49 protein-coding genes, 3 tRNA genes and 2 pseudogenes (2 of these 54 only partly in view) are annotated in these 56,106 nt (G+C 73.4%); 29 read left to right on the forward strand and 25 right to left on the reverse strand.

Features of this window, described 5'->3' with window-relative positions; all coding sequences use genetic code 11:
* The 4 genes from QOM21_RS25065 to QOM21_RS25080 form a co-directional block, all read right to left on the reverse strand.
* On the reverse strand, window positions 1-713 hold the 5' portion of the coding sequence (locus QOM21_RS25065) for an NAD(P)/FAD-dependent oxidoreductase (protein ID WP_407553277.1). It extends 688 nt beyond the left edge of the window; the window shows 713 of its 1,401 coding nt (coding positions 1-713); its start codon is at window positions 711-713; its stop codon lies beyond the left edge, outside the window.
* 221 nt (window positions 714-934) lie between these two features.
* Window positions 935-3,094 (reverse strand): glycoside hydrolase, encoded by a 2,160-nt coding sequence (locus QOM21_RS25070; protein WP_407553278.1) that lies wholly within the window; start codon window positions 3,092-3,094, stop codon window positions 935-937.
* A gap of 140 nt (window positions 3,095-3,234) precedes the next feature.
* Window positions 3,235-4,440, reverse strand: coding sequence for a M20 family metallopeptidase (locus tag QOM21_RS25075; RefSeq protein WP_407553279.1), 1,206 nt, complete (start codon window positions 4,438-4,440; stop codon window positions 3,235-3,237).
* 109 nt (window positions 4,441-4,549) lie between these two features.
* Window positions 4,550-5,929 carry an MFS transporter gene (locus QOM21_RS25080; protein WP_407553280.1) on the reverse strand — a complete coding sequence of 460 codons (1,380 nt, stop codon included), beginning with the start codon at window positions 5,927-5,929 and terminating at the stop codon, window positions 4,550-4,552.
* 142 nt (window positions 5,930-6,071) lie between these two features.
* On the opposite strand from QOM21_RS25080, the gene QOM21_RS25085 reads away from it, so the two are divergent.
* The 4 genes and pseudogenes from QOM21_RS25085 to QOM21_RS25100 all read left to right on the forward strand — a co-directional run.
* Complete coding sequence (locus tag QOM21_RS25085) at window positions 6,072-7,088, forward strand: Lrp/AsnC family transcriptional regulator (protein WP_407553281.1); 1,017 nt, start codon at window positions 6,072-6,074, stop codon at window positions 7,086-7,088.
* A 436-nt stretch (window positions 7,089-7,524) separates the two neighbouring features.
* On the forward strand, window positions 7,525-8,796 hold the full coding sequence (locus QOM21_RS25090; protein ID WP_407555800.1) for a ferric reductase-like transmembrane domain-containing protein: 1,272 nt from the start codon (window positions 7,525-7,527) through the stop codon (window positions 8,794-8,796).
* A 93-nt stretch (window positions 8,797-8,889) separates the two neighbouring features.
* Complete coding sequence (locus QOM21_RS25095) at window positions 8,890-9,084, forward strand: hypothetical protein (protein WP_407553282.1); 195 nt, start codon at window positions 8,890-8,892, stop codon at window positions 9,082-9,084.
* Window positions 9,085-9,109: 25 nt separating this feature from the next.
* Window positions 9,110-9,280: pseudogene (locus QOM21_RS25100) on the forward strand (DUF4287 domain-containing protein); the annotation flags it as partial.
* A gap of 85 nt (window positions 9,281-9,365) precedes the next feature.
* Here QOM21_RS25100 and QOM21_RS25105 read toward each other — a convergent pair.
* Window positions 9,366-10,217, reverse strand: coding sequence for an aldo/keto reductase (locus QOM21_RS25105; protein ID WP_407553283.1), 852 nt, complete (start codon window positions 10,215-10,217; stop codon window positions 9,366-9,368).
* A gap of 43 nt (window positions 10,218-10,260) precedes the next feature.
* On the opposite strand from QOM21_RS25105, the gene QOM21_RS25110 reads away from it, so the two are divergent.
* A complete protein-coding gene (locus QOM21_RS25110; protein ID WP_407553284.1) occupies window positions 10,261-11,046 on the forward strand; it encodes a sulfite exporter TauE/SafE family protein in 786 nt (261 codons plus the stop codon).
* A gap of 48 nt (window positions 11,047-11,094) precedes the next feature.
* Here QOM21_RS25110 and QOM21_RS25115 read toward each other — a convergent pair whose 3' ends face one another.
* Together QOM21_RS25115 and QOM21_RS25120 are read right to left on the reverse strand one after the other, a co-directional pair.
* Complete coding sequence (locus QOM21_RS25115) at window positions 11,095-11,790, reverse strand: hypothetical protein (protein WP_407553285.1); 696 nt, start codon at window positions 11,788-11,790, stop codon at window positions 11,095-11,097.
* Window positions 11,791-11,990: 200 nt separating this feature from the next.
* Window positions 11,991-12,353: a cupin gene (locus QOM21_RS25120; protein ID WP_407553286.1), complete on the reverse strand. Its 363-nt coding sequence runs from the start codon at window positions 12,351-12,353 to the stop codon at window positions 11,991-11,993.
* Window positions 12,354-12,645: 292 nt separating this feature from the next.
* Here QOM21_RS25120 and cutA point away from each other — a divergent pair, with 292 nt between their 5' ends.
* Window positions 12,646-13,047, forward strand: a complete 402-nt coding sequence (gene cutA, locus QOM21_RS25125) for a divalent-cation tolerance protein CutA (protein ID WP_407553287.1) — start codon at window positions 12,646-12,648, stop codon at window positions 13,045-13,047.
* 1 nt (window position 13,048) lies between these two features.
* Window positions 13,049-14,254, forward strand: coding sequence for a hypothetical protein (locus QOM21_RS25130; RefSeq protein WP_407553288.1), 1,206 nt, complete (start codon window positions 13,049-13,051; stop codon window positions 14,252-14,254).
* Between the two features lie 17 nt (window positions 14,255-14,271).
* Here QOM21_RS25130 and QOM21_RS25135 read toward each other — a convergent pair whose 3' ends face one another.
* Window positions 14,272-14,952, reverse strand: a complete 681-nt coding sequence (locus tag QOM21_RS25135) for a vancomycin high temperature exclusion protein (protein ID WP_407553289.1) — start codon at window positions 14,950-14,952, stop codon at window positions 14,272-14,274.
* Window positions 14,953-15,129: 177 nt separating this feature from the next.
* Here QOM21_RS25135 and QOM21_RS25140 point away from each other — a divergent pair, with 177 nt between their 5' ends.
* Together QOM21_RS25140 and QOM21_RS25145 are read left to right on the forward strand one after the other, a co-directional pair.
* The gene (locus tag QOM21_RS25140) at window positions 15,130-15,576 is read left to right on the forward strand and encodes a gamma-glutamylcyclotransferase family protein (RefSeq protein WP_407553290.1); all 447 of its coding nucleotides are present in this window, start codon (window positions 15,130-15,132) and stop codon (window positions 15,574-15,576) included.
* A 135-nt stretch (window positions 15,577-15,711) separates the two neighbouring features.
* Complete coding sequence (locus tag QOM21_RS25145) at window positions 15,712-16,740, forward strand: adenosine deaminase (RefSeq protein WP_407553291.1); 1,029 nt, start codon at window positions 15,712-15,714, stop codon at window positions 16,738-16,740.
* Between the two features lie 37 nt (window positions 16,741-16,777).
* Here QOM21_RS25145 and QOM21_RS25150 read toward each other — a convergent pair whose 3' ends face one another.
* A complete protein-coding gene (locus QOM21_RS25150; protein WP_407553292.1) occupies window positions 16,778-17,089 on the reverse strand; it encodes a hypothetical protein in 312 nt (103 codons plus the stop codon).
* A 33-nt stretch (window positions 17,090-17,122) separates the two neighbouring features.
* Window positions 17,123-19,330: a molybdopterin oxidoreductase family protein gene (locus QOM21_RS25155; RefSeq protein WP_407553293.1), complete on the reverse strand. Its 2,208-nt coding sequence runs from the start codon at window positions 19,328-19,330 to the stop codon at window positions 17,123-17,125.
* A 161-nt stretch (window positions 19,331-19,491) separates the two neighbouring features.
* Between QOM21_RS25155 and QOM21_RS25160 the strand changes: the two genes are divergently transcribed.
* From QOM21_RS25160 to QOM21_RS25185, 6 genes are all read left to right on the forward strand, one after another.
* A complete protein-coding gene (locus tag QOM21_RS25160) occupies window positions 19,492-20,721 on the forward strand; it encodes a sirohydrochlorin chelatase (protein WP_407553294.1) in 1,230 nt (409 codons plus the stop codon).
* Window positions 20,718-22,151 carry a deoxyguanosinetriphosphate triphosphohydrolase gene (locus QOM21_RS25165; RefSeq protein ID WP_407553295.1) on the forward strand — a complete coding sequence of 478 codons (1,434 nt, stop codon included), beginning with the start codon at window positions 20,718-20,720 and terminating at the stop codon, window positions 22,149-22,151. Before QOM21_RS25160 ends, QOM21_RS25165 begins: the two co-directional genes overlap by 4 nt.
* A 174-nt stretch (window positions 22,152-22,325) precedes the next feature.
* Window positions 22,326-23,588: an NAD(P)/FAD-dependent oxidoreductase gene (locus QOM21_RS25170; RefSeq protein ID WP_407553296.1), complete on the forward strand. Its 1,263-nt coding sequence runs from the start codon at window positions 22,326-22,328 to the stop codon at window positions 23,586-23,588.
* 9 nt (window positions 23,589-23,597) lie between these two features.
* On the forward strand, window positions 23,598-24,656 hold the full coding sequence (locus QOM21_RS25175) for a threo-3-hydroxy-L-aspartate ammonia-lyase (protein WP_407553297.1): 1,059 nt from the start codon (window positions 23,598-23,600) through the stop codon (window positions 24,654-24,656).
* A 64-nt stretch (window positions 24,657-24,720) separates the two neighbouring features.
* Entirely contained in the window at window positions 24,721-26,634 is a 1,914-nt protein-coding gene (gene dnaG, locus QOM21_RS25180; protein WP_407553298.1) for a DNA primase, read from the forward strand.
* 308 nt (window positions 26,635-26,942) lie between these two features.
* Window positions 26,943-28,226 carry an RNA polymerase sigma factor gene (locus QOM21_RS25185; RefSeq protein WP_407553299.1) on the forward strand — a complete coding sequence of 428 codons (1,284 nt, stop codon included), beginning with the start codon at window positions 26,943-26,945 and terminating at the stop codon, window positions 28,224-28,226.
* Window positions 28,227-28,255: 29 nt separating this feature from the next.
* Here the strand turns inward: QOM21_RS25185 and QOM21_RS25190 are convergent, their stop codons facing one another.
* On the reverse strand, window positions 28,256-29,737 hold the full coding sequence (locus QOM21_RS25190; RefSeq protein WP_407553300.1) for an FGGY family carbohydrate kinase: 1,482 nt from the start codon (window positions 29,735-29,737) through the stop codon (window positions 28,256-28,258).
* Window positions 29,738-29,825: 88 nt separating this feature from the next.
* Window positions 29,826-30,113, reverse strand: coding sequence for a YtxH domain-containing protein (locus QOM21_RS25195; RefSeq protein ID WP_407553301.1), 288 nt, complete (start codon window positions 30,111-30,113; stop codon window positions 29,826-29,828).
* A gap of 265 nt (window positions 30,114-30,378) precedes the next feature.
* Here QOM21_RS25195 and QOM21_RS25200 point away from each other — a divergent pair.
* The 5 genes from QOM21_RS25200 to QOM21_RS25220 all read left to right on the forward strand — a co-directional run bounded on the left by QOM21_RS25200 (window position 30,379) and on the right by QOM21_RS25220 (window position 32,129).
* Window positions 30,379-30,451: transfer RNA gene (locus QOM21_RS25200), tRNA-Asn, on the forward strand.
* 5 nt (window positions 30,452-30,456) lie between these two features.
* Window positions 30,457-30,529 (forward strand) — tRNA-Asn (locus QOM21_RS25205).
* 180 nt (window positions 30,530-30,709) lie between these two features.
* Window positions 30,710-30,783 (forward strand) — tRNA-Ile (locus QOM21_RS25210).
* 385 nt (window positions 30,784-31,168) lie between these two features.
* A complete protein-coding gene (locus QOM21_RS25215; protein WP_407553302.1) occupies window positions 31,169-31,312 on the forward strand; it encodes a hypothetical protein in 144 nt (47 codons plus the stop codon).
* A gap of 31 nt (window positions 31,313-31,343) precedes the next feature.
* On the forward strand, window positions 31,344-32,129 hold the full coding sequence (locus tag QOM21_RS25220) for a GIDE domain-containing protein (RefSeq protein WP_407553303.1): 786 nt from the start codon (window positions 31,344-31,346) through the stop codon (window positions 32,127-32,129).
* 49 nt (window positions 32,130-32,178) lie between these two features.
* On the opposite strand, the gene QOM21_RS25225 is transcribed toward QOM21_RS25220, so the two are convergent.
* Window positions 32,179-32,967 (reverse strand): MBL fold metallo-hydrolase, encoded by a 789-nt coding sequence (locus QOM21_RS25225; RefSeq protein ID WP_407553304.1) that lies wholly within the window; start codon window positions 32,965-32,967, stop codon window positions 32,179-32,181.
* A 328-nt stretch (window positions 32,968-33,295) separates the two neighbouring features.
* On the opposite strand from QOM21_RS25225, the gene QOM21_RS25230 reads away from it, so the two are divergent.
* The 3 genes from QOM21_RS25230 to QOM21_RS25240 all read left to right on the forward strand — a co-directional run bounded on the left by QOM21_RS25230 (window position 33,296) and on the right by QOM21_RS25240 (window position 35,205).
* Window positions 33,296-33,658: a cupin domain-containing protein gene (locus QOM21_RS25230; protein ID WP_407553305.1), complete on the forward strand. Its 363-nt coding sequence runs from the start codon at window positions 33,296-33,298 to the stop codon at window positions 33,656-33,658.
* A 561-nt stretch (window positions 33,659-34,219) separates the two neighbouring features.
* Window positions 34,220-34,612, forward strand: a complete 393-nt coding sequence (trxA, locus tag QOM21_RS25235; protein WP_407553306.1) for a thioredoxin — start codon at window positions 34,220-34,222, stop codon at window positions 34,610-34,612.
* Window positions 34,609-35,205, forward strand: a complete 597-nt coding sequence (locus QOM21_RS25240) for a histidine phosphatase family protein (RefSeq protein ID WP_407553307.1) — start codon at window positions 34,609-34,611, stop codon at window positions 35,203-35,205. The genes trxA and QOM21_RS25240 overlap by 4 nt, the downstream gene beginning before the upstream one ends.
* Window positions 35,206-35,449: 244 nt before the next feature.
* Here the strand turns inward: QOM21_RS25240 and QOM21_RS25245 are convergent, their stop codons facing one another.
* Window positions 35,450-36,484 (reverse strand): rod shape-determining protein, encoded by a 1,035-nt coding sequence (locus QOM21_RS25245; protein WP_407553308.1) that lies wholly within the window; start codon window positions 36,482-36,484, stop codon window positions 35,450-35,452.
* A gap of 204 nt (window positions 36,485-36,688) precedes the next feature.
* On the opposite strand from QOM21_RS25245, the gene QOM21_RS25250 reads away from it, so the two are divergent.
* On the forward strand, window positions 36,689-37,450 hold the full coding sequence (locus QOM21_RS25250) for a class I SAM-dependent methyltransferase (RefSeq protein ID WP_407553309.1): 762 nt from the start codon (window positions 36,689-36,691) through the stop codon (window positions 37,448-37,450).
* Window positions 37,451-37,562: 112 nt separating this feature from the next.
* On the opposite strand, the gene QOM21_RS25255 is transcribed toward QOM21_RS25250, so the two are convergent.
* From QOM21_RS25255 to QOM21_RS25300, 10 genes and pseudogenes are all read right to left on the reverse strand, one after another.
* On the reverse strand, window positions 37,563-38,204 hold the full coding sequence (locus QOM21_RS25255) for a hypothetical protein (protein WP_407553310.1): 642 nt from the start codon (window positions 38,202-38,204) through the stop codon (window positions 37,563-37,565).
* The gene (locus tag QOM21_RS25260; protein WP_407553311.1) at window positions 38,188-38,997 is read right to left on the reverse strand and encodes an FkbM family methyltransferase; all 810 of its coding nucleotides are present in this window, start codon (window positions 38,995-38,997) and stop codon (window positions 38,188-38,190) included. The genes QOM21_RS25255 and QOM21_RS25260 overlap by 17 nt, the downstream gene beginning before the upstream one ends.
* Window positions 38,998-39,260: 263 nt before the next feature.
* Window positions 39,261-39,464, reverse strand: a pseudogene (locus QOM21_RS25265) (Trm112 family protein); the annotation flags it as partial.
* Complete coding sequence (locus tag QOM21_RS25270; RefSeq protein WP_407553312.1) at window positions 39,451-40,560, reverse strand: DMT family transporter; 1,110 nt, start codon at window positions 40,558-40,560, stop codon at window positions 39,451-39,453. The pseudogene QOM21_RS25265 and the gene QOM21_RS25270, both read right to left, overlap by 14 nt.
* Before the next feature lie 4 nt (window positions 40,561-40,564).
* Entirely contained in the window at window positions 40,565-41,377 is an 813-nt protein-coding gene (locus QOM21_RS25275; RefSeq protein ID WP_407553313.1) for a class I SAM-dependent methyltransferase, read from the reverse strand.
* Window positions 41,374-42,945 (reverse strand): condensation protein, encoded by a 1,572-nt coding sequence (locus tag QOM21_RS25280; protein WP_407553314.1) that lies wholly within the window; start codon window positions 42,943-42,945, stop codon window positions 41,374-41,376. The genes QOM21_RS25275 and QOM21_RS25280 overlap by 4 nt, the downstream gene beginning before the upstream one ends.
* A complete protein-coding gene (locus QOM21_RS25285) occupies window positions 42,942-47,615 on the reverse strand; it encodes an alpha-(1->3)-arabinofuranosyltransferase family protein (protein ID WP_407553315.1) in 4,674 nt (1,557 codons plus the stop codon). Before QOM21_RS25285 ends, QOM21_RS25280 begins: the two co-directional genes overlap by 4 nt.
* A gap of 49 nt (window positions 47,616-47,664) precedes the next feature.
* On the reverse strand, window positions 47,665-48,390 hold the full coding sequence (locus tag QOM21_RS25290; RefSeq protein WP_407553316.1) for a class I SAM-dependent methyltransferase: 726 nt from the start codon (window positions 48,388-48,390) through the stop codon (window positions 47,665-47,667).
* Between the two features lie 7 nt (window positions 48,391-48,397).
* Window positions 48,398-49,615, reverse strand: coding sequence for a glycosyltransferase family 4 protein (locus QOM21_RS25295; protein ID WP_407553317.1), 1,218 nt, complete (start codon window positions 49,613-49,615; stop codon window positions 48,398-48,400).
* Between the two features lie 439 nt (window positions 49,616-50,054).
* Window positions 50,055-51,029: a DUF3068 domain-containing protein gene (locus QOM21_RS25300; protein ID WP_407553318.1), complete on the reverse strand. Its 975-nt coding sequence runs from the start codon at window positions 51,027-51,029 to the stop codon at window positions 50,055-50,057.
* Between the two features lie 290 nt (window positions 51,030-51,319).
* Here QOM21_RS25300 and QOM21_RS25305 point away from each other — a divergent pair, with 290 nt between their 5' ends.
* Both QOM21_RS25305 and QOM21_RS25310 read left to right on the forward strand, forming a co-directional pair.
* Window positions 51,320-51,466 carry a hypothetical protein gene (locus tag QOM21_RS25305; protein WP_407553319.1) on the forward strand — a complete coding sequence of 49 codons (147 nt, stop codon included), beginning with the start codon at window positions 51,320-51,322 and terminating at the stop codon, window positions 51,464-51,466.
* 28 nt (window positions 51,467-51,494) lie between these two features.
* Window positions 51,495-52,781: a helix-turn-helix domain-containing protein gene (locus QOM21_RS25310; RefSeq protein ID WP_407553320.1), complete on the forward strand. Its 1,287-nt coding sequence runs from the start codon at window positions 51,495-51,497 to the stop codon at window positions 52,779-52,781.
* A gap of 49 nt (window positions 52,782-52,830) precedes the next feature.
* Here QOM21_RS25310 and QOM21_RS25315 read toward each other — a convergent pair whose 3' ends face one another.
* Entirely contained in the window at window positions 52,831-53,259 is a 429-nt protein-coding gene (locus QOM21_RS25315) for a MarR family winged helix-turn-helix transcriptional regulator (protein ID WP_407553321.1), read from the reverse strand.
* Window positions 53,260-53,347: 88 nt separating this feature from the next.
* Here QOM21_RS25315 and QOM21_RS25320 point away from each other — a divergent pair, with 88 nt between their 5' ends.
* From QOM21_RS25320 to QOM21_RS25330, 3 genes are all read left to right on the forward strand, one after another.
* Window positions 53,348-54,367 carry an NADP-dependent oxidoreductase gene (locus tag QOM21_RS25320; RefSeq protein ID WP_407553322.1) on the forward strand — a complete coding sequence of 340 codons (1,020 nt, stop codon included), beginning with the start codon at window positions 53,348-53,350 and terminating at the stop codon, window positions 54,365-54,367.
* A gap of 83 nt (window positions 54,368-54,450) precedes the next feature.
* Window positions 54,451-54,879: an organic hydroperoxide resistance protein gene (locus QOM21_RS25325; RefSeq protein WP_393891985.1), complete on the forward strand. Its 429-nt coding sequence runs from the start codon at window positions 54,451-54,453 to the stop codon at window positions 54,877-54,879.
* Between the two features lie 435 nt (window positions 54,880-55,314).
* A protein-coding gene (locus QOM21_RS25330) for a LacI family DNA-binding transcriptional regulator (protein ID WP_407555802.1) crosses the window boundary here: on the forward strand, window positions 55,315-56,106 show its 5' portion. Its footprint extends 210 nt past the window's final position; only the first 792 of its 1,002 coding nucleotides appear in the window; its start codon is at window positions 55,315-55,317; the stop codon falls past the right edge of the window.

The following is a 56,106-nucleotide window of genomic DNA, read 5'->3' on the forward strand; positions in this document are numbered from 1 at the left end:
CGGGTCTCGACGCCGCGGACCCGGCACTCGGTGTGCACCTCGATGCCGAGCGCTTCCAGATGTTCGGCGAGCAGCGCAGCGGCGTCCGTGTCGAGGTGGCGCTCCATGAGGTGTTCGCCCTGGTGGGCGAGGACCACCTGGGCGCCGCGCCCGGCCAGCGCGCGGGCCGCCGAGACGCCCAGCAGGCCGCCGCCGATCACGACGGCGGGAGTGCCCGGCCGCACCGCGGCGGCCAGGGCCTGGCAGTCTTCCATGGTGCGGAAGGGGTGCACACCGTCCGGGAGGTCTCCCCGGCCGTCCGTGAAGAGGCCGCGCAGCGGCGGCAGCACCGGGTTGGCGCCGGTGGCCAGCACCAGCGCGTCGTAGGGGACGTCCTGGCCGTCGTCGCACAGCACCCGCCGCGCGCTCCGGTCGATCCGCACGACCCGTACGCCGCTCAGCCGGCGCACCGCGTCACCGGGCTCCGGCAGCGCGATGACCTCGGGGGAGTACCGGCCGGCGAGCACCTCGGCGAGCAGCACCCGGTTGTAGGGCGGGTGCTGCTCCTCGCCGATGAGGGTGACGGTGAGAGCGGGGGCGGAGGCGGCTTCGACCCCGGCGGGCGCACCGGCGAGGGCGGCGGCCGGGGTGCCGGCCGCCGCGGTCAGCTGGCGGGCGAGCCGGGCGCCGGCCATCCCGCCGCCGATCACCACCACACGCTTTGTCGAGGTCATGTGGTCAGCGTGCGGCCCGGCTGTTACCCGCTCGCATCCTCACTGTTTCCCGTGCGGAACGCTGCCCTCAGCGGGGTACCGGGCCCCGTGTGAGGGAGCGGGGGCCGCCGGACCACGCTTACGGCGGCCCGGAGCGACGGACGCGGCCGTGGGGTCATGCCCGGTACCCGGCCGCTCCGTCGGCGCGGGCCTGCTCCGACCTGCTGCGGTTCAGCGGTGGATCACCCGGCGGCGGACGCCGGGCACAGGCGGCGCGGTTTCGAGTCCTCGCGGAGCCGGGCGTCGACGCAGCCGCCCGGCAGACCCTTGTACGCCGTGCTGCCGAAGTTGGCGGTCACCGTCAGGGTGCCGTCGCCGAAGACCGTGCGTTGCACGCCGCGGTCGTCGGTCAGCCACCGGAAGGATGTCATCCGCTCGGTGCCCGCGGCGCGGTGCAGAGGGGAGAAGTACTTCTGCAGGGCGGCGAGCTCGGCTCCGTTCCGCTTCAGCGTCGGCCCGTCGAGTACGTAGTTGAGCGGGGTGTTGTAGAGCATCGCCAGGAGCGCGCGCGTGGTCTTCTGCTCCGGCAGCTTGTCGTAGGACAGCTCCCAGCGTTCGGCGTTGACCAGGGAGCTGTGCAGCGCGGTCTCGTAGAGGGGGACGCGGTACTTCGGGTCGTACATCGCGGTGGCCACATCGGCGGGCAGCCGCACCGGCTTGAAGAAGTTCTTGGGGGCGTCCTGCGGGTAGTAGCCGCCCCAGTTCTCCTTGTCGCGCTCCAGCTTCCACAGGCCGTCCGCCACCGGGGTGCCCGCGCCGTGGTCGTAGGCCAGCACCTTGTTGGCCCAGGGCTGGGCGGTCTCCGAGCCGAGGACGAGGTTCCGCGCCAGCCGCCGCATCCGGGCCAGCCGGCTCTCGCGGTCGCCCGCCTTGGTCATCTCGTGGCCCGGCGCGTGGTCGCGGAACACCTCGCCGGTCGCGTCGACGTCGAGGAAGTAGCTGTCCGCTCCGTTGGCGACCATGGAGCGGGTGCGGTCGGCGAGGTAGTGCGTGCGGGGTTCGGCCTTCTCGAAGGCGCGCGAGCTGAGATAGCAGCCCCGGCCGTGGAACCCGCTCTGCGCGCTGCCGTCCGCCTTTCGTATACAGAAGTCCGGGTAGACCCGGCCCGGCCAGGCCGACGTCGGGCTGTCGGCGGTCTCGGGGTCCTGCCCGTTGGCGAACGAGTCGTACGGGCCGACGAGATAGCCGGCCTTCTTGGCGGCGCGCACGGCCTCGGCGTTCATCGGGCCGGGGCCCGCGTCGTAGCCGAGCCACATGCGGTCCAGGCCCAGTTGCTGCATGCGGCGCACGCCCGCGGCGGTGCGGGCCTCGCCCCACACATAGGCGTGGAAGGCGCCGAGCAGCTTGCCGTTGGCCGGATTCTTCTCGATCTTCTCGCGCAGGCTGCCGAGTTGGCCGTGCTCGGCGAGGTAGGAGCGGTAGTCGCCGGCCGGGGCGACCGGATTGCCGTCCGTGAGGGCGAAGGTGACGTCGTAGTCCCGGGTGCCCTCGCCCGCGTCGAAGGCATGGGCGGCGGTGGCCCGCAGCCGGCCGCCGGTGGAGGTGAAGCGGAGCGAGGTGCCGAGGTCGGTGGGGGTGAGATAGCTGACGCCGTACCGGCTGCCGGACCCGCCGCCGGCGCCCGGACGGGGCGATCCGCCGGAGTCCTTACGCCCCTCCGCCCTGCCGGGGCCTTTCCGCCCGCGCATGCTGTAGCCCCAGAGCGGCAGGGACAGCTCGGCGCCCACGTCGACGGTGCTGCCCGCAAGGCCGCCCTTCTCCGAGTTCCAGAAGGCGTCCCGTACGGGGATGTCCAGGCCCTCGCCGCGCGGGAGCTGGACGGCGGAGGCGGCCGGGTCGGTGCCGGTGACGGGCCAGTTCACGGAGCCGTCGCGGTCCGACCGCATTCCGATCCGCAGCCTGCCGTGTTCCGAACGGGCCGTCACCGTCAGCCCCTTGGCGGGGTAGCGCCAGCGCGCTCCGTCGGCGGTGCGGGTCACCGGGCCCGGTGCGCCGAGTGATCCGGTGGCGGGGTCGGAGAGAACCAGCTTCCGGCCGTCGCCGGTCCGCGCGGTCACTCCCAGGGAGACGGTGTCGACGACGGCCGTGCCGCCGGTGACCGGGAGTTCGAGGCGGCTGCCGTGGAGGGTGCCGGCCGAGGCGCTGTCGCAGCCCGTGACGCAGGCGGCGGTGGCGGTCAGGGCGAGGGAGGCGGCGAGCACGCGTGTGCCGCGGCGGCGGAGGCCCTTCCGCGGGGGCTGTACGAGGGCGGGGGACACGAGGGACGAGGGAGCGCTGTCCGGGGCGGCGCCGGGCGCGGTGCCCGGGGCGGCCTCGGGAACGGACGGGGACTGGGATTCCATGGTGATGTGGATAGTCAGCGGGCTTAAGAACCTTCTAAGAACCGCCCCGGAGGAGGGAGTTGACGGGCCCCTGCTCGGGTCCGCAACCGCCCTCCTCCGGCTCCGCCTCCTACGCGGCGCTCTGCTTCTCCGCGGTGTCCCTACGCGGCACCCGCCGGGGTCTGTGCCAGCCGCCGGGCGGCCAGTTCCGCGTACACCGCCGCGCCGTCGGCCAGCACCGCGTCGTCGAACTCGGCCAGCGGGGAATGGTTGTTGGGGCTGCGCTCCGGGTCCGCGCCGGCCGGCGGGGCACCCAGCGTCAGCATCGCGCCCGGCACCTCGGCCAGCACCCGGGAGAAGTCCTCCGAGCCGTGCAGCGGCTGCGGCAGCGTGGCGAAACGCTCCTCGCCGAGCGCCTCGCGTACCACGTCCGTCACGAAGCCCGCCTCGGCGTGGTCGTTGACCGTCACCGGGTACAGCTCGGCGAAGTCCGCGTCCACGCTCACCCCGAACGCCGCCGCGACGCCCCGGCAGACCTCCACCGTGCCGTCCTTGACCCGTGCCTGCGCGGCGGCGGAGAAGCTGCGCACCGTCGCCTCGAAGACCGCGGTCTCGGGAATGACGTTCTGCTGGGTGCCCGCGTGGAAGGTGCCCACCGAAAGGATCACCGGGTCGAAGACGTCGAAGGTGCGGGTGATCCACGTCTGCAGGGCGCCGACCATCTCGCAGGCGGCCTGGATCGGGTCCTTGGCGCGGTGCGGCATCGAGCCGTGCCCGCCCTCGCCGCGGACGGTCACCCGCAGCACGTTGGACGCGGCCAGCGCCGGGCCCCCGCGGGTGCCGAACACGCCGCTCGGCAGGCCCGCGGACATCACGTGGATCGCGTACGCCGCGTCCGGCCGCTGCCCGGACGCGTCGAGCAGGCCCTCCGCCAGCATGTGCCGCGCTCCGTCGAAGCCCTCCTCGCCGGGCTGGAACATGAACAGCACATCGCCGGCCAGCCGGTCGCGGTGTGCGGAGAGCAGTTTGGCGGCGCCGGCCAGCATCGTGGTGTGCAGGTCGTGTCCGCAGGCGTGCATCCGACCGGTGTCGGCCGCGTAGTCCAGCCCGGTGCGTTCGGCGACCGGCAGGGCGTCCATGTCGCCGCGCAGCAGCACCGTCGGGCCCGGCTGCCCGCCGCGCAGCAACGCCGTCACCGAACTCAGCCCGTCGCCGGTCCGCACCTCCAGGGGCAGACCGTCCAGCTCGGCCAGGACCGCCTCCTGCGTACGGGGCAGGTCGAGTCCGACCTCGGGAATGCGGTGCAGCGAGCGGCGCATCCGTACGAGGTCGTCGGACAGGGCTCGGGCGTCGTCGCGCAGGTTCATGCGAGCTCCTTCTGTGAGAGGGGAGGGAGGCGGGAGGAAAGGGGCAGAGCGACCGGGTGGTTTACCTGCCGGGGCCCGGTCGTCGGGTCCTCGGCTGCGAACGGACCGGTCAGGCCGGGCGGTTGTCGCGGTCCGGCAGGCGGATCACGAACGTGCCGAGGAAGGCGAGGACCGCGGCCCCGGCGGCCCACCAGGGCACCAGCGTCAGGTGCCCGGCCTTGCCGAGCGTCTGGGCCAGCAGCGGGAACGTGCCGCCGAAGAGCCCGGTGGCGACGGTGAACGGCACGCCCATCGCCACCACCCGCACGGCGACCGGGAACAGCTGGGCGAAGAGCACGTTCGCCAGCCCGATGGGCGCCGCGATCAGCAGCAGGTACACGAGGGTGACCGCCCACATCGGCAGCGCCCGGTGCGCCAGTGCCGTCATCAGCGGCACCGTCGCCAGCGCCAGCAGTCCCACCCCGGCCCGCAGGGTGCGCAGCGCGCCCAGCCGGTCCGCGAGCCGCCCGACCCCGACCATCGCGGCGATCAGCGCGAGCAGCGGCAGCAGCATGGTCGCCGACGACTCGGTGTCCGACGCGACGCCCAACTGCGCGGCGTACTGCGGGAGATAGGTGGTGCCGAAGTAGTAGCCGATGGTTCCGCCGACCGAGATCATGAACACCGCGGCGATGTTGCGGGCACCGGCGCGGTACAGCGCGCGGCGTCCGGCGGACGTGGTGGCCGGCCCGCTCGCGGCCTGCTCGGTGAATTCCTCGCTCTCCTCGGCGCTGCGCCGGATCCACAGGGCGAGCAGCCCGAAAGCCGCCGCCAGCAGGAAGCCGATCCGCCAGCCGCCGTCGGTCACGCCGTCCCTGCCGAGGGTGGCCAGCAGCAGGGTCAGCACCCCGAAGGACAGGATGTTGCCGATGACGACACCGGAGTAGGAGATGGCGCTGTAGAGGAAGCGCAGGCCCCGCGGGGCGGTCTCGGTGACGTACGCGGCGGCGCTGGGGTTCTCGCCGCCCATCGACAGGCCCTGCACCAGTCGCAGCACCACCAGCAGGACCGGCGCGGCCGTGCCGATCGCCGCCGCGGTCGGCAGCACCGCGATCAGGACGCTCGCCGCCGAGATGATCGCCATGCTCAGCGTCAGCCCGAAGCGCCGGCCGCGCGAGTCGCTGATCCGCCCCATGACGTACGAGCCGAAGGGCCGTACGACGAAGCCCACCGCGAAGCCGAGGTACGCGCCGATCAGCGCGGTCACCGGGTCGTCGCCGGGGAACAGCTGGGCGGCGAAGAACGGCGCGAGCACCGCGTAGATCGTCCAGTCGAAGGACTCGACGACGCCGCCGACCGTGGCCGCCAGCAGCGCCTTCCGGCCGGCCTTGCCGTTGCGCCCCGCCGCGTCCCGGACCGGGCCCGGGGAGGGAGCGTCCTTGGCCGTTCCGGTGCCTGTGCTCGCGCCGCGGGCGTCGTCCGCCGCGCTGTCGGAGACCGCTGAAGTCATCGCCAACCTCTTCCCGATGGGCCCGGGGGATTCCCCGGTTTTTTCCGGCGGTGCCTGGATGGGAGGCCATGCTGCTCAGCACCGCTACCGACGAGAACGGAATAGGCTTGGAGTGCAGGAAACACTCAGCAGGACGGACGTCATGCAGGAAAGCGGTGTCATCGGCGGCCTCGACGCGCAGCTGGTGCACGCCCTGCAGATCGCGCCGCGCGCGTCCTGGCAGACCGTCGCGCCGGTCCTCGGCATCGACCCGGTCACCGCCGCCCGCCGCTGGAACCGGCTGGAGAGCTCCGGGCTCGCCTGGGTCACCGGCTATCCGGGGCGCCGGCTCATCGAGCGGATCTGCACCGCCTTCGTCGAGATCGACTGCCGTGCCGGCAGCGTCGAGGACGTCGCCGAGACCCTCGTCGGGCTGCCGCAGGTCGCCACCGTCGAGCACATGGCGGGCGGCCGGGACCTGCTGACCACCGTCTTCGTGCCCGGCCTCGGCGCGCTGTCCGACCTGCTGCTCCGCCGGATCGCGGCGCTGCCCGGGGTCACCGCGACCCGCGCCTCCATCGGCACCCGCCTCTACGGCGAGGGCAGCCGCTGGCGTCTGCGCGCGCTGAGCACGGTGCAGAGCGAGCGGCTGCGCCTCAGCTCACCGCCGCCGCGCAGCGGCTCCACGGGGCTCGACGGGCCCGATCGTGCGCTGCTGCCCGAGCTGTCCCGCGACGGACGGGGGAGCGCGGTCGAGCTGGGCCGGGCGGTGGGGCTCAGCGCCCCCACGGTCCGCCGCCGCGTCGGCAGGCTGATCGCCGACCACGATCTGGCGCTGCGCTGCGAAGTGGCGCGTGAGCTGACCGAATGGCCGGTGTCGGCCACGCTGTGGGCGGTCGTTCCGGCGGACCGGCTGGCGGAGGCGGTACGTGTTCTGCTGACCCTTCCCGAGGTGCGGCTGTGCGCGTCGGTGACCGGCCCGCACAACCTGCTGTTCACGGTGTGGCTGCACACCATCCAGGACGTGCAGCGGCTGGAGACCAAACTCGGCGAGCGGCTGCCGCATCTCCAGCTCAGGGACCGGGCGATCGTGCTGCGGCAGACCAAGCTGATGGGGCGGCTGCTGGACGCGCGGGGCCGGGCGGCGGATGTCGTCCCGGTGGACCCCTGGGCGGGGTGACGACGCGGCGGGAGAGTGCGCGGCCCGCCAGGTCACCGCCCTCGGCCGCCGACCCCGACGGCCGCTTTCCCCGGCAGGCCCTCAGGCCGTGTGCCGCCCTCCCGAGAGCCCGGTTCCACGGGCCTGCCTTAACCCGCGATCAGCCGTTCCTCAAGGGCGCCTTAAGGAACGGGAATTCCCTGCTGACCTGCTGTTTCGATGCCCTGCGCGGCCGTAGTTTCGACCCGTGACCCTCCAGGCCGACACCTCCCACGCCCCCGCCACGGACGCCCTCGCCGCCGACCCGCTCACCCCGCCCACGGCCCCCGCCGACCCGCTCCCCACCCACCCGCTGTACTCGCGGATCACCCCGCAGGCGGTGCCGCCCCGGCCGACGCGCACCCCGCCGGTGCCCGCGCCCCCGCTGCGGACCTCGCCTGCTGCCCTGCGGGCCGGACTGCTCGGCGGGGCGGTGCCGGTCGTCGGCCTCTGGCTGGTGCAGGCCGAGCCCTCGGTGCGCCTCGACGCGCTCTTCGCGACCCTCGCGCACCTCAGCGGCCTGCTCGCCGGCTACGGAATCCTGGTCATGCTGCTGCTGATGGCCAGGGTGCCGGCCGTCGAGCACGGTGTCGGCGCGGACCGGCTGGCACGCTGGCACGCCCTGGGCGGCCGCTACGTCCTGACCTGCTGCTTCGCCCACGCTGTCCTCGCGCTGTGCGGCCACGCGGCGCACACCGGCACCGACCTCCTCAGCGCCGCCGTCGGCCTGCTGGGCTACCCGGGTCTGGCCGCGGCCGCCGCCGGCACCGCACTGCTGGCCTGCGTCGGCCTCTCCTCGGCCCGCGCGGTCCGCCGGCGGGTGCGGCACGAGACCTGGCGCGCGGTCCACCTGCTGACCTACGCGGGCGCCGCGCTGGCCTTCGCCCACCAGCTCGCCGGTCCGGACCTGGCCGGCGGCCCGCTCGCGGCGTGGCTGTGGACGATGCTGCACACCACCGTCGGAGTGCTGCTCGTCTGGTACCGCCTGGTGGTGCCGGTACGCCAGGCGCTGCGGCACAGCCTGCGGATCATCGCGGTTCGCACCGAGGCACCGGACGTGGTCTCGGTCGTGATGCAGGGCATCGGGCTGGACGCGCTGCGCGCCGAGCCGGGGCAGTTCTTCCGCTGGCGCTTCCTCGGCCGGCGGCTGTGGCGCACGTCGTTGCCCTTCTCGCTCTCCGCACCGGTACGCGACGACACCCTGCGGATCACCGTCAAGGCGTGCGGTGACCACACCCGCCGGATACGCCGGCTCCGGCCCGGCGTACGGGTCCTGGCCACCGGTCCGTTCGGCGCGCTGACCGCGCACCGGCGCACCCGACCCAAGGTGCTGCTGCTCGCGGGTGGCGTCGGTATCACGCCGCTGCGCGCCCTCTTCGAGACCCTGCCCGGCGAGCCCGGGGACCTCACGCTCCTCTACCGGGCGGGCAACGCCGCCCAGTTGGTGCTGCGGGACGAGCTGGAAGCCATCGCGGACTCCCGCGGCGCGGCGCTGCACTACCTCCTCGGGCCGTCCGACGGGCCGTTCGACCCGCTGTCCCCGCGCGCGCTGCGCAACCTCGTGCCCGACCTGGACGAGCACGACGTCTACCTCTGCGGCCCGCCCGGCATGCACACGGCCGCGGTGATCGCCCTGGAGCGCGCAGGCGTCCCCGCCCACCGCATCCACTCCGAGCAATTCGCCTTCTGAGACCGCCCGTCAGACCCGACCGACCCCGCTCGTCGAACCGCTCCCGCCCGGCCCGCTCCCACCGCGACCCCACTCCTGCGAGGACCACCGCCCATGGCCAGACACCGCAAACCGCACGTCATCCCGGCCGCCACCCTGAAGGCACGCCGCGGGCTCACGGCGTGCCTGGTGGGAGCGAGCGCGCTCACCGCCACCCTGCTGACGCTGACCGTCACCCCGGGCTCGCCACCCGCCCCCGACCGTTTCCCCGCGGCCCCCACAGCCGCCGAACCGCAGGCCGCCCCCTAGGTCGTGACTCCTTGCCCGTTCCCTCAGCTGCTTTCCGTCGATCGAGAAGAAGTACGGCCGGTCGACAGCCGAGTGGAAGAACCTCATCCACACCTCACCCCTGTCCCAGCACATGGAGCTGGTGAGCCGGCTCAAGACCGAACACGGCCTGGGACACGGCCACGCCCATGCCCTTGTCGCCCACACCAGCGCGGAGACCGGGAGATGGAACACCTGCGGGCCCGGCTCCGGGCTCAACGGCGCCGGATCAGCACGACAAGTCCTCGGGGCGCCCCGTGGCCTCACGCGACCTTGTCAAGCCGCGCCAAGTCCTCCTCCGTGAGCGCGATATGGGCCGCGTCCAGGTTCTCGTCCAGGTGGGCGGGCGTTCCCGTACCCGGCGTCGGAAGCAGGACCGGGGAGCGGTGCAGCAGCCAGGACAGGGCGATCTGGCCGGTGGTGGCGCCGTGCCGGGCGGCGACCGCCGCGAGTGCTTCGCCCGCGTCACCGGTCAGTGCGCCGTTGCCCAGGGGGAACCAGGGCAGGAACGCCGTGCCGCGCTCCTCGCACGCCTCCAGCAGCTCCTCCGCACCCCGGTCCAGGAGGTTGTAGCGGTTCTGCACGGACGCGATGGGCGCGATCTCCCGCGCCCGCCTCAGCTCCTCGACGCCGATGCTGTCCAGACCGATGTGCCGGATCTTTCCGGCCCGTTGCAGGTCCGTCAGCGCGCCCAGCTGCTCGGCCATCGGCACCTCGGGGTCCAGCCGGTGCAGCTGGTAGAGGCCGATCGTCTCCACGCGCAGCCGTCGCAGACTCGCCTCGCACATGGCGCGCAGCTGCTCGGGCCGTCCGGCGATGTGCCACACGTCCGGGCCGGTACGGACCACGCCGCCCTTCGTCGCGATCACCAGCCCCGCCGGATACGGGTGCAGGGCGCGCGCCACCAGCTCCTCGGCCACGTCGGGGCCGTAGTTGTCGGCGGTGTCGATCAGCGTGACGCCCCGCTCGACGGCCCGGCGCAGCAGCGCGACCGGCCGGCCTTGGTCCTCGTGCCGCGGCCCCCAGTACCCGGGGCCGACCAGTCCGCCCGTTCCCAGGCCGAGCCGGCGGACCGGCAGATCGCCGCCCAGCCGAAAAGTGGTTTCACCATCCATAAATGCGGAGCTTAGGACGCGGGCCGCTTCGTAAGATCGGCCGGTGCCTGACATAGACCTGTTCACGCTGACCCTGCTCTGCCTGGCCGCCCTCGCGGCCGGCTGGATCGATGCCGTGGTGGGCGGCGGCGGCCTGCTGCTGCTCCCCGCCCTCCTGGTCGGCCTCCCGCACACGCCCGCCGCCTATGTTCTGGGCACCAACAAGTCCACCGCGATCGTCGGCACCACCGCGGCGGCCGTCACCTACGTCCGCAAGGCCCCGATCGATGTGCGAACCGCGGTGCGCATCGGACTCGCGGCGGCCGCCGGGTCCCTCGCCGGCGCGTTCTTCGCCGCGGGCCTGAACAGCGAGGTCCTGCGCCCGCTGATCATGGCCGTGCTGCTCGCGGTGCTGGCCTTCGTCCTCTGCCGCCCCGCCTTCGGGACCGCCCCGGCGCCGTCCGGCCCGGTCGGCAGGCGGCGGATCGTGGCGGCGATCCTCGTCGCGGGCCTGGGAATCGGCTTCTACGACGGCCTCATCGGGCCGGGCACCGGCGCCTTCCTCGTCGTCGCGCTCGCCGCCATCCTGCACATGGACCTCGTCGCCTCCTCGGCCACCGCCAAGGTCGTCAACGTCTGCACCAACGTCGGCGCGCTGACGATGTTCGCCGTCCAGGGCACCGTCCTGTGGCAACTCGGCGCCCTTCTGGCGCTGTTCAACCTCGTCGGCGGCCTGGTCGGGGCCAGGATGGCGCTCAAGCGCGGCGCCGGATTCGTCCGGGGGGTGCTGGTGGTCGTGGTCGTAGCCCTGCTGTGCAAGCTGGCCTACGACCAGTGGCTGGCGGTATGACGCCGACCCCTGCCCCGAGCGGGCCGGTCGAGCCGCCCCGACTTTCCCCTAACGCCCCACCGTCCACCCGAGCTTGACGACCGCCGCCTTCGCCGTCTTCTTGAACGCGCTCACCGGTGCCTGCGTGAGATCTCCCATCTGGGCCCAGTGGACCACTGTCACCCGCGCCCCGCTGCGGCCCACCGCGAAGAGGTGCACGCCCGGCTCGGAGTCCGGCACCGAGGTGTGCACCCCGTAGACATGCGCGCCGTCCCCCACGGCGACCGTGCCGTAGTCGTCCCAGGCCGCGGTGCCGCCGGGGGTGTTCCGCAGCCAGTCGGCGGCGCAGCCGGCGACGGTGGTCTCCCAGGAGGCGGCGAGCCGTCGGGCCTGCTCCGCGCTCCCGGTCACCACGGCGACCTGCGCGGCGTGGGTGTCGTAGTCGGTGTGGAAGAAACGGTGGTAGGTGCCTTCGCCTGCCGGCAGTACGCCGCCGTCCAGGCAGAACGGCTCCGGATCCGGCAGCCCCGCGGTGACCGGGCCCGCGAACCACGCGGAGGAGGCGTGCGGCGGCAGCTCGGCCGGCTTGAGGAACGGCGGCGGCTGGACCCGCAGGGTGCGGACGGCCGCGTCACCGCTGCCCGCCGCCCCGTGGGTCGCGGCCCCGGCGGCCGGGGCGCCGAGGGCCAGTGCCAGTCCCGCGACGGCGGTCGCCGCGGCCACCGCGCCGACGACGGTACGGCCGGAAGACGCGCGCTTGGCCATGATCATTTCCTCCCCCTGGGATGTGCACCCGAGGGAGGTGCACAAGGACGCTCCTGAGCGCGCTCCCGCCAAGGTGCGAGAAGCGTCGTCTCGGCAGGTCTGACCGCCGAGCCGGGAAAAGGGTTGCGCAGGACACGGCTGCACGGGCCGGAGCCGGCAGACGGCAGGAGGACGCGAGGGGCCGGGGAGTTCGGGCGCGCTCAGCCGCGGGCCGCGGCCTCCGTCCTTGTGCGCTCCTCTTCCGGCACCTCGGTGACGGCCGTCAGCAGCACCGCCGAGTCCTCGATGGCCTTCAGGCCGTGCCGTTCGCGTGGGAGGGCCATGACCTGACCGGCGGTCAGCTCCTGCTCCTCGGGCGTCTCGGTCAGCCGGACCCGGCCGAACAGCACCTGGAGACTCGCCGACGGCGGCGTGTTGTGCTCGTCCAGCGCCGTGCCCGCGGTCAGCGCGATGACCGTCTGCCGCAGCGGGCCGTCGTGCACAAAGAGGTAGGCGCTGCGTCCGTGCGGGTCGCTCCTGGCGCCGTCGAGCTGCCGGCGGGCGAGGGCGTTGAGGTCGTCCATGGTGCGGGCCTTTCGGGTGCGGACCGGCGGCGGGAATCCCTCTTCCATCCTTGCCGGTGCGGGGGCGGGCGCAACCGGGGCGCGAGGCCCGGGCCGCCGCGGGCCGCCCGGCGGCCATCGGCGCGGGCGGCGGGCCCTCGGCGTCACACGGCGCGGGCGTCCGGGTGCTCGCCCGCGGGGCACGGTCCCGCCACCACGAAGATGATCACCATCGACCGTACGATGCGATGATCCGACCGCCGTCCCCGTCCCGCCCCCATGCCGTCCCGCTCCCGTCCCGAAGGTGCGCCCCGTGGCCGATCCGACCCTCCAGAACGAACCGTCCGACCCGTCCGGGCTCGCCGAGTCGGCCCGGCCTTCGGACGTGCCCGGGCAGCCGACGCGGTTCCTGACCGTCATGACGACCATCGACAGCGAGCCCAAGGCCGAGCGGCTGGCGCGCGGCGCGATCGAGGGCGGGCTCGCGGCCTGCGCACAGATCAGCGCACCGGTGACCTCGGTCTTCCGCTGGGAGAACGCCGTGGAGACCACCCAGGAGTGGCAGGTGCTGTTCAAGACGGCGGCCCCGGCTTACGAGGCGCTGGAGGCGTACCTCCTCACGGCGCACGACTACGACACCCCGGAGATCATCGCTACCCCGGTCACCCGGGGAAGCGCGGAGTATCTGGCCTGGGTCGCGAAGGAGACGAGCTGACGTGCGGCAGAGACCCGAGAGGCAGAAGCGCGCCGAGTGGCCGGACCGCGCCGAGGTGCGGACGCGCCCCTGGCCGAGCCGCCACCGGAGGCGGGCGACGGCTGCCGTGTGCGGCGCGGCGCTGTGTCTTGTCACGGCCTCCGCGAGCCACGCGGCCGAGGGCGCCTCCGGTGCCAAGGACCCCACAGGCATCACCAACCCCGCCGGTTTCGCCGCGTACGCCGACCGCGCGACCGCCCCGCAGCACTCCGCCGCCACCGGTCCCGGGGCTCCCGGAGCGACCTCCGCCCCCGGGGCGCCCGCCACCGTCGCGGCCCCCACCACTCCCGCCACCTGGACCAGCCATGACGCCGCGGCCTACTGGACCGCGGAACGGATGGCCGCCGCCCATCCGCCCCCGGGCGAGACCGCACCCGCAGAAGAGGCCGCACCTGCCAAAGAGGCCGCGCCTGCCAGAGACGCCGCACCTGCCAAAGAGGCCGCGGCCTCCGCCTCCGAGCCGGCCGGGCCCGCGGACGCCGCCGCCGTCTCCGGCACGCACTTCGACGGTGTCCCGTCCGTCGGCGTGCTGTTCTCCGTCGGCCAGGACGCGCGGACCCACCACTGCACCGCGTTCGTGGTGCGCTCCCCGCGCCGCAACCTGATCCTCACCGCCGGTCATTGCGAAGCGGGCACGCGCGCCGCCTTCGTCCCCCGCTACCGCTCGGGCGCGGCCACCCAGCCGTACGGGGTCTGGGCGATCGGCAAGACCTACGTCCTCCCCGGGCACGGCACCACCGGTGCCGCGGCCGATCTCGACTTCGCCTTCGCCACCGTCGCCCCCGACGCCCGCGGCCGTTCCCTCGAAGAGGTCACCGGCGCCAACGTCCTCGCCCCCACGCCCGGTTACACCACCAAGGTCACCGTCATCGGGTACCCGAGCGTCCGCCATGACCCGCAGGACCGTGCCGTGCGCTGCGACACCGTCACCAGCCGGCTCGCCGGCACCCGCCAACTGCGGATGGAGTGCGGCGGCTTCTACGGCGGCACGTCGGGCGGTCCCTGGCTGACCCACTTCGACGAGCAGAGCGGCACGGGCACGGCCGTCGGCCTCATCGGCGGCCTCAACGGTGGTGGCCCCAGCGGCCCGGAGAACGACCGGGTCTCCTACAGCCCCTATTTCGGGCCCGAGGTGTTCGACCTCTACTCGCGCGCCTTGCGGGACTGAAGGGCCTGACCGAAGCGCTAGCGCAGTGCCTCCGCCAGCCCCTTCTCCTGCGGCCCGAGGAAGTGCGGATCGGGCCGCAGGAGCGCGTCCGCCGCCGCCTTCCCCGCCGCGAAGAGTTCCCGCACCCCGCCGTACGCCCAGGTGACGTCATGCCGGGCGGCGACCCCGACCCCGTACGACTCGACCCCGGCCGCCTCGCACAGGGCCAGCGCGCGCCGGATATGAAAGCCCTGGCTGACCAGCACCGCACGGTCCACCCCGAAGATCCGGTGCGCGCGGCTGCAGGAGTCCCAGGTGTCGAAGCCCGCGTAATCGCTGACGATCTTCGCGGCCGGGACGCCGCGGCGCAGCAGGTAGCCGCGCATCGCGTCCGGCTCGTCGTAGTCGTGCCGGCTGTTGTCGCCGGTGACGAGGATCGTGCGGACCGTCCCCCGGTCGTACAGCTCGGCGGCCGCGTCCAGCCGGTGGGCGAGGTACGGCGACGGCTCGCCGTTCCACAGGCCGGCGCCGAAGACGACGGCGACCGGCGCGGACGGCGCGTCGGCGACCGTGCGGACGCGGGGCCCCGCCGTCGCGTTCATCCACGTCGCGGGGGCCAGGGCGAACACCGTCAGCGCCACGGCCACCTGGTACGTGCGGCGCCACCCCGCCCGTGTCCGCGGCAGCCGTAGGCGTCTCACCGGCCGCAGCCCTCGCATCCGTGCTCCTCTTCCCGCCCGCCCCACGCCACCGGCCACGGCCGGGCCGTGCGGCGGCACTCGCGATCGTGTTCGATCCCGCAAGCTGCGACGCCCTGCGGCCTGGCATGGTTGCAGTGGGCCCGAAACCGGCGCCCGCGCGCGGCCCCGCACCGTTTCGGAGAGGATTCCGCACCCGTGACCACCCAGCCCGAGCGTCTGCCGTTCTTCGTCTACGGGACGCTGCGTCCCGGCGGGATCCACCACGCCTGGGCGCTGCGCGGCAGGACCGAGGCCGAGGAGCCGGCCCGGATCGCCGGCGCGCTGCTCTACGAAGGCCCCGGATACCCGTACGCCGTCGCGGGCCCGGCCGACGCGGTGGTGCACGGCGCGCTCATCACCCCTCGGCACGCCGACTACGACGACGTGCTCACGACGCTGGACCGGCTGGAGGGCCACACCCCCGGCGCCTCCGGGAACCTCTACGAACGCGTGGCGGCGGAGGCCGTAGGCCCGGCCGGCGGGGCGACGCGGGCCTGGGTGTATCTGGCGGCCGAGCCGCTGGCCGCCCGGCTGCGGGCCACCGGCACACCCATCGGGAGCGGCGACTGGCGGGGCACGACGGCGGCCGAGCGGACCGGTTGAGCGCGACGCCCGGGCGCCGCCGTCACCGCCGCCCGTCCGCCGGTTAACCTGGACGACTCCTCCCGCGCCGAGCGGCCTTTCCGTTGGCGAGGACCGCTCCCGCGCCGAGGGCCCTTTCCGAACCGCAGAACAGGTGTGACCCGCGTGCCTTCCTCCTCCTCAGCCGCATCAGCTCCCCGGTCCCCGCTGCCCAAGGCGGAGCTGCATCTCCACATCGAGGGCACGCTGGAGCCGGAGTTGGCGTTCGCACTCGCCGAGCGCAACGGCGTCACCCTGCCGTACGCCTCGGTGGACGAGCTGCGCCGCGCCTACTCCTTCGCCGATCTGCAGTCGTTCCTGAACCTCTACTACGCGCTGATGGCCGTCCTGCGCACCGAGGACGACTTCGCCGATCTCGCGGACGCCTACCTGGTGCGCGCCAAGGAGCAGGGCGTCCGGCACGCCGAGATCTTCTTCGACCCGCAGGCGCACACCGCGCGCGGCGTCCCGATCGGCACGGTCATCCGCGGTCTCGCCCGTGCCCTGGACGGCGCCGAGGAGAGGTACGGCATCAGCACCCGCCTGATCATGTGCTTCCTGCGCGACGAGAGCGCCGAGTCGGCCCTGGCGACGTTCGAGGCGGCGCGCCCGCACCTGGACCGCATCACGGCAGTGGGACTGGACTCCGCGGAGGTCGGGCATCCGCCGTCGAAGTTCAAGGACGTCTACGCCCTGGCGCGGGAGGCCGGCCTGAAGTGCGTGGCGCACGCGGGCGAGGAGGGCCCCGCCGCGTATGTGTGGGAGGCCCTGGACGTGCTCGGCGTGGACCGGATCGACCACGGCGTGCGCGCGCTGGAGGACGAGCGGCTGGTGGCCCGCCTGGTGGCCGATCAGATCCCGCTCACCGTCTGCCCGCTGTCGAACGTCCGGCTCCGGGTCATCGACGACCTCGCCGACCACCCGCTGCCCGCGATGCTGGACGCGGGCCTGCTGGTGACCGTCAACTCCGACGACCCGGCCTACTTCGGCGGTTACGCGGACGACAACTTCACCGCCGTGCGCGATGCCCTGGGCCTCGACGCGGAGACCCTGCGCACCCTCGCCCGCAACTCCTTCCGCGCCTCGTTCCTCGACGACGCGACGCGCGCGAAGTACTTGAAGGAAGTGGACGCCCACCAGCTGTGAGGCGCGGCGCCGTGCGGGCCGGCGCCCCGCACGGCGTTCACTTCGTCAGCGCGACGGCGACGAGGACGAGCGCCAGGTCCGCCGCCATGCACCACGTGCCCCGTGTGACCAGTTCGCGGCGGTCGTTGCGCCACCCGAGGAACATCAGCAGCAGACCGCCGTTCGCGCCCACGAAGTGGGGCACCGATATCAAGAAGCTGACCCCCAGGGCGAACGACGCGTAGAGCAGAGCCCACGAACTCATCACGAAGACCGCTGACAAGCCGTAGAGCTGATTGCTGACTTCGTGCACGCGCCGCTCGTTCGGCGTCGGTGGGTCGAGGTCGGGGAACTCGGGGTTCAGGTCCATTCCGCGACGCTACCCCGGCCCCTCCACGCCCCATCAGGCCCCTGGGTTCCTCTCGGATCCCCCCACCTCAACCGTCTCCACTGCCCCGCCCGTCCGCACGGCTTCCAGGCGTACCGCGCACACCTTGAACTCCGGCATCCGGGAGGTCGGGTCGAGCGCCGGGTTGGTGAGGGTGTTGGCCCGTCCTTCGCCCGGCCAGTGGAACGGCATGAAGACGGTGTCCGGCCGGATCGCGCCGCTCACCCGGGCCGGGGCGACCGCCCGGCCGCGCCGGGAGACCACCGCGACCGGTTCGCCGTCCGCGATCCCGAGACGTTCCGCGAGCCGCGGATGCAGCTGGACGAACGGTCCGGGCTCGGCGGCGTTCAGCTCGGCGACCCGGCGGGTCTGTGCCCCGGACTGGTACTGGGAAAGCACCCGGCCCGTCGTCAGCACGACCGGATAGGCGTCGTCGGTCTCCTCGTCCGCCGGCCGGTGTGTGACGGGGACGAACCGGGCCCGGCCGTCCGGCGTCGCGAAGCGGTCCAGGAACAGGCGGGGTGTGCCGGGGTGATCGGTGGGGGAGCCGCCCTCGGGCAGCTGCGGGCACGGCCAGAAGACGCCGTCCTCCTCCGCGATCCGCCGGTAGGTGATGCCCGAGTAGTCCGCGGGACCGCCCGCCGACGCCCGCCGCAGTTCGTCGAAGACCTCCTCGGGCGTGGTCGGGAAGCCCTTCTCCCGACCCAGGCGCGCCGCAAGGCCGTTGAGCACCTCCAGGTCCGTGCGCACACCGGGTGGCGGGGCCAGCGCCCGGCGGCGCAACAGGACCCGGCCCTCCAGATTTGTCGTGGTGCCGGTCTCCTCCGCCCACTGGGCGACCGGCAGTACCACATCGGCCAGCGCGGCGGTCTCCGACAGCACCACGTCCGCGACGGCCAGGAAGTCCAACGACCGGATGCGCTCCTCCACATGGGCGGCGCGGGGCGCGGAGACGACCGGGTTGGAGCCCATCAGCAGCAGCGCCCGGACGTCACGCCCCAGCGCGTCCAGCAACTCGTACGCGCTGCGCCCGGGGCCCGGCAGCTCGTCCGGGTCGACGCCCCACACCTCCGCGACATGCCGGCGGGCCGCCGGGTCGTCGAGCTTGCGGTAGCCGGGCAGCTGGTCGGCCTTCTGGCCGTGCTCGCGGCCGCCCTGGCCGTTGCCCTGCCCGGTCAGGCAGCCGTAGCCGGACAGCTCGCGGCCCGCCCGGCCGGTCGCCAGGCACAGGTTGATCCACGCCCCCACGGTGTCCGTGCCCTTGGCCTGCTGCTCGGGGCCGCGCGCCGTCAGCACCATCGACGACGCGGCGTCGCAGAACAGCTCCACCGCCTCGCGGAGCTGCGGCACCGGCACCCCCGTGATCCGTTCGACCATTTCCGGCCAGTGCGCCATCGCCGCCGACCGCGCCTCCGCCCAGCCGCTGGTGCGGGCCGCGATGAACTCCTCATCGGTGCGGCCCTGCGCGACGACCAGGTGCAGCAGCCCGAGCGCCAGTGCCAGATCGGTGCCGGGGCGCGGCGCGAGGTGCAGGTCCGCCTGCTCGGCGGTGCGGGTCCTGCGCGGGTCGACGACGATCAGCTTGCCGCCGTTCTCCCGCAGCTCGGTGAGGTAGCGCAGGGCGGGCGGCATGGTCTCGGCCAGGTTGGAGCCGACCAGGATGACGCAGCCGGTGCGGGCCACGTCCGCCAGCGGGAACGGCAGACCGCGGTCCAGTCCGAACGCCCTGCCGTGCGCCGCGGCTGCCGACGACATGCAGAACCGGCCGTTGTAGTCGATCTGCGAGGTGCCGAGCGCGACCCGGGCGAACTTCCCCAGGGCGTACGCCTTCTCGTTGGTGAGCCCGCCGCCGCCGAAGACACCCACCGCGTCCCGGCCGTGCGCCGCACCGGTCCGCCGCAGGCCCGCGGCGACGCGGTCCAGCGCCTCGTCCCAGCCGGCCGGCTCCAGCACCCCGGTATCGGTGTTCCGCACCAGCGGCGTGGTCAGCCGCGCTCCCGGGGCGAGCAGCTCGGCAGCGGTCCTGCCCTTGCCGCACAGGGCGCCGCGGTTCACCGGGAAACCGGGCCGCTCCACGACCTCCACACCCGGCCCGCCGGCTGCCGGGGCCCCGGCGGCGCGGGCCCCGGCGGCCGTCCCCGTGCCGGGCCCGGCGGGCCGCAGGCCCATGCCGCATTGCAGGGCGCAGTAGGGGCAGTGGGTGTCGACCGTCGCGGCGTTCATGCGTGCCAGCGTGGTACGGGGGTGTTACACGCAGGAATCACGAGGGTTTCGGCCACGGGGCAGCGATCTCCCAGCGCGCGGCCCGCCGGCGGAGGTCGGACGGCACACGGAATTCGCCGGCCGGAAACGGCCCCGCAACGCACCGCTGCCACGCTCTGGCCATGACGGCGTCGAGAGCGCACCAGCCCATCCAGGCCCCGATCGACCTCGCACCGAACGACGACCTCGCACCGCGGACCGACCCGGCAGAGGGCGGGCGCCGCGCAGCACACCAGGGCCGCGCCGTTGCGGACGGCCGCCCGGCCCCCGACGCCCGCGACCACCACGATTCCGACCACCCCGACGGCGCCGTTCCCCTGGGCACGGCCGACCTCGCCACCGAGATCACGGCCCAGCTGAGCCACCAGCTCAGCAAGGTCCGGCTGCACGGCTACCGGCGCCCCGCGGGGCAGCGGCCCGACCGGCGGCAGGCCGCCGCCGTCCGGCACCCCGCCCTGGAGCACCGTATGACCACCGCCCCGCGCCCGCACCCCGCTCCGACCCTGGTCGCCGTGGCCCACGGCAGCCGGGACCCGCGGGCCCCGCGCACCATCCGCGCGCTGCTTGACCGGGTCCGTGCGCTCCGCCCCGGCCTGCCCGTCCGCCTCGGTCACATCGAGCTGAACCGGCCGCTGCTCGCCGACACCCTCGCCGAACTGCGCGGCGAGGCGGTCCTCGTCCCGCTGCTCTTCGGCCGGGGGTACCACGTCACGCACGACCTGCCCGCCGCCCTGGCGGACGCGCCCCACCTCGGCGGCCGGATCGCCGCGCCCCTGGGCCCGCACCCGCTCCTGGTCGAGGCGCTGTACGGCCGCCTTCTGGAGGCCGGGTTCGCCCACGAGGCCGGCGGCGGCCCGGACGCCCGCGACGCCTTCGACGCTCTCGACGCGGCCGAGGACCTCGGCCGCGAGGTGGTGGCGGCCGGCCCCTGCGCCGTGAACCGGCCGCAGAACCGTTCGGGCATCGGCCGCACCGCCGTGGTGCTGGCCTCCGCAGGATCCCGGGCGCCGCGCTCCGCCGAGGACACCGCCCGCATCGCGCAGCTGCTCTCGGCCCGGCTCGGCGGCGTCCCCGTGCTGCCCGCGTACGCCTCCGCCGCCACCCCCACCGTCGCCGAGGCCGTGCGCCTGCTGACCGCCCGCGGCCACGACCGGATCGCCGTCGCCGCCTGCTTCACCGCCCCCGGACGCTTCGCCGCGCAGTGCGCCGCCGACGCCCCCGGGACCGCCGCCGCGCCCCTCGGCGACCACCCCTCCCTGGCCCGCCTCGTACTTCACCGCTACGACCAGGCGCTCCTCGCGCGTACCGCATCCGACCCGGAAGGCGCCAGGGCGGCTACCGTCGCTGTATGACGGGTACACCACCGACCACCGGCAGGGACGCGGGCGACCACGGCCCCGGCCACGCCTCCGGCCAGAGCTCCCGGGAACCCGCACGTGTCCCGGCCGACCAGGACACGCCCGGCTACACCGAGGCCGACGCCGAACGCTGGGTCTCCGAACCGGACAAGCGCCCCGGGCGCACCGCCTTCCAGCGCGACCGGGCCCGGGTCCTGCACTCCGCCGCGCTGCGCCGCCTCGCGGGCAAGACCCAGGTCGTCACCCCTGGTTCGCAGACCTACCTCTGGGACGCCAGCCCCCGCACCCGCCTGACCCACTCCCTGGAGTGCGCGCAGGTCGGACGGGAACTCGGCGCCGCCCTCGGCTGCGACCCCGACCTGGTCGAGACCGCCTGCCTGGCCCACGACCTCGGCCACCCGCCCTTCGGGCACAACGGCGAGCAGACCCTCAACGAAGTGGCCCTGCCCTGCGGGGGTTTCGAAGGCAACGCACAGTCGCTGCGGCTGCTGGCACGGCTGGAGCCCAAGCGGTTCATCCCGGCGCCGGACGGCTCGACGGTCAGCGTCGGCCTCAACCTCACCCGCGCCGCTCTCGACGCGGCCACCAAGTACCCCTGGCCACGCGGCGGGCACCCCACCGACCCCGCCTCCCCGAAGTTCGGCGTCTACGACGACGACCTGCCGGTCTTCGCGTGGTTCCGGCAGGGCGCACCGACCTCCGTGCGGAGCTTCGAGGCGCAGGTCATGGACTGGTCCGACGACGTGGCGTACTCGGTGCACGACGTCGAGGACGGCCTGCACGCCGGACACCTCGACCCCAACCTCCTGCTCGCCGACTCCGAACGGGCCGAGATCTTCGCCGTCGCCGGTGAACGCTACGCACCCGGCGCCGGCCCCGAGGAACTGGCCGCGGCGCTGGACCGCCTTCTGGAGCAGGAGTGGTGGCCGCACGGCTACGACGGCACGGCGCTCGCACAGGCCCGCCTCAAGGACGCCACCAGCCAGCTGATCGGCCGCTTCTGCCAGGCCGCGGAGACCGCGACGCGGGCCGCGTGGGGACACCTGCCGGGCCGTCACGACACCGGAAGTGGAAACGGCCCGCTCACGCGCTACGCGGCGGAGCTGGTGGTTCCGGCCGAAACACGGCTGGAATGCGCCGTTTTGAAAGCCGTCGCCGACCGCTACGTCATGCAGCGGCCCGACCAGGAAGCGCTGCGCGCCGACCAGCGCGTGGTGATCGCCGAACTGGCCGAGGCGCTGCTGGCCCGCGCCCCCGACGGCCTTGACCCGCAGTTCCGTTCGCTGTTCGAAACCGCCGAGGACGACACCGCCCGGATGCGGGCCGTCATCGACCAGATCGCCGCCCTGACGGACGCCTCGGCACGCTCTCTGCACGCCCGTCTCACCCGTCCCCCCGGTCTCGCGCGAGGCAACCGAGGGTGACCCTGGAGGGGCAGCCCCCCTTCCCCCCTCACGCTCCGTGCGGGACGCTCGAACTCGACGGTTTCGAACGGAGCATCGCCAACGACACCGACGGGGGCATGATCCACGGGGGCACCACCCGGGCGTTCACGGACGCGGAAGCGGACGTACGGCACCGCAACGAGGAGGAAGCAAGTGGTCGACGCACACCAGACGTTCGTCATCGTCGGAGGTGGCCTGGCCGGCGCCAAGGCCGCCGAGACCCTCCGCTCGGAGGGCTTCACCGGCCGGGTGATCCTCATCTGTGACGAGCGCGACCACCCGTACGAGCGCCCACCGCTCTCCAAGGGCTACCTGCTCGGCAAGGACGAGCGCGACAGCGTCTTCGTCCACGAACCCGCCTGGTACGCCAAGGCCCACATCGAACTCCACCTCGGCCAGCCCGCCGTCCACCTCGACCCGGAAGCCAGGACCGTACGCCTCGGCGACGGCACCCTGATCGCCTACGACAAGCTGCTGCTGGCCACCGGCGCCGAGCCGCGCCGTCTGGACATCCCCGGCACCGGCCTGGCCGGCGTGCACCACCTGCGCCGACTCGCGCACGCCGAACGGCTGCGCGGCGTGCTCGCCTCGCTCGGCCGCGACAACGGCCATCTCGTCATCGCGGGCGCCGGCTGGATCGGCCTGGAGGTCGCCGCCGCGGCCCGCTCCTACGGCGCCGAGGTGACCGTGGTCGAGGCCGCCCCGACCCCGCTGCACCACGTCCTGGGGCCCGAACTCGGCGGCCTGTTCACCGACTTGCACGGCGAACACGGCGTCCGCTTCCACTTCGGCGCCCGCTTCACCGAGATCGTCGGGCAGGACGGCATGGTGCTGGCGGTGCGCACCGACGACGGTGAGGAACACCTCGCCCACGACGTGCTCGCCGCGATCGGCGCCGCCCCGCGCACCGCCCTCGCCGCCCAGGCCGGCCTGGCGCTGGCCGACCCGGCGGCCGGGGGAGGCGTGGCCGTGGACGCCGGCATGCGCACCTCCGACCCGTACATCTACGCCGCCGGCGACGTCGCGGCCGCCGACCACCCGCTGCTGGACGCCCGGGTGCGCGTCGAGCACTGGGCCAACGCCCTCAACGGCGGGCCGGCCGCGGCACGCGCCATGCTCGGCCAGGAAGTCAGCTACGACCGCATCCCCTACTTCTTCTCCGACCAGTACGACGTCGGCCTGGAGTACTCCGGCTACGCCCCGCCCGGCTCGTACGACCAGGTCGTCTGCCGTGGCGATGTCGGCAAGCGGGAGTTCATCGCCTTCTGGCTCGCCGAGGGCCGGGTACTCGCCGGCATGAACGTCAACGTCTGGGACGTCGCCGGGCCCGTCCAGCAACTCATCAGGTCCGGGCAGCCGTTGGACGCCGACGCCTTGGCCGATCCGCAGGTTCCGCTGGATTCGCTGCTCCCGTAGCGTGGTGGTATGCCCAGCAGCCCCACAGGTTCCTCCGGTCCCGCAAGCCCCACCGGCCCTGGCGGTGCCGGCACGCCCGTCCCGGCCGTCACCTTCGACGACGTCCGGGACGCGGCGAAACGGCTGGCGGGCGTGGTCCACCGCACGCCCGTACTGCGCTCGCGCACCCTCGACGGGCTGGCCGGCGCCGAGGTCTTCCTCAAGTGCGAGAACTTCCAGCGCGTGGGCGCGTTCAAGTTCCGCGGCGCCTACCACGCCGTCTCGCGGCTGACGCCCGAGCAGCGGGCCCGCGGCGTCGTCGCGTACTCCTCCGGCAACCACGCGCAGGCCATCGCGCTGGCCGCCCGGGAGCTGGGCACCACCGCCGTCATCGTGATGCCGGAGGACTCCCCGCAGGCCAAGCTCGACGCCACCGCCGGCTACGGCGCGGAGATCGTCACCTACGACCGCTACACCGGCGACCGCGCCGCCATCGGCGGCCGGCTGGCCCAGGAGCGCGGACTCAGCCTGATCCCGCCCTATGACCACCCGGACGTCATCGCAGGTCAGGGCACCGCGGCCCTGGAGCTGATCGAGGAGACCGGCCCGCTCGACGCGCTGCTGGTGCCGGTGGGCGGCGGTGGGCTGATGGCGGGCTCTGCCCTCGCGGCGACCGCCCTGGCCCCCGGCATCCGCATGATCGGCGTGGAGCCGGAGACCGGCGACGACACCCGGCGCTCGCTCGCCGCCGGGCACCGGGTCACCATCCCGGTCCCGCACACCATCGCCGACGGCCAGGCCGTCGACGCGCCCGGCGAGCTGACCTTCCCGATCAACCGCGAGCTCGTCGACTCCGTGGTCCTGGTCGGCGATGACGAGATCCGCACCGCCATGAAGCTGGCCTTCGAGCGGCTGAAGATCGTCACCGAGCCCAGCGGCGCCACCGGGATCGCCGCTCTCCTGGCCGGGTGCGTCGACCTTCCCCCGGTGCCTGGAGGGCCCGGGCGGTCCCCCCGTCCGCCCCGGATCGGCGTGATCGTCTCCGGCGGCAATATCGGACTCGCCCGCTTTCTGGAGCTGATGGGCTGAGGCGCCGACGCCGGGGAGCGGAGGCGCGGCCGGGAGTGTCCGAGCCCGGCCGTAGAATTCACGCGTGGCAGGCAGGATCAACGATGACGACGTGAAGGCGGTCCGGGACGCGGTCCCGATCGACGCCGTCGTGTCCGAGTACCTCCAGCTCCGCAACGCCGGCGGCGGCAACCTCAAGGGCCTGTGCCCGTTCCACGACGAGAAGTCCCCGTCCTTCCACGTCAGCACCACCAAGGGGCTCTACCACTGCTTCGGCTGCCAGGAGGGCGGCGACACCGTCGACTTCATCATGAAGATCGACCACCTCTCCTTCGCCGAGACCATCGAGCGCCTCGCCTCGCAGGCCGGCATCACCCTGCGCTACGAAGAGGGCGGCTACACCCCCGGCCGCCAGCAGGGCGAGCGCACCCGCCTGGTCGAGGCCCACAAGGTCGCCGCGCAGTTCTACGTCGAGCAGCTCGATGGCCCCGAGGCCGAGATCGGCCGCAAGTTCCTCGCCGCGCGCGGCTTCGAGCAGACCGCCGCCCAGCACTTCGGCGTCGGCTACAGCCCGGCCGGCTGGGACCACCTCACCCGCTTCCTGCGCGGCCGCGGCTTCAGCGACAAGGAGCTGGTCCTGGCGGGCCTCTCCCAGGAGGGCCGCCGCGGGCCCATCGACCGCTTCCGCGGCCGCCTGATGTGGCCGATCCGGGACATCTCCGGCGAGGTCGTCGGCTTCGGCGCCCGCAAGCTCCGCGACGACGACAACGGCCCCAAGTATCTGAACACCCCCGAAACCCCGATCTACCGCAAGTCCCAGGTCCTGTACGGCATCGACCTCGCCAAGAAGGAGATCGCCAGGACCAGCCGCGCGGTCGTCGTCGAGGGCTACACCGACGTCATGGCCTGTCACCTGGCCGGTGTGACCACGGCCATCGCCACCTGCGGCACCTCCTTCGGCGAGGGCCACATCAAGATCCTCCGCCGGCTGCTGATGGACAACTCCGGCTCCGAGGTGGTCTTCACCTTCGACGGCGACGCCGCGGGCCAGAAGGCCGCCCTGCGCGCCTTCGAGGACGACCAGAAGTTCGCCGCGGAGACCTCCATCGCGATCACCCCGGGCGGCATGGACCCGTGCGACCTGCGGCTGGCCAAGGGCGATCAGGCCGTCGCCGACCTCGTGGAGTCCCGTACCCCGCTCTTCGAATTCGCCCTGCGGCATGTCGTCTCCCGGCACAACCTCGCCACCACGGTCGGCCGCGCCGCCGCCCTCGACGAGGCGGCGCCCATCGTCGCGAACATCAAGAACAGCTCGATCCAGCACGAGTCGGCCGTCTCCCTGGCCGGCATGCTCGGCATCCTGGACACTCAGTTCGTCGTCCGCCGGGTCAGCCAGCTCGCCCGCTGGGCCCGCGAGCGCGGCCGGGACGGCGGCCCGGAGCAGGGTGCCCGGCAGCGCCGCGGCGCTCCCGCCCCCGCCCAGGAAGGCCCCGCCCCGGGACCGCGCGGCCCGGCCCTCCACCTCCGCAGCCCCGCCCACCGCGTGGAGCGCGAACTCCTCAAGCTCGCCCTGCAGCGCCCCGACCTGGTCTCCCCGGCCTTCGACGCCTACGGAGTCGACGAGTTCACCGCCCCGCCCTACGCCACGGTCCGCCAGTGCGTCGAGGACGCGGGCGGCGCCGCTGCCGGCGTCGCCGACAGCGAGTACGTCGCCCGGGTACGCGACGCCGCCCCCGACGACACGGTCCGCGCCATGGTCACCGAACTCACCGTCGAGCCGCTGCGCACCCGCCGCGACCCCGACGCCGCCTACGCCGGTGAACAGCTGGCCGCGGTCCGCATCGCCGCCGTCGACGCACGCATCGCCGACCTGGAGGGCGCCGCCCGCCGCAGCGAGGCCCAGGGCGACCACGCGGGTTCGGCCGCGGTGCTCCAGGAACTCTGGGTGCTCCAGCAGTACGGCAAGTCCCTCCGCGAACGCGGCGCGGCAGCCCTGTAAGGCCGGCCGGCCACTCCGGCGACGGGAGCGTGCGTTCCCGCCCGCGCCGGTCACGAAGCACGCGCGCCCCCGGCGCCCAAGCGCCGAAGCACCTTCCAAAAAGCTCGCCGGGCCGGCGTGTGCGCACGCACCTGATCAGCGAGCGGGCCGTCCGCCGACGGCCGGACCGCTTCACCCCCGGACCGCGAACAGCCCCCCGCCGTACGGCACATCGCGCCCGCCCGTAGCCGTCCGGTCACGCACCGGACTCAAAAAGTGGTCGCACGCCCCTCGTGGCGGGCATGTGTCGTACCCCACACTGAGGAGCGGTGCCTGAGTCCTCGGAGCGCGGCGGGTCCGGTCGCACGGACCGTGAATCCCCCGCGGAACCGCCCGTGACGTCCGGGACGGACAGCGGCTCGGCCGCAGTCGTCCCGGGCCCTTCTGCCGCCCCAGCCGCGATCACCATGGAGGTCGCCCCCGTGCAGACCCAGACCCTCCCCGACGCGCCGGCCGACGACGTGACCGGCCTCCGCGAACCGGGTCCTCCCGGGCCCGCCGACCGCGACTCCCGTACGCCGGAGCCGCCGGCCGACCAGGTCACGGTCCCCCAGCAGGGCGAGGCGCCCGCCGCCGAGATGCTCACCGAGGGCGGCGCCGAGGAGGCCGCGCCGGAGCCGCCGACCCGTCCGGAGACGGCGGGCCCGTCCTCCGACCTCTTCCGGCAGTACCTCCGCGAGATCGGCCGGATCGCGCTGCTCACCGCGGCCGAGGAGGTCGAGCTGGCACGCCGCGTCGAGGCGGGCCTCTTCGCCGAGGAGAAACTCACCAGCACTCCCGACCTGGACTCCCAACTCGCCGTCGACCTCGACAGGTTGGTGGTCCTGGGCCGGATGGCCAAACGTCGTCTGATCGAGGCCAACCTGCGCCTGGTGGTCTCCGTCGCCAAGCGCTACGTCGGCCGCGGACTGACCATGCTCGACCTCGTCCAGGAGGGCAACCTCGGCCTGATCCGCGCCGTCGAGAAGTTCGACTACGCCCGCGGCTACAAGTTCTCCACCTACGCCACCTGGTGGATCCGCCAGGCGATGTCCCGCGCGCTCGCCGACCAGGCCCGCACCATCCGCGTCCCGGTCCACGTCGTCGAGCTGATCAACCGCGTGGTGCGCGTCCAGCGCCGGATGCTCCAGGAACGGGGATACGAGCCGACCCCCGAGGAGGTCGCGGCCCACCTCGACCTGACCGGCGAACGCGTCAGCGAGGTCCTGCGGCTCGCCCAGGAACCGGTCTCACTGCACGCCCCGGTCGGCGAGGAGGACGACGTCGCGCTGGGCGATCTCATCGAGGACGGCGACGCCGCCTCGCCCGTCGAATCGGCCGCCTTCCTGCTGCTCCGCGAACACCTCGACGCGGTCCTGTCCACCCTCGGTGAACGCGAACGCAAGGTCGTCCAGCTCCGCTACGGCCTGGCCGACGGCCGGCCCCGCACCCTCGAAGAGATCGGCCGGATCTTCGGCGTCACCCGCGAGCGCATACGGCAGATCGAATCCAAGACCCTCAACAAGCTCCGCGACCACGCCTTCGCCGACCAGCTGCGCGGCTACCTCGACTGACGCGGTTCCCCGCGAGCCACCCGGCCGGCTCAGCCCTCCCGCTGGAACGCCCCCGGATGGATCTCGTCGCGCACCGCCATGTACTGCTGGCGTACGGCCCGGCCGACGGCCAGGTCCTCACCCGGTTCGAACACCTGGCTCGCGGCCGCCGGCCACTCGGGCGGATCCACCCACGGCGATCCGCCCTCCGGCGGCACCCCCGCGCCGGCCGCGGGGGTGAGGGTGCCGTGCGCCACGCCCAGTGCCCAGGCCGCCTGCCGGGCCGCGCCCAGCGCCGCGTACTCCGCGGGCTGCGGCACCACGACCGGCACACCGAACAGCGCCGGCGCGGCCGCCTGCACCGCGCCCAGTTCCGCGGCCGCACCCAGCAGGAACACCCGGCGCACCTCGACGCCGCGCCCGCGCAGGACGTCCAGGGCGTCCGCGAGCCCGCAGAGCATGCCCTCGACGGCGGCCCGCGCCAGGTGCTCGGGCTTCATGCTCTCCCGCCGCATCCCGTGCAACGATCCCGCGGTGTGCGGCAGGTGCGGAGTGCGCTCGCCCTCCAGATACGGCAGCAGAACCATGCCGTACGAGCCGGGCGACGACTCCAGCGCCAGCGCGGACAGCCCTTCCAGGTCCGTGCCGAGCATCTCCGCCGCGCCCCGCAGCACCCGCACCGCGTTGGTGGTGTGCACCACCGGCAGATGACGGCCGGTGGCGTCGGCGAAGGAAATGATCGTGCCGCTCGGGTCGGCCAGCGCCTCATGGTGGATGCCGAACACCGAGCCCGAGGCGCCCAGCGACACCACGGCGTCACCGACTCCGACGCCCAGCCCGAACGCGGCGGCCATCGTCTCGCCCGTACCGGCGGAGATCAGCAGTCCCTCCGGGGTGAACCCGGCGGTCCCGGAAGGGCCGAGCACCTCCGGCAGCCGCACCTGATGCCCCAGCGCCAGCTCGATCAGATCCGGCCGGTAGGACTCGGTCGCCGCCGACCAGAAGCCGGTCGCCGAGGCCCCGCTGCGATCCGTCGTCCGCCGCGCGGGCCGCCCCAGCAGCTGCCACGCCAGCCAGTCGTGCGGCTGCATGACCTCCACGATCCGGGCCGCGTTCGCCGGCTCGGTACGGGCCAGCCAGCGCAGCTTCGTCACCGGGTGCGCCGCCTGCGGCACGGCCCCGACGGACTGCGCCCAGGCGGTGCGCCCGCCCAGCGAGTCGATCAGGTCCGCGGCAGCGCTCTGCCCGCGCTTGTCATTGCCGACCAGCGCGGGCCGTACGAGATTGCCGTCGGCGTCCAGCGGCACCAGACCGTGCTGCTGCGCGGACACGCCGATCGCCTGCACGCCTTCCAGCAGCCCGTTGCCCGCGGCCTCGCCGAGCGACATCAGCCATGCCTGCGGGTCGATCTCGGGCCCCTTGTCGGCGGGGTGCGGCGCGTACCCCTGCCTGATGACGGCACCCGTGTCCGCATCGCAGACGACGATCCGTGTGCTCTCGGACGAGCTGTCCAGCCCGGCGACTATCCCCATGGCCCCAGATGATGCCCCATGGGACGCATAAGGAGAGAGTCAGGGTTTGCCCGGCCGGGGCACACCCGTGCCGCTCGGGTGAGTGCGGTCATGTGTTGCTGGTTCCCCAGTCGTCCTCCGCCGCCCCGCGGTGGTCGCGCAGCGAGCGGATCCGGGTGCTGAAGGAGTTCGGCAGCCGGTCCTCGACCTTGTCGAAAGCCTTCGTGGCGGCTTCCCGGCCGGTCAGCGCGGCCGATTCGGCGGTATTGCGGACGGCGGGATTCTGCGCGAAGCGCTGGGCGCACTTGCGCAGCTGCTCGTACCGCTCCCGGCCGGCCCGCGTGCCGAGCACGTATCCGATGGCCAGTCCCGTGATGAACGTGAGCCGGTAGCGCATCGCTCCACCCTTTCCTGTCGTCGGTCTCGCTCGTGTGTGCCACTCATGCCACGCACGAGGCGCCTTGATGCCGCTCGATCGCGTCGGATGCCGGTGACGCAGCGGATCGGCAGGCTGTGCCCGCGCGCCTACCCCCAGGACTGGAGATCACCCGAGGCGATACCGATTGGCGGAGCACCCCCCTGCTTGCGCTAATGTATGTGTCGCAGCGAGCGCGCGCCGTCCGGAAGACCGGGCAGGGGTGCATTCGAGGCACACAGAGCATTCCCCTGTAGCTCAATTGGCAGAGCAGCCGGCTGTTAACCGGCAGGTTACTGGTTCGAGTCCAGTCGGGGGAGCTCGGTCCCCTGTAGCTCAATTGGCAGAGCATTCGGCTGTTAACCGGAGGGTTACTGGTTCGAGTCCAGTCGGGGGAGCAGAAGGAACGAGGACCCCGGAAGGGGTCCTTTTTCTTGTGCCGTGGAACCGAACCACCCATGATCCAAGTCCTCTTGGGCGTGCATGGTCGCGCGACGACGGTCCTCACGGGCAACAGATCGTATGAGCGGCTATGCTGCGGCAGACGGCGCGCACAAATGTGCGCGGCGCGCCGCGAGGGGGCGGTAGCTCAGCCGGTTAGAGCAGCGGACTCATAATCCGTCGGCCGTGGGTTCGAGTCCCACCCGCCCCACCGCAGCCTGGTAGCGCAGAAGCGATATGGCCAGGTGAGAGGCAGTATCGAGGGTCGCCGTGAGGATTCCGGCGGCCCTCGACGCCTGTCCGGACGAGGGCCGGGTCAGCCGGACGGGGTACTCGGAGGCGCCGTGGTGGACCACGGGGCCCCGGCGCCCTGGAGGCGGTCGTAGGTGCCGCGAATCGCGCGACAGTTCGGAAACCGGCCGGTACGGAGCGTGGATCCGATGCCCTCGGCACGTGCCCCGAGCGCCTGCGCACGGGCGGACGCGACCGCGGACGAGATGAGTGCGGGGCGGTCCCGCCCCCTTCGCTGCCGGAGGCGGGACATACACTTCGCGCCGGGTCCCGGCCCTCCCCAACCCCGAGACAAGGAGCCCGTCGTGAGCTGGTGGCAAGGGAGCCTCGCCGTGTTGGCTCTGCTGATTCTCGGCTGGTGCGCCGTGGCCTCACTCGTCAGGGCGGGAAGCCAGACCTTCCGCGGCCTCCACGAGACCGTCCGCAGGATCCGCGAGCTCTTCCGCTGAGCCACGGCAACAACAGAGAGGTATCCGTCACGTGCTGGCATTCCTGGGACTCTTCCTCCTCGGCCTCGGTGCGCTGAGCGTCTTCCAGGTCCTGCGTGCGCGTAAGCGCATCCACGCGATGGTGACGACCGAGACCGTTGCCTCGCACGAGCTGCGGGAGCTGCATCAGGCGGCGGTCGGTGCGGTCGGCCCCGGTGCCTTCCGGCGGCGGATCGAGGCGGCCGGGACGGCCCGTCCGCACCCCAGCGGCCCGCTGACGTCGCAGCTGGGCCGCACGGAATGCGTCTGGTTCCGTACCAGGATCACGCGCAAGTACGAGACTCGGACCGGCTCCGGGAACGGCGGGAACCTGGCACGCAAGAGCCAGGTGGTGTCCGATTTCCTCAGCGCCTCACCGTTCCTCGTCGAGGACGGGTCCGGCGCCACCGTGGTGGTTCCCGCGAAGGGCATCGTGGACCACGCGCCCAAGACCGTCGACCACTTCGAGCCCTACCGGCCGGGTGACAACAAGCCGCTCGGGTTCCTCGACATCCCGGGCGTGACCCGCCACGAGCGCACCCTGGGCCACCAGCAGGAGGAGTGGGTGCTCCGGGACGGCGCACAGTTCTATGTGCGCGGTGAGGCCCGTGACGACGAGCGGGGGGAGCTGACCATAGGGGCGCCGTCGGACGGCAGCCCGTTCCTCATGACCGGCCTGTCCGAGCAGGACCTCATCGCCGTCGAGCGGAACAAGAAGAAGATCTTCGGGATCATGGCCTGGGGCGGCCTGGTGCTCGGCCCGCTCGCTCTCGGCGGTCACTGGCTCCTGCAGGGCTGACCGGCGTCCGACGGTCGCCGGCGCGCGGCGCAGCGGCCGCACCCCGAGGTCAGGACGGTGCGGCGTCACCGCCGGCGAGGACGCTCGGCCGACCGGCGAAGGTGCGTTCCGGTCGGAAGCGGTCCTCCAGGCCGTCGGCGAGGGCGTTGAGCGCGGCGGAACCGTCGCCGTGGAAGGACGAGCCGTGCATGACGGCCAGCGTCCGCGGCGCCAGCTCGGCGAGGGAGCGCATCGTTTCCGCCGCCGCCGTCAGGCAGGAGATCTGGCGGAACATTCCCTCGGCGTCGAGGGACGCCTCGACCAGGTCGTTCTCGGTGATCGCGGGGCCGTTGCCGACATGGGTGAAGAGGTCGCCGCACAGGAGCGTGCCGGTCGTCTCCTCGTAGAGCACCCGGGCTTCCCAATTGTGCGGGACATGCGGGGTGTTGAGGTGGCGGACGCGGCGCCGCAGCTGCTTTCCGCCCAGGTCGAGCGTCTCCCCGTGGGCCAGTGCCCGCGGTGGGCGGTCGGCCAGGTCGTTGATGGACACCAGGCAGCCCAGCAGGCCATGGGCCACCTCGGCCCGCGGGGCGGCGGCCAGGAACTGGTTCATGGCGCCGCACTCGTCCGCCTCGACGTGCCCGAAGGTCACCCAGCGCAGTTCCTCCAGCGGTACGACGCGGCCGACGGCTTCCGAGACGAGGGGGAAGAGCGCGCGCATGCCCGTATGGAAGAGGAGCGGCTCCTCCGCGTCGATCAGGAACTGGTTGAAGGTGAAACCCGCGGGGGCGGCCACCTCCGGAACGAAGGTGGATATCCGGTAGATGCCGTCGGCGATCTCTGCCACGGAGGTTTCCATGGAGCAGCACGTCCTTCCGTGGACGCGTGACCGGCTGCAGTCGTCGTGGGTGTCCGCAGTCGCCCTCGCGTCGGCCGTCCCCTGTTCATCGTAGAGCGGGCTGCTGTCGCCTTCCTGGTGAGCCGGATGCCCGAACCCGGGCCGCGGTGACCGGCCTTGAGATGAGGGAGGGGCACGCCACCGGGGTGCCGGCTGCGCCGAGCAGGGGTGGGTGGGCACGCGCTGTGGTGCCGGTCGTGCCGCCGGTGACCTTCCTCAGGGCGGGCTGGCCGCCCGCCCTCGCGCGGCGCACCATGGAAGGAATAGGGGGAACGGTTGGAGGCACCCCATGCTGGAAGTCAAAACCCTCGACAAGCCGGATGACCGGCGGGACTTTCCCCGGGGTCACATCGAGGCCCTCCACCTCAGCGGACTGGATTTCGCCGTCGCCACCTTCGAGCCGGGATGGCGCTGGTCGGAATCGGTGGGACCGCTGGTGGGCACGGCCAGCTGCGAGGTTCACCACAACTGCTACATGGCGCAGGGGCGCATGCGCATCAGGATGGACGACGGCGCGGAGTCCGAGGTGGGGCCCGGCGACGTCTTCGTGTGCACGCCCGGACATGACGCCTGGGTCGTCGGGGACGAGCAGGCCATCGTGTACGACTTCGCCGGTCAGATGGCCACCGACTACGGTCGGCCGAAGGGCTAGTCCTGGACGTCGGCCGTAGCCGTCCGCCTCGACGTCGGCTCCTGCCGAAGTCGTCTCCTGCCGAAGTCGGGGCGGTCGGCACCGAGTTCGTCCTCTGTGGGGGGAGCCTGGTGTGGGGCCTGTGTGCGCGATGCCACAGGCCGAGGGCGCGTGCGCGCCGTATGGCGTGTCCGCGCCTTTGCCGTGCGTGGGGGGCGGGCGCCGCGCGGTGCGGTGAAGCGCCCGTGGGAGGGGTCGTGGTCCGCCGGTTTTGGGGTGGCCGCCGTGCCTGTGTACGGTCTGCCGTCCGGCGGTCCCGGGGCCTCGGCCGATCGAGGCCGGGACCGGCGTTCGGCCGGCTACGGGTCGGTCGCACGCACGCCGGGTGACCTGCGTTCCGCTGTTTCGGTGGTCCGTCCGGGGCAGTCGAATTCCGACAGGGATTCGTATGTCTAGGACCGCGTTCGGTGGGCAGGGGAGCGGGATGGTTCGGCATGCGGAATAGGTCTCGGGGGTACCCCCGTTACCGCAGCTGGGCACCATTTTGGATATTCACGACAGACCGGAAGCAGGGAAGCACGCATGAGCACCGTAGAGCTCACCAAGGAAAACTTCGACGAGATCGTCTCCGGCAGCGATTTCGTACTGATCGACTTCTGGGCCGAGTGGTGTGGCCCCTGCAAGCAGTTCGGCCCGGTTTTCGAGCGGTCGTCCGACAAGCACGACGACCTGATCTTCGCGAAGGTCGACACCGAGGCGCAGCCCGAGCTGGCCTCCGCCTTCCAGATCCAGTCCATCCCGACCCTGATGATCGTCCGCGACAACATCGCGGTGTTCGCCCAGCCCGGAGCCCTTCCGGAGGAGGCCCTGGAGGACGTCATCGGCCAGGCCCGCGGTCTGGACATGGACGAGGTCCGTGCGTCGGTCGAGGACCAGCAGGCCGAAGGACAGGGACAGCAGGCGCAGGGCGAGTGAACGAGCTCCTGCTGATCCGGCACGGCGAGACCGAGTGGAGCCGGGACGGCGCGCACACCAGCTGGACCGATCTTCCGCTCACCGCCAACGGTGAGGAGCAGGCCCGCGCACTGCGCCCGCTGCTGGCCGGCCGGAAGATCGGCCAGGTCTGGGCGAGCCCCATGGCGCGGGCGCTGCGCACCGCCGAGCTGGCCGGACTCGAGCAGCCGCAGATCGATGCCGACCTGCGGGAATGGGACTACGGCGGCTACGAGGGGATCTCCACCGCCGAGATCCACCGCAGCCGTCCCGACTGGTATCTGTTCACCGACGGCGTCGCCGCCGGGCCCGACGAGCACCCGGGGGAGTCGCCCGAGCAGGTCGGGGCGCGCGCCGACCGGGTGCTGGCGCGGATCGCGTCGTCGCTGGAGTCCGGTGAGGGCGATGTGGCGCTGGTGGCGCACGCCCACTTTCTGCGTGTGCTGACCGCCCGCAGGCTGGGGCTGTCGCCCGAGGCGGGCGGGATGTTCACGTTCGGGACCGGGGCGGTCGGCGTCCTCGGCACCGAGCACGGCCGCCCCGCGGTGGTCGCCTGGAACGCCCGGAGTCTGTGAGGACGCGGCGGGTCGGTATGCGGCCTGCGGCCCCGGTCGTTCGACCTGTGGCCCCGCCGATTCCCGCCGATCCCCGCAGGTCGTAGCTTCGGCGGACCTGGCGGACCTGGCGGACCGGGCGGACCTGGCGGACCGGGCGGAGCGGCCGGGGCCTTGCGGGCGCCGGTCCGCGGGCGGTGGCTGCCGGCTGCGGCGCCGGTGTTCAGGCCACGGCGGGGCCGGCGGTTCCGGATATCCGGAGGTTCTACCGGGCCATCGGGTCGAGGTGCAGCGGGGTCACCTTGCCCTCGATCATGGCGCCGAGCCCGAAGACCGCGCACGTCCCGGGGCGGTCGGCGATGTGCACCGGCATGGTGGTGGCCTGGTGGATCATCGGCTGCAGGCCGGGGATCAGGGCGCTGCCGCCCGCGAGCATGATGCCGCGCTCGCCGAGGTCGGCCACCAGGTCCGGCGGGCAGCGGCGGAGTACCGCCCCGATGCCGTCGAGGATCGAGGTCAGGGGCGTCGCGATGGCGTCCCGCACCTGCTCGGTGTCGACACACACCGACCGGGCCAGGCCGCTGGTGACGTCTCGGCCGTGCACCTCGGTCGTACCGGCGGGCAGGGCGCCGTCGCTGGAGAGCATCAGGTGCAGGGGGCGTACGCCCTGGGGGCTCGGCAGCATCAGCTCGTGGTGCAGCCGCAGGTGCTGGAGCACCGCGTCGTCGATGGCGTTGCCCCCGACGGGGACGGTTTCCGCCGCCACGATCGAACCGAGGGAGAGCACCGCGACCTGCGTGGTCCCGGCGCCGCACACCACGATCATGGTCGCCTCCGGCTGCTCCACCGGAAGCCCGCAGCCGACGGCCGCCGCGATCAGGGTGTCCACCAGCTCCACCCGGCGGGCGCCCACTCCGGTGAGCGTCTCCACGGCCGCCCGCTGGGAGAGGGGCTCGCTGCCGTACGGGAGGCAGACCGCGGCCCGCATCGAGGGCCGCCGTCGCCACGTCTTGCGCAGCTTGTTGCCGACCAGATGGCGCAGCAGACGCTGGGCCATGTCGATGTCCACGACGGTCCCCCCGGTGACCGGGCGCACCACGCGGATGTAGTCGGGGGTCCGGCCGTCCATCACCTCGGCCTGAGCGCCGACGGCGAGCATCGCGCCGGTTCGGATATTGACCGCCGCGACGGTCGGCTCATCGACGAGAAGCCCCTGGTTCTTGACATACACCCTGGTCCGGGCCGCGCCGAGGTCGACTGCGACCGAGCAGCGCCGCAATTGGGCGAGGCTGTTGGTCATGGATGATTCCTCCCCGGTAGGTCGGTGTGGACGGTGCGCCTGGGGCGGTGTGGACGGTGCGCCCGCAGATGGCGACTCATGCCCACCCTGCGGGCAGGGGACGTCAGCTGCCTGTTGAGTAGGCCGCTCGGGCTACCGGCCCAGGGGGCCGTGCGACAGAGCCGTTCGGGTGTCGGCAAGGTGCGCGGGGGCGAGGATGGACGGATGACTGCCCATCAGCGCGCTCATTCCTTCAACACGGCCGCCGCCCAGTACGCCGCCAACCGCCCTTCATACCCGCCCGCCGCCCTGGACGCCATCGAGGAACTGGCGGGACGCCGCTTGGCGGGCGCCCAAGTGGCGGACATCGGGGCCGGTACGGGCATCGCCACCGCTCTCCTGAGGGAGCGCGGTGCCCGCGTCGTCGCGGTCGAGCCCGGTGACGGCATGGCGGCCGAGTTCCGCCGGGCGCTTCCCGGCGTGCCGATCGTCCGGGGCGACGGCAACGCGCTGCCGCTCGCCGATGCCTCCCATGACCTGCTCACGTACGCGCAGTCCTGGCACTGGACGGACACCCGGCGGTCGGTCCCCGAGGCGCTGCGGGTGCTGCGTCCGGGCGGCTCGCTCGCGGTCTGGTGGAACACCGATGTCTTCGACGTGCCCTGGATCGCCGAACAGCACGAGCGCATCGCCCGTCACTGCGGTGTGCCGCCGACCGCCAGGACACGTCCCGACGACCTGCGCGCGGCCCGGCTCTCGGGCCTCTCGGGTCTGGCCCTGGAACGTCGCCATGTGCGCTGGAGCCGGGTCGTCCCGCTCGACACGCATCTCGCCAATATCGGCAGCCACTCGGCCTTTCTCGTACTCGGCGAAGCCGGGACGCGCGCCTTCCTCGAAGAGGAGCGCGCTCGTCTGCGGGAGATCTTCCCTGACGAGAGGGTGGAGGAGTGCTATCTGGTGGACCTGCTGGTGGCGGCCCGCCCCTGACGGTGCGTGGCCATCCGCTCGTTCCCGCGGCCCGGCTGCCCGGCTGCCCGGCTGCCCGGCGGCCTGTCGGCCCGGCGGCCCGTCTCCGGAGGGGCATCCCGGAGTGGCGGCTTCAGTCCACCCGCCGCTGGAACAGGCCCCAGGTGAACTCGGCGATCACGGCGTGCGGTTCGGGTGTGCCGTCGCTGTCGCCGTCGCCGGAGCCCGCGCCGGGGTCGGGGACGGTGCAGGCCAGGCGCCATCGGGTGGGGGCGCTGCCCTCCATCGGGCGGGCCGGCGGAAAGGCGCGGGCGACCTCGTCGACCGTGCAGGACCAGGGGGTGAGGTCCTCAGCCGAACGCAGGACCGGGGCGGCGGCCCCGGGGGCGCGGACGAGCCAGGCGTTCCAGACGGTGCCCCGGCCGGCCGTGAGCACCTCGAACCGCAGATCGGGCCAGAGCGGAACGGCCCAGGTCAGCGCCTTGCAGGTCAGATCGCCCAGCTGCCGGGTGGTGACGCTCTCGGGTGTGCCGAGCAGCGCGCGGTAGGGCTGCACACCACCTGCCCGCGGCGCGTGCATCCGCGCCTGCCAGCGGCGGTTGGCCTCGCGCAGGTCCGCGCGGGACACATCGAGCTCCCGCAACGCGTCCTCGACGAGGCCGGGCTGATGGTCGGCCATCCGGCGCAGCAGCACGAGCTGGAAGGCGACCGGCCCCGGCAGGCCGGAGGGGCCGTCGGAGCCGGGCGGCGGGGCGTTGTCAGCGGTGCGGTTCATGAGGGACATGGTCGTGGACGGTGCGGGGTCCGGGGGGTCCGGGGCGGGTGCCGGCGGGGAGGAAAAGCACCGAATTGACGTAGCGGCGATGCGGGGCGAGCGAGCGGCGGAGGAGGCCGTGCTCGGCGACGTGGGAGGTGCGGGACTGATGAGCGGGCAGATCGAAGTCGGCCAGCGGCAGCCAGTGGTCGTGCGGCAGCACCCAGCCGCGATAACCGTGGCGGGCCGTCCAGTCCAGGACGGGCGTGAGTGGCTGGATCCGGGCCTCCAACTCGATGAACAGCGCCGGGCGTTCGCGTGCGACGGTGTGTGCGGCGCCGCGCAGCACGCCCAGCTCCCCGCCGTCCACGTCGATCTTGATGAGGGTGACGGCCGCCAGGTCCAGCGCGTCCAGAGGAAGACACGGCACGTCGAGGGCCGCGCCGTGCAGCTCACGGCGTACGAGCGAGGAGACCCCGCGGTCGCCCCGGCCGTCGGGGGGCAGCCAGAGGGTGGCGCGTCCGGTGTGGTCGGTGGCCGCGGCGGAGACGACCTCGACATGCGCCGGTGTGACGGAGTCGATCAGCCGGGCCAGGTGGGGCACGGGCTCGATGGTGACCACCCGCGCGGCGCGACGGGCCAGCCGCCGGGTCCACGGCCCGTACCACCCGCCGACGTCCACGGCCGTGCCGCCCGGCGGACAGAAGTCGGCCAGGCGGCGCAGTTCCGGTTCGAACCGTGGATAGAGCCCGGCCGCCAGGGCCGACACCATCCGGGGCGGCAGCCGGGGGCCGACCCGCGAGGCGAGCGTCACGACCGCGGCTCCTGTGCGGCGGGGCGTCCGTGGCCCGGCGTCGGTCGCCCGGGGCCCGGGGGCTGCTGTCCAGGGACCGGGGCCGGCTGTTCGGCATCGGCGGTGGGGAGGGCGCTCGACCCGGTCGGCTGGTCATGTGCCGGGGCGGTGTCGGTGGCGGAGTCGGCAGGTGAGGCCGTACCGGTGAGGGGCGCGGGGGCCTCGCCGGTGACCCGTAGCGGGCGAGCGGTGGAGGCCGGATCGGGGGTCAGGTCCCCGGAGCCCGCGAGGTGGCGCAGGATGCGTTCGTGCTCGGCGTCGGCGACCTGTACGCCGGAGGAGGGGAGCAGCTGGGGGATGCCGTCGAGTATCGGATAGCGGCGGCGTAGCCGGGGGTTGTAGAGCACCTCGTCGTCGGCGAGCAGGGACAGCGGCCCCTTGTCGAGCGGGCAGGCGAGGATCTTCAGCAGCGGGTCATCGGGCTTCATGGCTCAACTCCTCTGTGTCAGCGGCGGGGAGGGGAGGCGGTGGGGGAAGTGGCTGGGGAGAGGCGGGTGGGGCTGAGGAGGCGGATGGGATGGGTGTCGGGTTCGGGGGCGGTCGCGGTGCTGTGCGGGCGTCCGGGGCCGGGGGCGAGAGAGGGGCCGACGGCCGGTCCGATGCCTGGTCGGGGTGCGTGGCCGGGGCCGGTGCCGGGGCGTCGGGGGCTTCGTGGCGGGGCAGGGCGAGCAGGACGGCGACGGCCACGGCGGTGCCACCCAGGCGCAGCGTGAGGTGCAGCGGGTCGTCGGGCAGGGGTTCGCCGAAGGTGAAGGTGCCGCATGCGGTCGTGAAGACGCAGGTGACGGTGGAGCAGACGGGGACGATCACGGAGGCGCGGCAGCGTTGCAGGGCGGTCTGGGACAGGACCAGACCGGTGGCTCCCGTGAAGAGGAGGAGGTAGGGATAGGGCGAGCGGAGGAGCTCCGCGGCCGCGCCGGGGATGTCCCGGGTGGTGAGCAGGCCGGCGACGCCCTTGATGGCCAACGAGCTGACCCCGTAAAGGAGGCCGACCGCCACGCCGTAGGGGACGCCCGCGGTCGGCAGGCGGTGGCGGCGCCTGGCGCGACGCTCCGCGGAGCCGTACAGCAACAGCCCCGCGGCCAGGGCCGGTACGGCGACGGCCAGCACCGTCGCGGGTGGCGCGGTGCGGGCGATGGCCGTCGTGTCCTCGCTCCGGAGCGAGGACACGACCATCACCAGCGCGACGAGGATCGCCAGGATGCTGCGCCGCTCCCGGCCGCTGGTCCGTTCGCCCAGCACGACCGAGGAGAGCAGAAGCAGCAGGACCAGGCCCGAGACGAAGATTCCCTGGGCCGCGGCGATGGGGAGGGTGCGGTAGACGGCGAGTTGAGCGGCGAAGCCCGCGGCCAGGGCCAGCGAGCCGCCGATCCACAGTGGGCTGCCGAGGAGGTGGCGGACGACCCGGGCGGGCCGCCGGGTACTCAGCGCGGGCAGTGTGGACAGCGCGCGCTTCTCCAGCACGAAGCCGGTGCTGTACAGGACGTTGGCGAGCAGTGCGGACGCCACGCCCCACCACAGCATCGCCCTACTCCCTTCTCCGGCGCGCATGCGCGAGCAGGATGGAGGCCAGGGACGGGACGCGGCAGGCCGCGCGGTCGAGGGGGCGGAGCGGGCGCGGCACGTCGTGGTAGGGCGCCCCGGCGATCCGTACGACCTCGAAGCCGGAGGCGCTGAGAAAGCCGCGCAGCGCACGAGCGGTATAGAGGCGCAGGTGGCCGACGACCTGGGTGCCGGGCCGGCCGTGGATGCGGCGCATGCTGACTTCCGAGAAGACGGGCTGCACTCCAGCGAGCAGCAGACCGCGGTTGTACCAGGCGGCGAGATTGGGGGTGGACAGCATCAGATGGCCGCCGGGACGCAGGACGCGGTGCAGTTCGTCGAGGGCGGCGTCGGGGTCGACGAGGTGTTCGACGACCTCGCTGAACAGCACGGCGTCGGCGGTACCGGACGCGAACGGCAGCCCGCCGTCGGTCAGTTCGCCGCGCACCGCGCAGGGGATGCGGGTCGCGGCGCGGCGCAGGGCGTCCTGCGACCAGTCGACGCCGATCAGACGGTGACCGGCGAGGGCCTCCGCCGCGGTGGCCGCCGCGGTGCCGTCTCCACAGCCGATGTCGAGGATGGTGGCTGCCGGGGCACCGGAGCGTACGGGGCCCAGGGCGCGTGCCAGCAGCAGCGCCTGGCGCCTGCTCCGCGCGTCGCCGGACGCGACCGGCACGGCGGGATTCTCGTAGAAGTCGCGCAGCCCGTCGGGCGGGGCGGTGTCCCGGCGGTCCGCGCCACCGGGCCTCGACGTCCTGGCCGGGCTCGCGTCGGAGCGGGTCTCGGGCGGCCGGGTCATGGGGTGTCTCCTTCGGCCGGGGGAGCGGGAGGGAGCGGTGGGGGCGGGGTGTCGGGCGAGGGGCCGGTCCAGGAGGTGGCCGTGAGGGAGTCGGCGAAGAGGGCGCCCAGGCGCGCGCCGGCCGTGTCGTCCAGGAGGGCCTGCGACCAGCGCAGCGCGAGCTGGATGCGGCCGCCGACGGAGACCGTCGTGACGGTCAGCCCCCGTGGCATCCGGGCCGGGGCGGAGAACCACACCGCTGTGGGGCGGCCGGCGTCACCGAAATCCAGGGGGTAGGGGATGCGGCCGATGTTGGAGAGCAGGGTGGTGGAGGTCCAGGGCGCGGCGCCGGTGCGCAGGGCGCGAGTGGCGGCCGCGCGAAGCCCGACGGGCAGAACCGGGGTCGTCAGCAGCGCTCCCGCCAGGCCGAGTTGCGAGCCGGACGCCGACTTGAGGGCTCGGGTGCGGGACGCCGTACGGCGCAGCAGCCGGGCCACCGCGTCGGGGTCGGGCGGGTCGGCGCACAGCAGCTCGGCGTCCCGGCGCTCCTCGGGGTCGAAGCCGACGGAGACCAGCCGGGTGCCGTTGCCGATGGGCATGTCCGTGCCGCGCGGCCGGTCGTCGACGGGCATGGTCACGACGACGGGAGCGGTGGGGCTGCCGTGCAGCCGGTTCCAGCGGGCGACGGTCAGGCAGGTGGCGACGAGGAGTTGGTCGTTGACCGTGTACGGCGCCCGGCCGTCGACACGCGGTGGACGGGCCGGCACGGGCAACTCCACGATCAGCATGCCGTTGCCGTGGGCGGCTCCCTTGCTGCCTCCGCCGTCCGCCGCAACGCCCTGGCCGGGGACCGGGGCCGGGGCAGGGCCGTGATCGGCGGCGATGCGGGCCGGGCGGGACGGGGAGAGCCGGGCGGGCGGTGGGGAGTCGGACGCCGCGGGGGCGGTGCGCGGGCCGGATTCGTGGGGGCGTACGGGTGGTGGGGCAGGGGAGTTGTCCGCGCCGCCGTACAGTCCGGCGGCGGTGGCCAGGACACGGAGGCAGGCCGGGCCGTCCAGTGCCGTGTGATTGATGGTGAGCAGCAGGACGGTGCCGCTGTTCCCGTCCGGCCGTGCGATCACCTCAAGCCGTACGGGCGGTGAGGTGTCCAGTGGTGGGCAGCTGACGAGCGCGCGTCGCCTGGCCTGCGCGAGGGCGTCGGCGGTGCGGGGCGGGAAGACGACCGGGTCGGTGTCAGGGCCGGCGGTGAGCTGCCACTCGTAGCGGCGTCGCCACCAGCGGACGGGGGCCTGCCGCATCAGGATGCGGGGGTGACGCGCGAGCGCCTGGTGGAACGCGGTGCGGATCCGGGCGTGGTCGATCCGGCCGGGGAGGTGCACCTCGATGTGTACGGTCTCCGGCTCGTCGTCCTGCAGGCAGTGGCGGGAGATCTCGTCGACCACCGGGAAGGGGACATGGCCGACCACGGGCGCGCGAGCGGGGGTGGAGCTGACGTCCTGCCGGTCGTTCGGGGCGTCCTCCTGCCGGTGTCCGCGGTCATCGGATTGCCCGCCGGGCGTCTGGTGCCGAGCCGGTTCCAGTGCGGTCATCGGGTGGTCTCCTCGCCGCTGTTGCCGGGTCGGCCGGGTCGGCTCCTGCGCCGGTGCTCGGCCCATTTCGGGCCGCCGCCCTGGGACCGCCCGCAGGCCATGATCGGCCGACCGGCCTCGGCCGCAGCGTTCCCCGCGACCGCGCGACCCGGCCTGTCGGCCACAGGGCCGGCGCCTGCTCCGCTGGCCTCCGCCCGTTCGGCTCCGGCCTCCGCGGAGGGTGCCGTCCCGGGGCGGCGGCGAGGCAACGGCGGTGATGTGGACGAGGCCGCTGGTGTCGTTGGCGCCTCCGGGGTCGCCGGGGTCGCCGGGGGCGCAGAGGGGAACGAGGGCGATGCAGGGGGCGCAGGACTGGCGGGCGCCGGCGGGGCCGCCGTCCCCCGGTTCGCCCGTAGCGCGCCGGTGCTCTCCCGTCGCGGGGGTACGGTCACGACCGCTGCCGCGAGTGCGAGGAGCGCCAGGGCCTGTGCCGTGCTGCTGAAGGCGCCCCGATCGGCGGCGACGGGCTCGCCGGCGCCGAGGGCCGCGGTGACGCCCGCGCCGAGCATGGCCAAGAGGGCGAGTGGGCCCAGAAGTTCGTGCCGTCGGTGGGCGAGGACCGCGAGTACCGGCACGACCAGGGCGTACGGGCCGGCCGCGAGCGCCACCACCGCGGTCAGGGCCACCGCGCCCACCAGCCAGGAGGGCTCAGGTGGTGCGGGGAGGGCCGGGATCGGCGTGCGGGGGGTGCGGCGGAGCAGGGCGGAGGCGAGGAGCAGCAGCACGCCCAGCGCGCCGCCGGCCAGCCCTATGTCGTAGGTGGTGGCCGGTCGGTAGGCCAGTTCCACGGTGCCGCCGGCGCCGGCCGGGACGAGGAATGCCTGCTGCCAGCCGTCCACGCGGAGCGGGGTCAGTTCCCGGCCGTTGAGGGTGGCGTGCCAGCCGTCGTTGGCGTTCTCGTGCATCTGCAGGTACGCGGCCGGGCCGGACCCCACGGCGACGGAACGGCGGTCACCGGACCAGATCTTGGCGTTGACCGGCCGGGCGGAGGAGACGCTCGCGGAGGAGCCCCTGCCCGAAGCCGAACCAGGGCCCGAACCCGAACCCGAACCCGAATCCGAATCCGTACCCGAGCCGGCAGCGGCGTCGGCGCCGCTCCCCGCGCCCCCGTCCGCCGCCTCGCCCCCGCCCGTGGTCAGCGTGATGTCCGTCAGGGCCAGCGGGCCCTGGTCGCCGGCTTCCACGCGGTGGCGTCCTGCGGGCAGTTCCAGGCGCCCGTCCCGGGCCTCGCCGGCACACAACTCCACGTCGACCGGGCGGCGTTCGGTGAGGTCGCGGACATATCCGGATGCCTTGGTGGCATGCAGGGTGCCGTCGACGGCGAGGGCCGGTCCCTGGCCGCAGTCGAGAGTGAACCGCTTGCCGGCCGCGGGCCGCGGGGTGCGGTACTTCTCCAGCGCCGGAAGGTAGACCTCGCTGAGGCCGACGGGCAGCTGAAGGGCCTGGCCGGCGACCGGGTTGTGGAGGGTCAGCGGTTTGACCTTGCTGATGGTGATGTCCAGCCGGTCGGTGGTGATCGGGTCGAAGCGGGCCTGCCCGTTCTCGTCGACCCCCGCGGTGGCGGCCCCGTCGGGGGAGTTGACGAGGATCTGCTCGGGGCGGGTGGAGACCCCGCCGGCCGCGGCCAGCACGATCTGGTCGACCTTCTTCCGGCCGGGCCAGCGCAGATGCAGGGTGGGCCGGTCGCCCGCGATCCAGGCCGTCGTCAGATCGCCGTCGACGAGGTTGCGGGGGCTGAGCGACTGGCCGAAGCCGAAGCTGGTGGAGTCGGCGGTGGCGGTGATCCGGTCCTTCTGCTCGGGTGCTGCCCGGTCGAGGAGCCCGTCGAGTTCCGGGCCGGGCACGGCGAGTGCCTTGCCGGAGACGGCGTAGGGCGCGTCCGCGCCGGTGCGGAACTGGCGGTGCAGCCCCACCTCGGCGGAGACCGGCGACAGGCCGCCGGGGTCGCTGCCGCGGTGCAGGGAGTAGCTCGTGACGGCGGCGTCGGACTTCCCTGCGTCGGTGGGGAGTTGCAGCAGGCGGGTGACCTGGACTCCGGGGACGGAGATCTCCGAGAAGCCGGCGCCGGAGAGGCCGGCGCGTGCGGTCTGCGAGCCGAGAATGGTCACCTTCAGCCATTTCGCGGTGCCCGCGGGCGCCTTGACCTGCTGCTTCGTTCCGTCGGGCCGCAGCGGGCTCTCCGCGCTGCCGCGGTCGGTCTCGACGCGTACGGAGGTGGGGGCGGCGCGCAGCCCGTCCCCGGGGAGCGGGGTGAGGGAGAGCGCGGCGGGCAGGTCGGTGGGCCGGGTGAAGGCGATCCGGGTCCACTGGCCCACGGGGTCGCCCGCGCTGCCCTCCGCCCAGGCGGTGTCCGGGTTGCCGTCGAAGGCGTTCACCGGGTCGTACTGCGGGAGGTGGAAGAGCCAGTTGCCGCTGGTGGAGGCGGTCACCGAGGAGGCGCCGCGCAGTACGGCGGTGGTCTGGTGACCGGGGCCGGATGTGGGGAGGATCTGCCGAGGCGGCCGGCCGGGGTCCTGAACGCTGTCGGAGTGGTTGGTCTCGCCCGCCGTGTAGGTGTACGACGTGTTGCTGTTGACCAGCCCGAAGCGGGTGTCGGCGCGGCGCAGCCCGTCGGCGGTCAGCTGGAGCGGCAGGGTGCCGATACCGGGGTGGCGGTCCCCGGTCAGCACGGTGGGCCGGTGGCGCAGCGCCGGATCGGCCGACAACTGCAGGAGCGCCTCCGGGCCGCCGCTGAGCTGGGCGGTGTCCGCGACGGCCCGGGCGGTGACGGGTCCGGGCTTCGGGGTGTCCCGCGGCCGGTAGATCTCCACGGAGCGCTGGCGGGGATAGAGGCCCTGGATCTGGAGCGGGGCCCCGGTCGGAATGCGGCCGCCGGTGGTCAGCGGTCCGAAGGCCGCCGCCTTGCGGTAGCCGGAGGTTTCCAGGGTGCGTTTGACGGTCTGCGGCGGGACGTAGCCGATCTGGTCCGGGTCGAGATCGTTGCGTACGACCACGTCGTGGAGGCCGGCCCGGTGCAAGTAGTCGCGCAGGCCCGGTACTTGGGCGCCGGTGAGCAGGGCCTGTTCGACCGCGTCCAGGGTGCGCCGGGCGCCGGGCGTGCCGAAGGGGACGAAGTCGCGCTGTGCCCAGGGCGAATCGGCGAGGACGTCCAGTGGCTCGTCGATGGGGGAGCCCCAGGTGTAGATGCCGTGCGCGGTCGCGGGGACGACCAGGGCGCGGTTGCCCGGGCTGTGGGTCTTGAGCCAGCCGGCGGTCTGTTCCCAGTAGGCGGGGAGCCGGGTGAAGGCGCCGGGCTGGAGGATGCTGCCGGTCAGGAAGGGCAGCGCGAGGGCGGGCAGCACCAGCACGGCGGTCAGCAGCGGCAGCAGACGCGGCGAGAGGCGGCGGGCAGGCGCGCGGCGGCGGGTGCCCTGGCGTGCCCCGGTGGCGGCTAGCAGGTGCGCCAGTCCCAGGGCGAGGGCCAGTGCGAGGCCGGGCGTGAACTTGTAGATGTTGCGGAACGGGCGCAGCCAGCCGTTCAGCCACTCCTGCCACACGGTGTGCAGCGGGCCGCCGAGCGCTCCGCCGTAGCCGGCGAGTGCGATCAGCGCGACGGCCAGGACGGTCAGCAGCAGCCAGCGTCGCTCGGGCAGATCCCGGCGGGCGAGCCCCGCGAGGCCGAGTGCGGCGGCCAGCGCCGAGCCCAGGACCGCGAACGCGTTGGCCGTCATCGTCCAGCCGGCGGGCAGCCAGGGCTCGCCGAAGTTGAGGTAGCCGACCCAGTTGCCGGCCCCGCGCAGCAGTTCCGTGGCGGACATGGTGCCCGTGGTGGTGTCGGCCTGCTCGATGAACGGCATGAAGTTCTCGCCGTGCACGCCCAGCAGAAGGAGCGGGACCACCCACCAGGCCGTGGCCAGCAGCACACCGGGGAGCCACCAGGCGAGCAGCCTCGGGCGCCGTGGCCCGGTGCGGGAGAGCAGATAGAGGCCGACGGGCAGCAGCGACGCCAGCGTCGACGCCGCGTTGACGCCGCCCATGAAGGGGATCAGCAGCGCCGAACGGGTCGCGGCCGTACGGGCGGAGAGGCGCGGGTCGGTGAGCGGGAGCAGGACCCACGGCAGCAGCGCGCCGGGGAGCGCGGCGGCGGAGGTCGAGCCGATGACGATGGTGAAGGTGGGCCACAGGGCGTAGCAGGCGGCTGCGGGCAGCCGGGCCGACGGGGCGCCCACCCGCAGCCGTTCCATCAGCCGCAGCGCGCCCCAGAACGCGGCCGTGACGATCAGCGACATCCACAGCCGCTCGGCCAGCCAGACGGGCAGCCGCGCGAGGTCGGCCAGTCCGTAATAGGGGAGGGTCGGGAAGGCGTAGCCGATGTACTGGTCGGCGATGCCGCCGAAGCCGGCCCGGTCGTGCCACAGCTGCCCGAGGTCACCGAGGAACTTCCAGGGGGCGGTGGCCACGCCGAGCTTCGTCTCGAACGTCATCCGCCCCGGTGAGGGCAGCAGGAAGCCGGCCAGGGCGGCTGCCCAGAAGGCGAACAGCCCGCGTCTGCGGCGGGGTTCGCCCGGCGGTGGGCCGGCCGGGGCCGGTGCCGGGGTGCCGCCCGGGTCGGGGGTGCCCGGTGACATGGACTGTTCGAGGGTGTGGGTCATCGTGACCGCCGGGGGACGAGGGGCTGCCGGTGCGCCGAGCGGGGCGCGGTCACGGCAGCCGCCGGAGGATGAGGAGAAGGTTCCAGGTGGCGACCTCGCGGACGCCCGGGAGACGGGGGATGGTCTCGGCGAGGAACGGCGCGTAGCGCGAGCGGGCCGACACGACGGCGATGTCGTCGCGTGCCCGTACCCGGCGCAGCGTGCTGCCGACGTGCACGGCGAAGAGGTTCTCGCCGAGGGTGTGCTTGGCGGGCCGGCCGGTGCGCCGCCGGTAGCGGGCACGGGCCCGGTCGGCTCCCAGGTAGTGCCAGGGCGCGGTCTCGTGGCCGCCCCAGGGGGAGAGCCAGTTGGTGAACGACACGTAGATCAGTCCGCCGGGGCGGGTGACCCGGATCATCTCGCTGAGGAAGGTCTGCGGGTCGGCGACATGCTCCAGGACGTTGGAGGAGAAGCAGATGTCGGCGGCGCCGTCGGCGAGCGGCAGCAGATAGCCGTCGGCGACCACCGCGCCTTCCGGGGCGCGGCCGCGGGCGGTCAGCTCCGCCGGGTCGGGCTCGAAGAGATACCCGTGCGCGCCGCGGCGCCGGAACTCGTCGGTGAAGTGCCCGCTGCCGCCGCCGATGTCGGCGACCACCGCGTCCTTCAGCGGGACGTACCGCTCGACCTGGTCCGCGGCGTCCCGGGCCAGCAGCCCGTAGCAGCGCTCCGGCTCGGTCTGCTCTCGCAGGAAGGCACGGAAGAGGGTGTAGGACCTGCGCAAGGAAGGGTCGCGCACCGGGAGTTCACCGCCTGGGGAGCGTCTGCAGGAGGGCCTCCGCGGCTACCGCCCGGAAGCTGCGGACCGTGTGGCCCCAGCGGAAGCGCTCGGCGCGCAGTGCGGCGGCGGCTCCCAGGGTGTGTCGGCGGTGGGCGCTGAGGGCGAGGGAGCACCAGTGCGCCGCGAACGCGCTCTCGCCGCGGGCCAGGAGGCCGGTGACGCCGTCGTCGACGGAATCGCGGAGGCCGGGGATGTCGAAGCCGACGGCGGGGGTGTGCCGGGCGGCGGCCTCCATGACCACCAGGCCCCATCCCTCGACGAGCGAGGGGTGCAGCAACAGCCACGCAGAGCAGAGCAGTTGGTGCTTGCGGTGTTCCGAGATGTGACCGGTGAAGGTGACGTCGGGGCCGGCCATCGCGGTCAGCCGCGCCCGCTCCGGGCCGTCGCCCACGATCACCAGGCGCCCGCCGGTCACCGGCCGGACCCGTTCCCACAGGCGCAGCAGCAGGTCGATGCGCTTGTACTCGACGAGCCTGCCCATGGCGAGGAAGAGCGGCTCCGGCGCCTCGGGCACGAGCGGGCCGGGCTCCTCCACCCCGTTGTGGACCAGGCGGATGCGGTCCGGTGCCACGCCCAGTCCGTGCAGCGCGGTCGCGGTCGAGCCCGAGACGGCGACCATCAGGTTGCGGCGATGGGTGCCGGCCAGCGCCCAGTGCTCCAGGCGCCGGCCGAGCCGGGCGGCCGGGGCCGGGTAGCGCATGCTCCACAGGTCCGTGTGGACGTGGTTGACCAGGCACACCGTCGGCCCGCGGTGCCAGAGCGGCGCGAGGTAGGGCATGCCGTTGCACACCTCGACCAGCAGGTCGCAGTCGCCGACCCGGCGGTTGAACTGGCGTGGCACCCGCAGGAAGTGGCCGGCGTCGCCGCCCGCGGACACCACGCGGTAGCCGCGGCCGGTGGCGGCTGCCCGCGGGAGCGGAGCCGAGAGCTCGGGGGAGGCCGGACCGCCGCACAGCAGGGTGACGTGATCGCCGTGTGCGGCCAGTCCTTCGGCGATCCGGTCCACCAGGAGCTCGGAGCCACCGGCGGCGGGGTTGCCCAGGTCGCGGCGGGCGAGGAAGACGATACGGCGGGGGGCCGGGGGAGGCCCGGACGCGGGAGACGCGAGGGGTGGGGGTGGTGCGAGCGGAACAGGCGGCGCGGAGGGCGCGGGGGGCAGGGACGGTCGTACGTGCTGGGGCATCTGCGCTCCAACTCGTCTCAGGGTGCGGTACCGGCGGTGGGGGACGTACTGCGTGCTGAGTCGTGGGGGCCGTGCTGTGGCGGTGCTGCGGTGTGGAGCTGTCGCGCTGTTCTTCTCCGCGGCGAGCAGTGGGGGCTGCTGCCGTGGGCCCGCGGTGGGCGGGCGTGCGGACCGGTGGTCACCGCGGGGGCGGTGGTCCCGTTGCCCGGTGCCCGACCGCTGTCGGGAGCTTTGGTCACCAGGACCGGCTTTCGCGGTCACCGGCCCCGGGGACCTGAGGTCTCCGGAACAGGCCGGCTTCGGGCACTGCGGAATTCTGCCGACCGGATGGCCGGTGGTCTGCGTGTGGGGTCGATAGTTTTCGCCGCCTTGTTCGATGCGGCTACTCACCGGAATGACAAAATCCGCGCCCGCTGGAGCTGATGGTTCATCACTTCGCTCAGGGCCGGCCGGTCGCCCGCCTGCCGCGCACCACCAGCACCAGGCCGGTCAGGGCCGCTACCGCGCCCGCCGACGCGGCGCCCACCGGAAGCGTCCGGCCGACCAGTGCGAGCCTGTCGCTGTCCGCCTTGGCCAGCGCCACCTGCGCACGCTGCGTCGCCGGTGTGAACCGGAGGTTCTCACCGTGCAGCAGCGTCACCGCGGCACGCCGGGCACCGGGGGCGCGCAGCGTCTTGAGCGGCGAGATCGAGGCATTGATGATCCGGCCGGTGCGCTGCTCGACGATCAGCTCGATCCCGGAGTTGGCGTACCACTCCTCGGCCTGGATCTGGCCCTGCTCGGGCCGTCCGACCAGCCGGCCGGGGACCTGTCGGCTGCCGGTCCTGGTGGCCGGCACCGTCCCCGTGAAGCGATAGCCCCGGTACCCCTGCACCGTCCCCGTTCCGGCGAAGCGGAGGGGGACGGCGGCGCCCAGCGTGTTGTCCCACCAGCGGTAGGTCCTGCGCTGCACATCGAAGGGGAATTTGAGGTAGGCATCGCCGTCGAAGCGGGTCGGGGCCTCCTCGCAGCAGTGCACCGGTGCGTTGGTGTGCCGGTCGGTGACCCAGCGCTCGGTGGTCCACTGGAACGCCTTGCGCGGATCTTCGAGGGCGAGGGTCGGCGGGGTGTCGACCGTGGTGGAGACGTCCCACACGGCCCGTCCGCTGCGCTCGCTCGCCGCGACATCGCCCAGGACGTGCCGGGTGATGGTGATCTTCTGTCGCTCCCTGGTCCGCAGCGACCCGGTGTCGAAGTAGCTGCCGGTGCCGGTGAAGACGGTGGTGGCGTCGACATCGACCGGGGTGGCCTTGGCCCGCGGCGTGACGTGCCAGGCCAGCAGGGGTGCGAGGACGAGCAGGAAGATGCCCAGACCCCACAGGATCAGTGACACGGGCGACGTCGAGGGAGAGCCTGAGGTACCGGATTCACGCATACGAGCACTCCTGGAAGCGGTGAGGGGAGACACGCTCTGGTGCACGTGCGGCGACCTGATGCGCCATGGGCCGGGAACGTAAGGGAACTCTTGACAGGGCGTCAATGCCCTTCCACACTCGGCAGGCACCACGACTGACGTGGTGCCGCGCTGTGGGAACGCGGCACCGAGCCGGGTCACTTCCGGGCGCCGGGGAAACCCCGGCCGACCGGGACCGTGCCGGGTGCCGCACCGAACTCGACGGGGACCGACGACCGCTCTCCGGAATCGACGAAGGGGCTCACCGCGCCATGCACCGAATGCTCGCCGCCGCGCTGACCGCACTGGCCGCCGCCGCACTGGCCGTCGGCGCCGCGCTCGGCATCGTCGCCGTACTGGAGGCTCCGCCCGAGCAGCCGAACGTGCCACTGGTGACCTTCGACCGGGCCGGCGAGTAGAGGTCGGCATGCTGAGGAGGCCGCGCGCATGGTGACCGCCGTCCGCTCCGCCTGGCGGGACGTCCCGCCTTACCAGGTACGGCAGTTCGCCGCCCTGGCGCTGGAGGAAGTCCCCACCCTTGCCGCGGACATCCTGCGGGAGATCCGCCGCGAGTACCCACAACTCCCCTTGGTACCGGATGACTTCGGTGAGCCCCGCGCGCTGGTGGGCATCCGCCAGTCCCTGGAGCACTTCGTCGCGCATCTGACGGCCGGCCTGGACCGCCCGCACGTCCACCCCCGGGTCTTCCAGGACTTCGGCCGCGGCGAGGGAATCCAGGGCCGCAGCCTGGACGCCCTCCAGGCCATGTACCGGCTGGGCGTGCGGCTGGCCTGGCGACGCCTCGCCGAGATCGGCCACGAGGTCGCCATCCCGGCCCCCGCGATGTACGAACTCGCCGAGTCGGGCTTCGAATATCTCGACGGTCTTGTCGCCGAATCCGTACGGGGCTACGCCGAGGCCGCGGCCCGCCAGGCCGGGGAGCGATTACGCCTGCAGCGCCGGCTCATGGAGCAGCTCTTCGCGGGGCCGGGCGGCGCGGAGACGGACGGGCCGGCCCCGCGGGCCGCAGGGCACGCACCGCGGCGCCGGAGCCGGGAAGGCGCCGCTGCCACGGACGGCCGGATGCCCGCGCTCGCCGAGCGTGCCGCGCGGATCGGCTGGCCACTGCCGGAACGGGTCGCGGTCGCCGTCCTGCTGCGCCCGGCCCGGGAGGCGGTGGCGCCCGCCGTCGCCTCGGACGTGCTGCTGGACATGGAGTGCGAACGCCCGCGGATGGTCGTGCCGGAGCCGGACGCCCCGGGCCGGGGTGAGCTGTTGCGCCGCGCGGCCGCCGGCTGGTCGGGCGCGATCGGGCCCGCCGTACCGCTCCTGGACGCCGCGAAATCGCTGCGCTGGGCGGGCACCGCGGTCGATCTGATGGAACGCGGGCTGCTGCCCGCGGGTGAGCTGTTGCAGTGCACCGAGCACACCGAAGCGCTGGTGCTGCTGCCGCCCGAGGAGCTGATCGAGGACCTCGGCCGCCGCCGGCTGGCCCCGCTCGCCCGTTGCGGCCCCACCCACGGCCGCCGGCTCGCCGAGACCCTGCTGGCCTGGCTGGAGACCCGGGGCGGCGCCCCGGAGGTCGCCGCCCGGCTGGGCGTGCACCCGCAGACCGTCCGCTACCGGCTCCGCCAGATCAAGGAGTTATGGGGCGAGGAGATGGACGACGCCGACCGCCGCTTCGAACTGGAGCTGGTCCTGCGGGCCCAGCGGCTGCGCGGAGAGCTGAACTGACGTTCCGGCGGCGATGCGGGGCTGCCCCCTGCTTCGGGCCCCGCGGCCCTCACCGCGGCGCGAGGCCCAGCATCCGCTGGAGCAGCTCCTTGAGCAGGGTGCGCTCGGCGACGGTCAGCTGGCCGAGCGGTTCGCGGGCGAAGTCCAGGGAGCTGCGCAGCCGCTCGGCCGTGCGCGCGCCCTCGTCGGTCGGGGCGGCCAGCTTGACGCGGCGGTCGGCCGGGTCGGGGCGGCGCTCCACCAGGCCGCGGGCCTCCAGGCGGTCCACGATTCCGGTGACGTTCGACGGCTCGCACTTCAGTCGCTGCGCCACTCGCCGCATGGGCAGCGGCTCAAGGGCAAGGAGGCTGAGAACCCGCGCCTGGGCGCCCGTGAGGGAGTGCTCGGCCGCGGCGTGCTCGTACTCCTCGTAGTAACGGGCCACGACGGTGCCGATGAGGTCGACGACCTCGACGGTCAAGGGGTCTGCGCGTGTCATGCATCCCAGGATACCCATTTACTTGACAAGGTGAAATATCGAGGAGCATGGTTGTTTCAGTACATGAAGCATTAGGAGGAGCGCTCTTATGTCCGCACTGCCCACGACCGGCCGTGAATGGCACCTCGTCGCCCGCCCGCACGGCTGGCCCACCCCGGAGGACTTCGCGCTGCGCGAGGCCGCGGTGCCGGAGGTCGGCGAGGGACAGATCCTCGTCCGCACCCAGCACTTCTCCGTCGACCCGTACATGCGCGGCCGGATGAACGACGTCAAGTCATACGTCCCGCCGTTCCAGCTGGACCAGCCGATGGACGGCGGCGCGGTCGGCGAGGTCATCGCCTCCCGCGCTGACTCCATCGCCGTCGGCGACCACGTCCTGCACGGCCTCGGCTGGCGGGAGTACGCGGTGCTGGACGCCAAGCGCGCCGCGAAGGTGGACCCGTCGCTGGCTCCGCTGACCGCCTACCTCGGCGTGCTGGGCATGCCGGGCCTGACGGCCTACGCGGGCCTGCTGGAGGTCGCCTCCTTCAAGGAGGGCGACGCCGTCTTCGTGTCCGGCGCGGCCGGTGCGGTGGGCAGCGAGGTCGGCCAGATCGCCAAGCTCAAGGGCGCCTCCCGGGTCATCGGCTCCGCCGGATCCGACGAGAAGGTCAAGGTCCTGGTAGAGGAGTACGGCTTCGACGCCGCCTTCAACTACAAGAACGGCGACATCCACAAGCAGCTGAAGGAGGCCGCCCCGGACGGCATCGACGTCTACTTCGACAACGTCGGCGGCGACCACCTCGAAGCCGCCATCAGCGCGCTCAACGTCCACGGCCGCGTCGCCATCTGCGGCATGATCTCGATGTACAACGCCACCGAGCCGTCCCCGGCGCCGCGCAACCTCGCGATGGTGATCGGCAAGCGGCTGCGCCTCCAGGGCCTGCTGGTGAGTGATCACTCCGCGCTGCAGCCGCAGTTCGTCGAGGAGGTCTCCGCCTGGATCCGCTCCGGCGAGCTGAAGTACGGCGAGACCAAGGTCGCGGGCATCGAGAACGGCGTCGAGGCGTTCCTCGGCCTCCTGCGCGGCGAGAACACCGGCAAGATGATCGTGAGCCTCGACGGCTGACCCCGCCGAGCGGACCGTTAGGCTCTGGGGAAGCCGTCGCGATCCGTGGGCGCGAGTCGCGGCGAACCACAGGAGGATTCTGTATGTCCATCCAGACCGTCGACGTCGTCTACACCGCCGTCGCCACCGCTGAGAACGGCCGTGACGGCCGCGTCGCCAGTGACGACGGCAAGCTCGACGTGGTCGTCAACCCGCCCAAGGAGCAGGGCGGCAGCGGCGCCGGCACCAACCCCGAGCAGCTCTTCGCGGCGGGCTACAGCGCCTGCTTCCAGGGCGCGCTCAGCGTCGTGGCCCGTCAGGAGAAGGCGGATGTCTCCGGCTCCCGGGTGACCGCCAACGTCGGCATCGGCAAGACCCCGGCCGGCGGCTTCGGCCTCACGGTCGAGATCACCGCCTCGATCCCCAACGTGGACGCGGCCACCGCGAAGGACCTCGTGGAGAAGGCGCACCAGGTGTGCCCGTACTCCAGCGCCACCCGTGGCAACATCGAGGTCAAGCTGACCGTCGCCTGACGCGTCATACGCACAGCCGAAAGCCGAGGGCCGTACCCGCTTGGGTGCGGCCCTCGGCCGTTGCGTGCCGGGGCCCTTTGCCCGCGGGCGTCGTTGCCCAGCAGCCAGCAGCCAGCAGCCAGCAGCCAGCAGCCAGCAGCCAGCAGCCAGCAGCCAGCAGCCAGCAGCCAGCAGCCAGCAGCCAGCAGCCAGCAGCCAGCAGCCAGCAGCCAGCAGCCAGCAGCCAGCAGCCAGCAGCCCTGCGTCGGCGGCTCGCGGCGCACGCCGTCCACCGGCGGCCCTTCCTTGCCCGTATGTGACGCGCGCCACATGTGCGACGCCTTGACGTCATGCCCGTGTAATCGATTACGTGGGGCCCTCACGAAATCGATTACACGACGCCCTCCCCCGGACGGCCGGGCGCACGTGATCGCACGACAGGACGGCAACGGCGCCATGGCGAACATCAAAGAGGTGGCGGAACGGGCAGGTGTCTCCGTCGCCACCGTCTCCCGGGTCCTCAACGGCCACGGCCCGGTCGCCGAGACCCGCGAACGGGTCCTCGCCGCCGTCCGTGAGCTGGGCTACCGCCCGAACAACGTCGCCCGCGCCCTGCGCACCGCCAGGACCGGGGCGCTCGGCCTGGTCATCGGTGACCTCACCAACCCGTTCTTCACCGAGCTGGCCGACGCCGTCGAGGACGCCGCCCGCAGCCTCGGCTACAGCCTGGTCATCGGCAACGCCGGCGAACGCCCCGAGCAGCAGGACGACTACATCCGCACCCTGCTCGACCGCCGGATCGACGGCCTGCTGGTCAGCTCGGCCGGGACCGGTTCGGCGATGCTCACCGAGGTCGTCGCCTCCGGCACCCCGCTCGTCCTGCTGGACCGCACGGTGCCGGGCATCGACGCCCCCTGCGTACGGGCCGACGGCCGCGGCGCCCTCACCGACCTCGCCGCCCACCTCGCCGCCCTCGGCCGCCGCCGGCCCGCGATCATCGTCGCCCCGGCCGGTACCCCCACCGGCGACGAGCGCCTCGACCTCTTCCGCAACGCGCTTGCCGCGCACGGCATCGAGCTCCCCGACGAACGCGTCGGCGCCACCCCCGACCTCCAGCACACCGGCGGACGGCGGGTGATGCGCGACTTCCTCGACCTGGCGGAGCCGCCGGACGCGGTGCTCGCCACCGACAACCTGATGGCGCTCGGCGCGATGGACGAACTCCGCGCCCGCGGCCTGCGGGTCCCC

The sequence above is a fragment of the Streptomyces sp. Pv4-95 genome, from assembly GCF_045782725.1.
Taxonomy (GTDB): Bacteria; Actinomycetota; Actinomycetes; order Streptomycetales; family Streptomycetaceae; genus Streptomyces.

Excerpts from the sequence above, each read along its gene's own strand:
- QOM21_RS25320 (WP_407553322.1), top strand. The coding sequence starts at position 53,348 with ATGTCCGCACTGCCCACGACCGGCCGTGAATGGCACCTCGTCGCCCGC.
- QOM21_RS25325 (WP_393891985.1), top strand. The coding sequence starts at position 54,451 with ATGTCCATCCAGACCGTCGACGTCGTCTACACCGCCGTCGCCACCGCT.
- QOM21_RS25280 (WP_407553314.1), bottom strand. The coding sequence starts at position 42,945 with ATGACCGCACTGGAACCGGCTCGGCACCAGACGCCCGGCGGGCAATCC.
- QOM21_RS25190 (WP_407553300.1), bottom strand. The coding sequence starts at position 29,737 with ATGGGGATAGTCGCCGGGCTGGACAGCTCGTCCGAGAGCACACGGATC.
- QOM21_RS25300 (WP_407553318.1), bottom strand. The coding sequence starts at position 51,029 with ATGCGTGAATCCGGTACCTCAGGCTCTCCCTCGACGTCGCCCGTGTCA.
- QOM21_RS25285 (WP_407553315.1), bottom strand. The coding sequence starts at position 47,615 with ATGACCCACACCCTCGAACAGTCCATGTCACCGGGCACCCCCGACCCG.
- QOM21_RS25135 (WP_407553289.1), bottom strand. The coding sequence starts at position 14,952 with ATGCGAGGGCTGCGGCCGGTGAGACGCCTACGGCTGCCGCGGACACGG.
- QOM21_RS25305 (WP_407553319.1), top strand. The coding sequence starts at position 51,320 with ATGCACCGAATGCTCGCCGCCGCGCTGACCGCACTGGCCGCCGCCGCA.
- trxA (WP_407553306.1), top strand. The coding sequence starts at position 34,220 with ATGAGCACCGTAGAGCTCACCAAGGAAAACTTCGACGAGATCGTCTCC.
- QOM21_RS25315 (WP_407553321.1), bottom strand. The coding sequence starts at position 53,259 with ATGACACGCGCAGACCCCTTGACCGTCGAGGTCGTCGACCTCATCGGC.
- QOM21_RS25150 (WP_407553292.1), bottom strand. The coding sequence starts at position 17,089 with ATGGACCTGAACCCCGAGTTCCCCGACCTCGACCCACCGACGCCGAAC.
- QOM21_RS25250 (WP_407553309.1), top strand. The coding sequence starts at position 36,689 with ATGACTGCCCATCAGCGCGCTCATTCCTTCAACACGGCCGCCGCCCAG.
- QOM21_RS25085 (WP_407553281.1), top strand. The coding sequence starts at position 6,072 with ATGCAGGAAAGCGGTGTCATCGGCGGCCTCGACGCGCAGCTGGTGCAC.
- QOM21_RS25160 (WP_407553294.1), top strand. The coding sequence starts at position 19,492 with ATGACGGCGTCGAGAGCGCACCAGCCCATCCAGGCCCCGATCGACCTC.
- QOM21_RS25245 (WP_407553308.1), bottom strand. The coding sequence starts at position 36,484 with ATGACCAACAGCCTCGCCCAATTGCGGCGCTGCTCGGTCGCAGTCGAC.
- QOM21_RS25195 (WP_407553301.1), bottom strand. The coding sequence starts at position 30,113 with ATGCGCTACCGGCTCACGTTCATCACGGGACTGGCCATCGGATACGTG.
- QOM21_RS25225 (WP_407553304.1), bottom strand. The coding sequence starts at position 32,967 with ATGGAAACCTCCGTGGCAGAGATCGCCGACGGCATCTACCGGATATCC.
- QOM21_RS25175 (WP_407553297.1), top strand. The coding sequence starts at position 23,598 with ATGCCCAGCAGCCCCACAGGTTCCTCCGGTCCCGCAAGCCCCACCGGC.
- QOM21_RS25120 (WP_407553286.1), bottom strand. The coding sequence starts at position 12,353 with ATGGACGACCTCAACGCCCTCGCCCGCCGGCAGCTCGACGGCGCCAGG.
- QOM21_RS25070 (WP_407553278.1), bottom strand. The coding sequence starts at position 3,094 with ATGGAATCCCAGTCCCCGTCCGTTCCCGAGGCCGCCCCGGGCACCGCG.
- QOM21_RS25165 (WP_407553295.1), top strand. The coding sequence starts at position 20,718 with ATGACGGGTACACCACCGACCACCGGCAGGGACGCGGGCGACCACGGC.
- QOM21_RS25080 (WP_407553280.1), bottom strand. The coding sequence starts at position 5,929 with ATGACTTCAGCGGTCTCCGACAGCGCGGCGGACGACGCCCGCGGCGCG.
- QOM21_RS25310 (WP_407553320.1), top strand. The coding sequence starts at position 51,495 with ATGGTGACCGCCGTCCGCTCCGCCTGGCGGGACGTCCCGCCTTACCAG.
- QOM21_RS25230 (WP_407553305.1), top strand. The coding sequence starts at position 33,296 with ATGCTGGAAGTCAAAACCCTCGACAAGCCGGATGACCGGCGGGACTTT.
- QOM21_RS25275 (WP_407553313.1), bottom strand. The coding sequence starts at position 41,377 with ATGACCCGGCCGCCCGAGACCCGCTCCGACGCGAGCCCGGCCAGGACG.
- QOM21_RS25075 (WP_407553279.1), bottom strand. The coding sequence starts at position 4,440 with ATGAACCTGCGCGACGACGCCCGAGCCCTGTCCGACGACCTCGTACGG.
- QOM21_RS25295 (WP_407553317.1), bottom strand. The coding sequence starts at position 49,615 with ATGCCCCAGCACGTACGACCGTCCCTGCCCCCCGCGCCCTCCGCGCCG.
- QOM21_RS25115 (WP_407553285.1), bottom strand. The coding sequence starts at position 11,790 with ATGGCCAAGCGCGCGTCTTCCGGCCGTACCGTCGTCGGCGCGGTGGCC.
- QOM21_RS25255 (WP_407553310.1), bottom strand. The coding sequence starts at position 38,204 with ATGAACCGCACCGCTGACAACGCCCCGCCGCCCGGCTCCGACGGCCCC.
- QOM21_RS25105 (WP_407553283.1), bottom strand. The coding sequence starts at position 10,217 with ATGGATGGTGAAACCACTTTTCGGCTGGGCGGCGATCTGCCGGTCCGC.
- QOM21_RS25155 (WP_407553293.1), bottom strand. The coding sequence starts at position 19,330 with ATGAACGCCGCGACGGTCGACACCCACTGCCCCTACTGCGCCCTGCAA.
- QOM21_RS25270 (WP_407553312.1), bottom strand. The coding sequence starts at position 40,560 with ATGCTGTGGTGGGGCGTGGCGTCCGCACTGCTCGCCAACGTCCTGTAC.
- QOM21_RS25095 (WP_407553282.1), top strand. The coding sequence starts at position 8,890 with ATGGCCAGACACCGCAAACCGCACGTCATCCCGGCCGCCACCCTGAAG.